The 57,671-nt window shown below is 71.6% G+C and carries 50 protein-coding genes and 1 pseudogene (1 of these 51 running past the window's edge); 19 read left to right on the top strand and 32 right to left on the bottom strand.

Annotation, left to right across the window (positions count from 1 at the left end):
- Both VE614_RS14105 and VE614_RS14100 read right to left on the bottom strand, forming a co-directional pair.
- Positions 1–1,262: the 5' portion of a glycogen debranching N-terminal domain-containing protein gene (locus VE614_RS14105; protein WP_324936391.1), read on the bottom strand. The gene continues 679 nt to the left of window position 1, outside the view; 1,262 of the gene's 1,941 nt are visible here — the first part of the coding sequence; it begins with the start codon at positions 1,260–1,262; its stop codon lies off the left edge, out of view.
- 812 nt (positions 1,263–2,074) lie between these two features.
- Complete coding sequence (locus VE614_RS14100; RefSeq protein WP_324936389.1) at positions 2,075–3,772, bottom strand: DUF4192 domain-containing protein; 1,698 nt, start codon at positions 3,770–3,772, stop codon at positions 2,075–2,077.
- A 162-nt stretch (positions 3,773–3,934) separates the two neighbouring features.
- Between VE614_RS14100 and VE614_RS14095 the strand changes: the two genes are divergently transcribed.
- Together VE614_RS14095 and VE614_RS14090 are read left to right on the top strand one after the other, a co-directional pair.
- Entirely contained in the window at positions 3,935–6,100 is a 2,166-nt protein-coding gene (locus VE614_RS14095; RefSeq protein ID WP_324936387.1) for a RecQ family ATP-dependent DNA helicase, read from the top strand.
- Positions 6,101–6,438: 338 nt separating this feature from the next.
- Positions 6,439–7,071: a hypothetical protein gene (locus VE614_RS14090; RefSeq protein ID WP_324936385.1), complete on the top strand. Its 633-nt coding sequence runs from the start codon at positions 6,439–6,441 to the stop codon at positions 7,069–7,071.
- A 306-nt stretch (positions 7,072–7,377) separates the two neighbouring features.
- Here VE614_RS14090 and VE614_RS14085 read toward each other — a convergent pair whose 3' ends face one another.
- The 6 genes and pseudogenes from VE614_RS14085 to VE614_RS14060 all read right to left on the bottom strand — a co-directional run bounded on the left by VE614_RS14085 (position 7,378) and on the right by VE614_RS14060 (position 12,078).
- The gene (locus tag VE614_RS14085; protein ID WP_324936383.1) at positions 7,378–8,010 is read right to left on the bottom strand and encodes a hypothetical protein; all 633 of its coding nucleotides are present in this window, start codon (positions 8,008–8,010) and stop codon (positions 7,378–7,380) included.
- Between the two features lie 68 nt (positions 8,011–8,078).
- Positions 8,079–8,780 (bottom strand): ribonuclease HII, encoded by a 702-nt coding sequence (locus tag VE614_RS14080; protein ID WP_324936381.1) that lies wholly within the window; start codon positions 8,778–8,780, stop codon positions 8,079–8,081.
- An 82-nt stretch (positions 8,781–8,862) separates the two neighbouring features.
- Positions 8,863–9,322, bottom strand: a pseudogene (locus VE614_RS14075) (TetR-like C-terminal domain-containing protein); the annotation flags it as partial.
- 454 nt (positions 9,323–9,776) lie between these two features.
- Entirely contained in the window at positions 9,777–10,682 is a 906-nt protein-coding gene (locus tag VE614_RS14070) for an ADP-ribosylglycohydrolase family protein (protein WP_324936379.1), read from the bottom strand.
- A 12-nt stretch (positions 10,683–10,694) separates the two neighbouring features.
- Positions 10,695–11,354: a histidine phosphatase family protein gene (locus VE614_RS14065; RefSeq protein ID WP_324936377.1), complete on the bottom strand. Its 660-nt coding sequence runs from the start codon at positions 11,352–11,354 to the stop codon at positions 10,695–10,697.
- 118 nt (positions 11,355–11,472) lie between these two features.
- Complete coding sequence (locus VE614_RS14060; RefSeq protein ID WP_324936375.1) at positions 11,473–12,078, bottom strand: YdbC family protein; 606 nt, start codon at positions 12,076–12,078, stop codon at positions 11,473–11,475.
- A 148-nt stretch (positions 12,079–12,226) separates the two neighbouring features.
- Here VE614_RS14060 and VE614_RS14055 point away from each other — a divergent pair, with 148 nt between their 5' ends.
- Positions 12,227–12,760: a TerD family protein gene (locus VE614_RS14055; RefSeq protein ID WP_324936373.1), complete on the top strand. Its 534-nt coding sequence runs from the start codon at positions 12,227–12,229 to the stop codon at positions 12,758–12,760.
- 75 nt (positions 12,761–12,835) lie between these two features.
- Here the strand turns inward: VE614_RS14055 and VE614_RS14050 are convergent, their stop codons facing one another.
- On the bottom strand, positions 12,836–15,733 hold the full coding sequence (locus tag VE614_RS14050) for a vitamin B12-dependent ribonucleotide reductase (RefSeq protein ID WP_324936371.1): 2,898 nt from the start codon (positions 15,731–15,733) through the stop codon (positions 12,836–12,838).
- 161 nt (positions 15,734–15,894) lie between these two features.
- The gene (nrdR, locus tag VE614_RS14045) at positions 15,895–16,446 is read right to left on the bottom strand and encodes a transcriptional regulator NrdR (RefSeq protein WP_324936445.1); all 552 of its coding nucleotides are present in this window, start codon (positions 16,444–16,446) and stop codon (positions 15,895–15,897) included.
- Between the two features lie 550 nt (positions 16,447–16,996).
- Between nrdR and lexA the strand changes: the two genes are divergently transcribed.
- Positions 16,997–17,776: a transcriptional repressor LexA gene (gene lexA / locus VE614_RS14040; protein WP_324936369.1), complete on the top strand. Its 780-nt coding sequence runs from the start codon at positions 16,997–16,999 to the stop codon at positions 17,774–17,776.
- Between the two features lie 182 nt (positions 17,777–17,958).
- On the opposite strand, the gene VE614_RS14035 is transcribed toward lexA, so the two are convergent.
- The 4 genes from VE614_RS14035 to VE614_RS14020 form a co-directional block, all read right to left on the bottom strand.
- Entirely contained in the window at positions 17,959–19,935 is a 1,977-nt protein-coding gene (locus VE614_RS14035) for an ATP-dependent DNA helicase (RefSeq protein WP_324936367.1), read from the bottom strand.
- Positions 19,936–20,230: 295 nt separating this feature from the next.
- Positions 20,231–21,043, bottom strand: a complete 813-nt coding sequence (locus VE614_RS14030) for a GNAT family N-acetyltransferase (RefSeq protein ID WP_414719572.1) — start codon at positions 21,041–21,043, stop codon at positions 20,231–20,233.
- Entirely contained in the window at positions 20,938–22,899 is a 1,962-nt protein-coding gene (locus VE614_RS14025) for an IucA/IucC family protein (RefSeq protein WP_324936365.1), read from the bottom strand. The genes VE614_RS14030 and VE614_RS14025 overlap by 106 nt, the downstream gene beginning before the upstream one ends.
- Positions 22,900–23,130: 231 nt before the next feature.
- Positions 23,131–24,819 carry an aminotransferase class III-fold pyridoxal phosphate-dependent enzyme gene (locus tag VE614_RS14020; RefSeq protein ID WP_324936363.1) on the bottom strand — a complete coding sequence of 563 codons (1,689 nt, stop codon included), beginning with the start codon at positions 24,817–24,819 and terminating at the stop codon, positions 23,131–23,133.
- A 433-nt stretch (positions 24,820–25,252) separates the two neighbouring features.
- Between VE614_RS14020 and VE614_RS14015 the strand changes: the two genes are divergently transcribed.
- Positions 25,253–26,473: a hypothetical protein gene (locus tag VE614_RS14015; protein ID WP_324936361.1), complete on the top strand. Its 1,221-nt coding sequence runs from the start codon at positions 25,253–25,255 to the stop codon at positions 26,471–26,473.
- A 182-nt stretch (positions 26,474–26,655) separates the two neighbouring features.
- On the top strand, positions 26,656–27,879 hold the full coding sequence (locus VE614_RS14010) for a hypothetical protein (RefSeq protein ID WP_324936359.1): 1,224 nt from the start codon (positions 26,656–26,658) through the stop codon (positions 27,877–27,879).
- Between the two features lie 96 nt (positions 27,880–27,975).
- Here VE614_RS14010 and hflX read toward each other — a convergent pair whose 3' ends face one another.
- The 6 genes from hflX to miaA form a co-directional block, all read right to left on the bottom strand.
- Positions 27,976–29,475, bottom strand: a complete 1,500-nt coding sequence (gene hflX / locus VE614_RS14005; protein ID WP_324936357.1) for a GTPase HflX — start codon at positions 29,473–29,475, stop codon at positions 27,976–27,978.
- A 150-nt stretch (positions 29,476–29,625) separates the two neighbouring features.
- Positions 29,626–31,170, bottom strand: a complete 1,545-nt coding sequence (locus tag VE614_RS14000) for a M1 family metallopeptidase (RefSeq protein WP_324936355.1) — start codon at positions 31,168–31,170, stop codon at positions 29,626–29,628.
- A 92-nt stretch (positions 31,171–31,262) separates the two neighbouring features.
- The gene (locus VE614_RS13995; protein WP_324936353.1) at positions 31,263–33,554 is read right to left on the bottom strand and encodes a RelA/SpoT family protein; all 2,292 of its coding nucleotides are present in this window, start codon (positions 33,552–33,554) and stop codon (positions 31,263–31,265) included.
- Positions 33,555–33,803: 249 nt separating this feature from the next.
- On the bottom strand, positions 33,804–34,685 hold the full coding sequence (dapF, locus tag VE614_RS13990; protein ID WP_324936350.1) for a diaminopimelate epimerase: 882 nt from the start codon (positions 34,683–34,685) through the stop codon (positions 33,804–33,806).
- Positions 34,686–34,783: 98 nt separating this feature from the next.
- Positions 34,784–35,287 (bottom strand): hypothetical protein, encoded by a 504-nt coding sequence (locus VE614_RS13985; RefSeq protein WP_324936441.1) that lies wholly within the window; start codon positions 35,285–35,287, stop codon positions 34,784–34,786.
- A gap of 108 nt (positions 35,288–35,395) precedes the next feature.
- Positions 35,396–36,334 carry a tRNA (adenosine(37)-N6)-dimethylallyltransferase MiaA gene (gene miaA, locus VE614_RS13980; RefSeq protein ID WP_324936348.1) on the bottom strand — a complete coding sequence of 313 codons (939 nt, stop codon included), beginning with the start codon at positions 36,332–36,334 and terminating at the stop codon, positions 35,396–35,398.
- 183 nt (positions 36,335–36,517) lie between these two features.
- Here miaA and VE614_RS13975 point away from each other — a divergent pair, with 183 nt between their 5' ends.
- Entirely contained in the window at positions 36,518–36,841 is a 324-nt protein-coding gene (locus tag VE614_RS13975) for a hypothetical protein (protein ID WP_324936346.1), read from the top strand.
- A gap of 25 nt (positions 36,842–36,866) precedes the next feature.
- A complete protein-coding gene (locus tag VE614_RS13970) occupies positions 36,867–37,196 on the top strand; it encodes an antitoxin (protein ID WP_324936344.1) in 330 nt (109 codons plus the stop codon).
- A gap of 107 nt (positions 37,197–37,303) precedes the next feature.
- Here the strand turns inward: VE614_RS13970 and VE614_RS13965 are convergent, their stop codons facing one another.
- From VE614_RS13965 to VE614_RS13950, 4 genes are all read right to left on the bottom strand, one after another.
- Positions 37,304–38,017, bottom strand: coding sequence for a class III extradiol dioxygenase subunit B-like domain-containing protein (locus VE614_RS13965; RefSeq protein WP_324936342.1), 714 nt, complete (start codon positions 38,015–38,017; stop codon positions 37,304–37,306).
- Positions 38,018–38,193: 176 nt separating this feature from the next.
- Positions 38,194–39,711 (bottom strand): tRNA (N6-isopentenyl adenosine(37)-C2)-methylthiotransferase MiaB, encoded by a 1,518-nt coding sequence (miaB, locus tag VE614_RS13960; protein ID WP_324936340.1) that lies wholly within the window; start codon positions 39,709–39,711, stop codon positions 38,194–38,196.
- Positions 39,712–39,793: 82 nt separating this feature from the next.
- On the bottom strand, positions 39,794–40,471 hold the full coding sequence (locus VE614_RS13955; protein ID WP_414719571.1) for a response regulator: 678 nt from the start codon (positions 40,469–40,471) through the stop codon (positions 39,794–39,796).
- A complete protein-coding gene (locus VE614_RS13950) occupies positions 40,447–41,400 on the bottom strand; it encodes a HAMP domain-containing sensor histidine kinase (protein WP_324936338.1) in 954 nt (317 codons plus the stop codon). Before VE614_RS13950 ends, VE614_RS13955 begins: the two co-directional genes overlap by 25 nt.
- A gap of 292 nt (positions 41,401–41,692) precedes the next feature.
- On the opposite strand from VE614_RS13950, the gene VE614_RS13945 reads away from it, so the two are divergent.
- Both VE614_RS13945 and VE614_RS13940 read left to right on the top strand, forming a co-directional pair.
- Positions 41,693–42,178, top strand: a complete 486-nt coding sequence (locus VE614_RS13945; RefSeq protein ID WP_324936336.1) for a cation:proton antiporter regulatory subunit — start codon at positions 41,693–41,695, stop codon at positions 42,176–42,178.
- Between the two features lie 4 nt (positions 42,179–42,182).
- Positions 42,183–43,412 (top strand): cation:proton antiporter, encoded by a 1,230-nt coding sequence (locus tag VE614_RS13940; RefSeq protein ID WP_324936334.1) that lies wholly within the window; start codon positions 42,183–42,185, stop codon positions 43,410–43,412.
- Positions 43,413–43,446: 34 nt separating this feature from the next.
- Here the strand turns inward: VE614_RS13940 and VE614_RS13935 are convergent, their stop codons facing one another.
- Complete coding sequence (locus tag VE614_RS13935) at positions 43,447–43,851, bottom strand: MazG nucleotide pyrophosphohydrolase domain-containing protein (RefSeq protein ID WP_324936332.1); 405 nt, start codon at positions 43,849–43,851, stop codon at positions 43,447–43,449.
- 87 nt (positions 43,852–43,938) lie between these two features.
- On the opposite strand from VE614_RS13935, the gene VE614_RS13930 reads away from it, so the two are divergent.
- Entirely contained in the window at positions 43,939–44,931 is a 993-nt protein-coding gene (locus tag VE614_RS13930) for a TAXI family TRAP transporter solute-binding subunit (RefSeq protein WP_324936330.1), read from the top strand.
- A gap of 24 nt (positions 44,932–44,955) precedes the next feature.
- Here VE614_RS13930 and VE614_RS13925 read toward each other — a convergent pair whose 3' ends face one another.
- Both VE614_RS13925 and VE614_RS13920 read right to left on the bottom strand, forming a co-directional pair.
- Complete coding sequence (locus VE614_RS13925) at positions 44,956–46,347, bottom strand: HAMP domain-containing sensor histidine kinase (protein WP_324936328.1); 1,392 nt, start codon at positions 46,345–46,347, stop codon at positions 44,956–44,958.
- Positions 46,348–46,356: 9 nt separating this feature from the next.
- Positions 46,357–47,043, bottom strand: coding sequence for a response regulator transcription factor (locus tag VE614_RS13920; RefSeq protein ID WP_324936326.1), 687 nt, complete (start codon positions 47,041–47,043; stop codon positions 46,357–46,359).
- Positions 47,044–47,330: 287 nt separating this feature from the next.
- On the opposite strand from VE614_RS13920, the gene VE614_RS13915 reads away from it, so the two are divergent.
- The 8 genes from VE614_RS13915 to VE614_RS13885 all read left to right on the top strand — a co-directional run bounded on the left by VE614_RS13915 (position 47,331) and on the right by VE614_RS13885 (position 53,809).
- Positions 47,331–48,107, top strand: coding sequence for an amino acid ABC transporter ATP-binding protein (locus tag VE614_RS13915; protein WP_324936324.1), 777 nt, complete (start codon positions 47,331–47,333; stop codon positions 48,105–48,107).
- Positions 48,108–48,245: 138 nt separating this feature from the next.
- Complete coding sequence (locus VE614_RS13910; protein ID WP_324936322.1) at positions 48,246–49,088, top strand: glutamate ABC transporter substrate-binding protein; 843 nt, start codon at positions 48,246–48,248, stop codon at positions 49,086–49,088.
- A 114-nt stretch (positions 49,089–49,202) separates the two neighbouring features.
- Complete coding sequence (locus VE614_RS13905) at positions 49,203–49,880, top strand: amino acid ABC transporter permease (protein WP_324936320.1); 678 nt, start codon at positions 49,203–49,205, stop codon at positions 49,878–49,880.
- Positions 49,877–50,785, top strand: a complete 909-nt coding sequence (locus tag VE614_RS13900; RefSeq protein ID WP_324936318.1) for an amino acid ABC transporter permease — start codon at positions 49,877–49,879, stop codon at positions 50,783–50,785. The genes VE614_RS13905 and VE614_RS13900 overlap by 4 nt, the downstream gene beginning before the upstream one ends.
- A 177-nt stretch (positions 50,786–50,962) precedes the next feature.
- The gene (locus tag VE614_RS13895; RefSeq protein ID WP_324936316.1) at positions 50,963–52,615 is read left to right on the top strand and encodes an FAD-dependent monooxygenase; all 1,653 of its coding nucleotides are present in this window, start codon (positions 50,963–50,965) and stop codon (positions 52,613–52,615) included.
- Positions 52,616–52,638: 23 nt separating this feature from the next.
- The gene (locus tag VE614_RS33635; RefSeq protein ID WP_349256432.1) at positions 52,639–52,785 is read left to right on the top strand and encodes a putative leader peptide; all 147 of its coding nucleotides are present in this window, start codon (positions 52,639–52,641) and stop codon (positions 52,783–52,785) included.
- A 77-nt stretch (positions 52,786–52,862) separates the two neighbouring features.
- Complete coding sequence (locus VE614_RS13890) at positions 52,863–53,411, top strand: cysteine dioxygenase (RefSeq protein ID WP_324936314.1); 549 nt, start codon at positions 52,863–52,865, stop codon at positions 53,409–53,411.
- Positions 53,408–53,809 carry a rhodanese-like domain-containing protein gene (locus tag VE614_RS13885; protein WP_324936311.1) on the top strand — a complete coding sequence of 134 codons (402 nt, stop codon included), beginning with the start codon at positions 53,408–53,410 and terminating at the stop codon, positions 53,807–53,809. The genes VE614_RS13890 and VE614_RS13885 overlap by 4 nt, the downstream gene beginning before the upstream one ends.
- 234 nt (positions 53,810–54,043) lie before the next feature.
- On the opposite strand, the gene recX is transcribed toward VE614_RS13885, so the two are convergent.
- The 5 genes from recX to VE614_RS13860 form a co-directional block, all read right to left on the bottom strand.
- Positions 54,044–54,811: a recombination regulator RecX gene (gene recX / locus VE614_RS13880; protein WP_324936309.1), complete on the bottom strand. Its 768-nt coding sequence runs from the start codon at positions 54,809–54,811 to the stop codon at positions 54,044–54,046.
- Between the two features lie 4 nt (positions 54,812–54,815).
- Positions 54,816–55,943, bottom strand: coding sequence for a recombinase RecA (gene recA / locus VE614_RS13875; protein WP_324936307.1), 1,128 nt, complete (start codon positions 55,941–55,943; stop codon positions 54,816–54,818).
- Positions 55,944–56,179: 236 nt separating this feature from the next.
- Positions 56,180–56,374, bottom strand: a complete 195-nt coding sequence (locus VE614_RS13870) for a DUF3046 domain-containing protein (RefSeq protein ID WP_324926916.1) — start codon at positions 56,372–56,374, stop codon at positions 56,180–56,182.
- A gap of 42 nt (positions 56,375–56,416) precedes the next feature.
- Entirely contained in the window at positions 56,417–56,725 is a 309-nt protein-coding gene (locus tag VE614_RS13865) for an AzlD domain-containing protein (protein WP_324926922.1), read from the bottom strand.
- Between the two features lie 5 nt (positions 56,726–56,730).
- Positions 56,731–57,492 carry an AzlC family ABC transporter permease gene (locus VE614_RS13860; protein ID WP_414719570.1) on the bottom strand — a complete coding sequence of 254 codons (762 nt, stop codon included), beginning with the start codon at positions 57,490–57,492 and terminating at the stop codon, positions 56,731–56,733.
- Positions 57,493–57,671: the final 179 nt, after the last annotated feature.

Below are 57,671 nucleotides of genomic sequence, written 5' to 3'. Positions count from 1 at the left end.
TCGATCCAGAAGTCCTCCCGGAAAGCGGCCCGGAGCGCTCCGGCCCACTGCCGTAGCCCGGCGCCGCCCGGTCTGCCGCAGGCGTCGAGCAGGTCGGCACCGAGCAGGGCGGCCCGGTGGGCGTGCGCCTGTGTCTCGCAGCGGACGAGGCCACCGGGCTGTGGGTCGGGCAGGTAGGCGCCGTCGCCCACGGCGGTCCGCAGCCAGGTCAGACAGCGTTCGGCGGTCGGCAGCAGTTCCTCCGTGTCGGGCTCCGGCAGGCCCCAGCGGCGTGCCTCCGCGAGCAGCACCGGGAAGAGCAGCGTGGCCTCCGTGCCGGTGCAGCTCGGTGGCAGATGGGCTCCGGCGTCCCGCCGCGGCCCGGGGATCAGGCCGGCTCGCGGCCCGGTGCCCCCGACCTGCGTACGGGCGAGGGCCCGCAGCGTGCCTGCGGCGAGCCGGGTGCCGAGGGGCAGGGCCATCCGGGCTGCCGAGAGCGATTCGGCGGGGGCCGGTCCGCAGCGCCAGGGCGCCCCGGCGGCGAGGTACATGTCAGCGGGGTGCCCGGGGTCGCGCAGCAGCAGGGCCTGGAGGTCGTCCACGCTGGTCCGCAGGAGCGCCGCGACCCGCGGGTCGTCGCCGGCCGCGGCGGTGGGAGCGAGAGGGCTCGTGGCCGCGCGGCCGACCGCCCGCAGGGGTGCCGCGCCGTCCAGGCGCACCCGTAATTCCACGCTGACGCTGCCGCCCGGGGGCAGTTCGAACTCCCAGCGCAGCAGCCCCGCGGAGGCCAGCGCGTCGGTGGGCGGCGGCTCGGCGGAGACCGACGACGCGCCGGTGGGGCAGGACCAGCGCAGACCGGAGTCGTGGACACTGGCGGGCAGCTCCGGACCGGCGTTGCCCGCGGCGATGGCGCCGAGTGCCGCCAGGTCCGTTCCGAGCGCCACCTCCAGGGGCAGGCGCAGGGGGCGGGCAGCCGCACTGCGCAGAGTGATCCGCTCCGTGCCATCCGCGTGGCGGACGCGCTCCACGACGATGTCCGGGTCCGGTCCGGCCTGCGGAGACACGCGCAGTGTCCCCACGAAGCGGGCCCGGCCGGCACCCGTCATCCGGGTCAGCACGGCGAGCGGCTCGCGCCCGGCGACCCAAACCTGGCAGCGGGAGAGCAGGCGCCGCCCCGCGCGATAGAAGCCCTCCAGTCCTCGTCCGGTCAGCTGGCCCTGTTCCGTGGAGACGGCGAGGCCCGGAAGGGCGACGCAGATGAGGGCGGTGTGGGTGGGAGGCAACTCCGCAGGACGGCGCGGGGGCGCCGGTGGCGGCACAGGCGCCCCCGCTCTGGGGGGCCGGCGGAGCTGCCCGACGGAGAGGACCCCTCCGTGCTGGCCACGCTGGCCGTGCTGGCCGTACTGGCCGTGCTGGCCAACGGAAGCGGCCTCTCCGTACTGGCCGATAGGTGTCGCCCCTCCGTACGTCCCGGCGGAAGTGACAGCTCCGTCCGTCCTCACCGGGTCGTGCGTGCTCGGAGCCTCCTCTGCCTCGCCCGAGTCCCGGCCTCGGGCCGGCGGCGACGCCGTCTGCTCACTGTGCCCAACGGGCTCACCACGACCAACCGGCTCACTGTGCCGAACGGGCTCGCCACGACCAACCGGCTCACTGCGACCAACGGGCTGACTGCGGCCAACGGGCTCTCTGCGATCGCTGAGCGAAGGGATCGGATGGGCGTTGCCCGTGGCCCTGCGGTCATGGGGAGCGTCGTCCCGCGCCGACGGCTCACGAGGAGCGTCGGGCCGGGGCGGAGTCGGCTGGTGCATCGCGAGCGACTTCCTCTGCGCGCTGTACGCCTCGGGTGAGGCCGGCGCCGGTCGAGGGGTTCCGGCAGGACAAGGGCGGTACGGCGGCATCACCCGTCCAGGCGTTCCGCCACTCAGGTGAACGGAGCGGGCCTCCCCGGGGTCACGGCTGGGATCGGCCGGTACCGCCGAAGAACGGTGCCGGAAGCGGGCCGCTCCAGACGCCGCCCGACGGCGGCCCGGCAACAGCCATCCGCCGACGGCGCTCACCACCCGCCGGTACCGACGCCGACGTCCTTGCCCCACGCTCATGTGTCCTCCCGCATACCGCCCCCGGTGCCGCCGCTGCCGGTGCCGGAGTGCGGGTCTTGCGAACAGCTGCCGCGCCGCCGCGCGGGCCCCTTCGAAAGGCGCGGACGGGTGCCGCCGGGCCGTCCCGCCCCCGGGTGCGTACCGGCGCCCGTCGTACGGGAGCGCGGTCCCCTGCTGGCCGTGTCCGGCGTCTTCGCCCCCGAAGGGAGTGTGCGGGCCCGGGCGCGGCGGCGAGTGGACGGAGCCGGCGGCGGCGCGAGCGTGGGCTGGGCGCCGGGGTCCGCACGGTCGGGCGCGGCACCGCCGGAGTTCCGAGCGTCGTCCGGCGCCGCAGTCGCCTCCTCCCTCTCCACCGCTGCCACCGTCTCCACGACGCTGGGACCGGCACTGTCCGCCGCCTCGTCATCGTCGGCGCGAGTCACGCGAGACGTACGTCCGTCCCGCTCTCCGCGCAGGCAGCGGCGGATCGACTCCGGATCCAGTCCCTCGTTGACCGCCTGGTGGAGGAGACGCGCGAAGAGATAGTCGGGGTCCGCGCCCAGTGCCATGGCCAGGGCCTCGCGGGCCTCCAGTTCGTCACCGGTCGACCAGGCGACCCAGCCGGCGAGGGTCAGGGGTGCGGCGGCGTGCTCGCCATAGGGTCCGACGCAGCGGCGGGCCAGCGCCCGCCAGAGCCGGAGAGCGGGCCCGGCCTCGTCTCCCTCCATCCACTCCGCAGCGCGGTCACGGGTCGCGCGGTCCTGCAGGCCGAGGATGAGCGCGGCGGCTTCGCCGTGGTTGATCAGCTCGTCGTCGCGGAGGTCCGCCAGGAGCGATCCCGACACCGGGCGGGCCGTGGCCAGCCGTCCGATGAGCCGCTCGGCCAGCGCGAGCGTCTCCTCGGCCACGCCGGCCCGGCCGGCGTCGTCCAGGATCCTGGGCACGAGCGCCATGCTCGCCGTGTCCAGGGCGACCTCCTGCTCCAGGGCGGCCGCGGTCTCCCATGGCAGCAGCCTGGCGCGCAGCTCCCGCAGGGTGCCGCGCACCTGGATCCCGGCGTAGGTCGCGGCGGCCGCCAGGACCGAGGTGCCGGGCAGTCCCATCGGCTCTCCCTCGGCCGGGCAGCACCCCTTCATCTCGCAGCAGTAGGACCAGAACCGTCCCTCGGAGATGCACAGCGCCTCGACCACGGGGGCGCCGCGACTGCTGCACTGGCGCCGCAGTTCGTCCGCCAGCGGCCGGAGCCGTTCCATGACCTGCCGGCCTGTCTCGCCGGCGCCCGGCTCCTGGCAGAGGTAGGCCACCATCCGCTCCGGGACACCGCGCCGACGGGCGCTGCCCGCCATCAGACCGCGCGTCAGCTCCGCGGCGACCGACGCCCAGTCGTCGGGGCTCGCGGGGATGCCGAGCCGGGCCCGGCCGCCGAACCTGCCCCGTCCGCCCCAGTTGTGCAGGGCGACGAGCACGACGCTGTCCTCGGGGTGGTACCCGAGCAGATACGGCAGGGCGTCCGCCAGTTCCGCCGGGGTGCGCAGGGTGACCTGGTGGGTCTCGGTCCGGTCGTCGAGGACGTCGGCGTCCGTGGCGGCCGTAGGCTTCGGGGCCGCCTCTGCGGTGCTGCGGGCGTCGGGAGCGCTCTGCCCCTCCCGCCCCTCCCGTCCCGTGATGTCGTCGTTGTCGAAGGAACCGGTGGTTTCGTCGTGATTCGTCGTCATGCGAAGACGATCTCGCGGAATCCAAGACTCCGCTTCGACCTGTGGATAACTCCGATCAGGGACACGTCACCAGCACCTCCGGAGGGGTGACGACCGCCGCCGCTGCCCCCTCTCCCCTTCTCGCCGTGCCCGCTGTCAGTGCCGTCCTGTTGTATGGAACTCATGGAGCACACGAGCAACGCGGATCTCCGGGCGGAGGCCGACGCGGTCCTCGCCCGTCTTGTCGGGGACGCGACGGGCGCGGCACGGCTGCGCGAGGACCAGTGGCGGGCCATCGAGGCGCTGGTCGCCGAGCGGCGCCGGGCGCTGGTCGTCCAGCGCACGGGATGGGGCAAGTCCGCGGTGTACTTCGTGGCGACGGCGCTGCTGCGCGCCCGGGGCAGCGGCCCCACCGTGATCGTCTCCCCGCTGCTCGCGCTCATGCGCAACCAGGTCGACTCCGCGGCGCGGGCCGGTATCCACGCCCGGACGATCAACTCCTCGAACACCGAGGAGTGGGCCGGCGTCCAGGCCGAGATCGCCGCCGGTGCGGTGGACGTCCTGCTGGTCAGCCCGGAGCGGCTGAACAACCCCGACTTCCGCGATCAGGTGCTGCCCGCGCTCGCCGCGGCGACGGGGCTCCTCGTCGTGGACGAGGCGCACTGCATCTCCGACTGGGGCCACGATTTCCGCCCCGACTACCGACGGCTGCGGACCATGCTCGCCGACCTCCCGGCGGGCGTCCCGGTGCTCGCGACCACCGCCACCGCCAACGCGCGCGTGACCGCTGACGTCGCCGACCAGCTCGGCACCGGAGGCTCCTCGGACGCCCTGGTGCTGCGCGGCCCGCTGGACCGCGAGAGCCTGAGCCTCAACGTGCTGCGGTTGCCGGACGCCGCGCACCGGATGGCGTGGCTCGCCGACCACCTCGACGAACTGCCGGGCTCGGGGATCATCTACACGCTCACCGTGGCCGCCGCCGAGGAGGTCACCGCCTTTCTGCGGCACCGCGGGCACATCGTCGCCTCGTACACGGGCAAGACGGATAACGCCGAGCGGCAGCAGGCGGAGGAGGATCTGCTCGCCAACAAGGTGAAGGCCCTGGTCGCCACGTCCGCCCTCGGTATGGGGTTCGACAAGCCCGACCTGGGGTTCGTGGTGCACCTGGGCTCGCCCTCTTCCCCCATCGCCTACTACCAGCAGGTCGGCCGCGCCGGACGTGGCGTGAAACATGCCGAGGTCCTGCTCCTGCCGGGGCGGGAGGACGAGGCGATCTGGGAGTACTTCGCCTCCCTCGCCTTCCCCCCGGAGGATCTGGTCCGCCGCACCCTCGACGTCCTCGCCCGCGCGGACCGACCCCTGTCCCTGCCCGCTCTCGAGCCCCTGGTGGAGCTGCGCCGCTCCCGCCTGGAGACGATGCTCAAGGTCCTGGACGTCGACGGGGCGGTCCGAAGGGTCAAGGGCGGCTGGATCGGGACGGGGCAGCCGTGGACGTACGACACCGAACGGTACGACTGGGTCGCCCGGCAACGGAAGGCCGAACAGCAGGCGATGCGCGAGTACGCCTCGACGAGCGGCTGCCGCATGGAGTTCCTGCAGCGGCAACTGGACGACGAAGGCGCCAAGCCCTGCGGCCGCTGCGACAACTGCGCGGGCCCCCGCTTCACGGCGGACACCTCCACGGCCGCCGTGGATGCCGCGCGCACGGATCTCGGGCGGGCGGGCGTCGAGGTGGAGCCCCGGCGGATGTGGCCGACCGGCCTGCCGGCGATCGGCGTCGACCTCAAGGGCCGTATCCCGGCCGGCGAACAGGCCAGCCCCGGGCGGGCGTTGGGCCGGCTGTCGGACATCGGCTGGGGCAACCGGCTGCGGCCGATGTTCGCGCCCCAGGCGCCGGACGGTCCCGTGCCGGACGATGTGGCGAAGGCGGTCGTGGGGGTCCTGGCCGACTGGGCCAAGGGCCCTGGCGGCTGGGCGACGGGAGCACCGGATGCCCAGCCGCGCCCCGTCGGCGTGGTCACCGTCGCCTCCCGCACCCGGCCACAGCTGATCGGCTCCCTGGGCGAGCACATCGCCCGCGTGGGGCGGCTGCCCCTGCTGGGCACGGTCGAGTACACCGCCGACAGCGGACCGGTCCCCCGAAGCAACAGCGCCCAGCGGCTCAAGGTGCTCGACGGAGCGCTGACCGTGCCGCCCGCCCTCGCCGCCACGCTGGCCGACCGCCACGGACCGGTGCTGCTCGTGGATGACTTCACGGAGACCGGCTGGACCCTCGCGGTCGTGGCCCGCATGCTCCGACGAGCCGGCGCGCAGGGGGTGTTGCCCCTGGTTCTGGCCGTTCAGGGCTGACGCCCGGCACGGTGCCCGCGAGCCCGCCGACGCACCGTCACCGATCCATTGCCGACCCCGCTGCCGACCTGCCTCCCGGCGGCCGGAGTACGGGCGTGGCCTGCACCGTCGCTCCCAGGCGTCGCCCGGCGTACCTATGGGTAGGGATATAAGCCACGCACCACCCGATAAGGGCCGGTGGCCCCAATTGCTCGTTGCCGCTTCCAGGTTCGACAGGAAGAATTGAAGTCCGCTCCCCGCACGGCTCGTCCGTGATCAGGCAGGGCTCCGCTGCGGTGTGCGCTCCCCCCGAAACCAACCCCCGCCCGCAGTGTGGGCGCGTAGCCGAAGGGAGGATCGTGACCTTCGGATTCGCTCCGTCCTCGGCATCCACGTCGACGTCCGCCGACCTGTCCGCCGCATCCGCCACCCCTGTGGCCCGGATGCTCGAACCCGCGGAGTGGGCCGCCGCCGGGATCCCCCTGCTGCGCAACCCGCGCGAGGTGGTCAGCGGGCTGCACGCACGGCATCGCCCCCAGCCGGCCACCGCGATCGTGGCCGTGCTCGACCCGGACGAACGGCTACGGGCGAGCGCGTCCTTCACCCGCCGCCCGGCCCCGGCCGACGGCTGGATGTTCCGCAACGCGCTCCTCGCCCAGCTGCGCCGGGTCATCCCGCACGATCTGCGCCGCCGTACGCCGGTGCGCACGGCCGTGCTGCTGTACTGCCGGGACGGCGAAGCGCGTTGGACGGAGGAGGACGGAGCCTGGATGTGGGGCCTGCGGGACGCCTGCACACTCCACGGCCTGCGCTGCGGGGCGTACATCACCCTGACCAGGGACGGCTGGCAGGTCCTCGGCGAGGGACGCGGCGGACGCCGCCCGAGCACGGACTCGGCACCCGAGCCGTTCGCCCTGTCCGAGGCGCCGCCACCGCCGATACGCACCGGCGGCGCGACCTCCGAGGTACTGCGCCGAGCGGCGGCACGCTGAGCCGCCCACGGCTCCGCGGCAGCACCGGCCGACGGTACGCGCTCCCCTGACCGGGCGCGTACGTTACGCCCCTGGCCCCAGCCACAGCCACAGCCACAGCCACAGCCACAGCACGAACAGCCTTGACCGATCGCGCGCTTGGTTACGGCCGAACAGCACCGGCGGCTGCCCAGGCGACCGCCTCGGCACCGCACCGAAACCCACGCCGGCAGGCGGCCACACACCCCGGCCGTCCGGGCACGGCAAAGCCGTCACGCATGCGCGCGGCCTCGCCCGCCCCGAGACCGGGGGTCTGCTCGACGCTGCTCAGACCCCGACGCCCAGCACCGCGTTGATCTGCTGCGGGTCACCGCAGACGATCAGCAGTGCACCGGCGCGCTTGAGGGCCAGAGGCAGAGCGGTGGCGGCCACGGCGTCGGAGCCGCCGTTGACGGCGACGACGACCACCGGTCGGGAGGCGGCACGCCCGGCGACGGCGGCGTCGGCGTAGAAGACGTCGTCGCGCGCGTCGTGCTGGGCCCAGTAGGCGGCCTCACCGAAGGACAGCTCATGGGCAGCCCACGGGTGCTGCTCGCCGGTGGTGATCACCAGCACGTCGCCGGGGGCCCGGCCCGACTCCAGGAGAAGATCCACGGCCTCCTCGGCGGCGTCGAGCGCTCCCTCGACCGAGGCCGGGATCAGCTGGATCTGCGGGGTCGCCGGAGCCGAAGCGGAGGCGGCGGGGGCGGCCGGGCCGGGATGGGTCGCTGCCGCGTCACGCGGCGTCCGCTGCACCGGAGGCGCGGGCCGGAGAGGGCCGGGACGACCAGGACGCGGCGGAGCCGCGGGGCGGGGGCCGGGTACGGGGCGGGGGGTCGGCGCGGTGCGGCCACTGGCCGGAGTGGCGCGGGGACCCTGGGCACTCTCGTGAATCTGAGGCTCCTCGGGGATGAGAGGCATGACTTGATGTTTATCAAACGTTGGTGCGGCACGCGCGACTGGGTGGCACATACGTGCGATCGGAAGTGTCAGAAATCGAAGCCGAGCTGGCCCTCGATTTCCGGAACGCGTCCATCCGCCCAGCTGCAGGCCTTCTTGAGGTGCCGCCACTGGGGCAGCGCATCAAGATACGCCCACGACAACCGGTGGTACGGAGTGGGACCCCGCACCTCCAGTGCGGCCTTGTGCACGGGCGACGGATACCCGGCATTGTCCGCGAAACCGAAGTCTGCATGGTCGACACCCAGTTCGGCCATCATTTTGTCCCGCTGAACCTTGGCGATCACCGATGCCGCCGCCACCGCCACACACGACCGGTCACCCTTGATCACGGTACGGACCTTCCAGGGCCCGCCGAGATAGTCGTGCTTGCCGTCGAGGATCACCGCGTCGGGGCGGACCGGCAGGCCGTCCAGAGCGCGCACCGCGGCGAGCCGCAGCGCCGCCGTCATCCCCAGCTCGTCGATCTCTTCCGGGGAAGCGTGCCCCAGGGCGTACGACGTGACCCACTTCCGCAGCGTCTCGGCAAGCGCGGTGCGCCGCTTGACGGTGAGCAGCTTGGAGTCGGTGAGACCTTCGGGGGGCCGGCGCAGTCCGGTGATCGCCGCGCAGACGGTGACGGGCCCGGCCCACGCGCCGCGCCCCACCTCGTCGACACCGGCAATGATCTTCGCTCCGGTCGTGGCGCGGAGTGAGCGCTCGACGGTGTGAGTAGGTGGTTCGTACGGCATGGCGCCCTTAGCGTACGCCCGTCCGAAGCCGCGGCGACACCCCGGTTTGCCCTTGCCGCATCCCGACGCTCTCCGCCCGTGCTCAGCCCCCGGCGACGCGGAGCAGCGGCATCATCAGCTGGTCGGCCATCTCCTCAAGGACTTCGATCATCCCATTCGCAGCCGCACATTCTTGATCGGTACATCATCATCGCCGGGACAGCGTCGAGAACGCATCCGTTGACGGCGTCCGCCCACACGTCGCCTCGCGTGATTCCACGTTCGGTCACCTCGCGCAGCAGCTTGACCGTCGGCTCCACCCGCGACGCCGGGGTTTCCGCCGGCACCGCCGGTCTGCTCCACCCCTCGACGATCACCGCATGGAAGCGCTACGCCTGCATGGTGTCGCATGCGTGAATGACGGAACGCAAGGCGATACCCGGGCGCGAGAACATCGCGTTACGCGCCTGGAGGCACAGCGCGAGCAGATCCTCCCGCACGCTCCGGAGATCGGGCGCCGCGTCCAGCCGCGGTAGCCCGGCCTGCAGCGCGTCCGCGGCGATGGCCGTGCTGCCCTGGTCACCGCGTGGTGGGTGATCCGCGTTCGCAAGAGCGATCTGGAAACTCAGTCCGGCACGGCGGGCCCGATGGTCGGCTGGGCGAAGGACTTCGCGGGCCACCCAGGCCGCCGGGGCGAGGGGCATGACGGGGGTATGCCCGCGGCTCACCGGCCGGCCCGCGTATGACCGCGGATGGCGGGACAGCGTCCATCGGTCCGACGGCGAGGACGCCGGTCCGGCCTCCCGCGCGCTCCACACCGGCGCCGCCGTCAGCACCGCCGCCGCCACCGGTACCGTCACGGTGAGCAGGGCCGACAACACCCCCTGCGCTGGCCGACAGATCCCGCGGCGCAGCGGAGCGCACCGCGGATACCGTGACAACGCAGCCCGATCACGGAGAGTTCCCGCCCTGCACGGAGAGTTTTCAGCGTATCCCGGAGGGTCCAGGCCGCCCTGGTCAGCCGGTCGTGGGAACCCAGTCCGGCAGCGACTCCGTCCGCTCCGCCCACGCGGCGGGCGGCGCCCCCGCCTTGCAGGCGGCGATCACCCCGCCCACGATGGCGCAGGTGGTGTCGACGTCGCCGCCGGCCTGCGCGGTCGTCCAGAATGCACCCTCGTAGTCCCCGAGCGAGCGCGCGGCCGACCAGAGGGCGAAGGGCACGGTGTCATGAGCCGTCGTACGCCGTCCGCAGCCCAGCACGGCCGCGACCGTGGCCGCGTCGCCATAGTCGAGCATGTCGCGGGCGCGGCGCAGGCCCGCTCCGACGGCGCTCTTCGGGACGAGCGCGATGACCCCGTCGAGCAGCGCCTCGGCGCTCGGCGGCCCGGCGGGATCGGCGGCCAGCGCGGCGGCCGCGGCGACGGCCATGGCGCCGACCACGGCCTCGCGGTGCTGGTGCGTGGGGTAGGCGGAGATCTCCGCCTGGTGGGTCGCCTGCTCGGGGTCGTCCGCGTACCAGGCGCCCAAGGGAGCGATCCGCATGGCGGCGCCGTTGCCCCAGGACCCCTGGCCGTTGAAGAGCGCGGCGGCCAGCTCACGCCAGTCGCCGCCCTCCCGGACCAGCCGAAGCAGCCGGTTGACGGCGGGACCGTAGCCGCGGTCGAAGTCGTGGTGGTGGGCGAAGGAGTGGGCCAGGGCGTCCTGGTCGATCCGTCGGTGGGCGGCGAGGACGGCGACGACGGAGCAGGCCATTTCCGTGTCGTCGGTCCACTGCCAGGGGCCGGGCGGCAGCTCCCGTCGCTTCAGCAGCGGATAGTTCACCGGCACGAAGAACTGGGAGCCCAGCGCGTCCCCCACGGCCAGTCCGCGCAGGCTGGCCAGGGCGCGGTCCAGGCGCCCGTCGGAAGAGGAGTCAGCGGTCATCGCCCTGCCACTCTATCCGGTGATCCCATAGGGCTCCGGATCTCGCCAGCGTTCGAACGGCCGGTCCAGTGTGTACCTGCCGTCCTCGCCCAGAACGAGCATCCGCATGTCGCCGTTCCCGGGGTTCAGCAGCGACTCGAACTCGGCGACCGTCCAGTGGAACCAGCGCATGCAGAACAGCCGCATGGCCAGGCCATGGGTCACCAGCAGCACGTTCGGCGGATGGTCGGGGGCCTCGAAGCTGCGGAACAGGCTTTCGAGGAAGCCCCCGACCCGGTCGTAGACGTCGGCCCCGCTCTCGCCTTGGGCGAAGCGGTAGAAGAAGTGCCCGTAGGCGTCCCGGTAGGCCTTTTGCAGGCGTACATCGTCGCGGTCCTGCCAGTTCCCCCAGTCCTGCTCGCGCAGCCGGGGCTCCTCGCGCACGCGTATCAGCTCGGGGTCGAGGTGGAAGGCCTGCAGGGTCTCGTGCGTACGCCGGTACGGGGAGACGTACACGCTGACCCGTTCCCGGCCGAACAGCTCCCGCAGTCTCTTGCCGGTCTCCTCGGCCTGCTGCCGGCCCCGCTCGGTCAGGGCCAGGGCGTGGTCGGGTTCGCGTTCGTACACGGAGTCATCAACATTGCCCGTTGACTCGCCGTGCCGGACAAGGACGATGCGCCGTGGTCGTGCCATGCCAAAACCCTAGATCGCGCCGCGGGCGGCGGAGCACTCGTACGGGCTCCATACGGCGTAGGTCACACATTTCCCTCACCGGGCGCCACACAGGAGGCGCGGTTCGACCGCCCGGCCGTCAAACCGTCCAGGTCGGCTCCAGGTCGACGACGTCGCCGGTGAGCGCGGCGACGTCCGCTTCGGTCTGGGCCCGCAGGGCGAGCCGCTCCACCCGCTCGGTGCGGTACTTGCCGTGCTCGGCCGCCGACCGCCACATGGACAGGACCATGAACTCGTTGCCGGGCGCCTCGGCGAACAAGCCGCGGATCATGCCCGGCGAACCGGCCATCGCGGGGTTCCAGACCTTCTCCTGCATCAGGGTGAAGTTCTCGACGCGTCCCTCGTGGACCCGGCAGAGGGCGACGCGGAGAAGATCGGCGTCCGTGAAACGGGGTTCGAACCCGGTCTTCACGTCGAAACGGTGGTCGAACAGTCTGGCCTGGGCGTCCTTGAAGGTGCCCGACTGCGCCGCCGCCAGCCGGTCGTGGGAGCGGGCCATGAAGGAGTCGTAGAAGGCCCGGCTCTCCCAGAAGGCGAAGACATGGGCCACCGAGGGCCGGCTACGGCTCCAGCCCCCGCCCTGCCCCCGAAAACCCGGCTCACCCAGCAGCCCCGCCCACTTTCGCTGTCCCCGCTCGAACCCCCGACGGTCCACCACGGTGCAGCGAATCCACTTGACCAGCACCGCGCCATGGTAAGGCCACGGAACGTGGCGGGGGTCACGCTCCGGCGGACCGGACACGCGCGAGCGCCCCGGCGCGCGTGGCAGGATGGGCAACCGTCTTGGACCGCCCGGCAGTTCGGCCTGCGGGCACTCGGGAAGGGGGACGTTCGTGAACGGCATCAGCAAGGGGATCGGCAAGGTCGAGATCGCGCTCAAGTGGGACCCGAGTCCGGCGGGGCAGCCGCCCACCGATCTCGACATAGTGGCCGCCACCTACCTGGCGAGCGATCCGTACGGCGATCCCGCGTATGTGGTGCACTTCGACAGCCGCTCCCCCGACGGCACCATCTATCTCAACCGGGACAGCAAGGACGGCAAGGGCTTCGGCTGGGACGAGGTGCTGACCGTGGAGCTGCACCGGCTCGATCCGCGCTACGCGCGCGTGGTGGCCGGTGTCGCGATCCAGCAGCGGCCCGCGCGGCGCACCTTCGTCAGCGTGGTCAACCCGGCTCTGCGCATCCGCGAGGGGTACGCCGATCTCGCCCAGGACGACTTCGACGGGATCCTCGGGGCGACCGCGGCGACGGTCGCGGAGTTCCGGCGCGACGAGGCGGGAGTGTGGGAGTTCCACCCCGGGCTGATCGGCTTCGAGGACGACCCCACGCACTTCGCACGCACCATGGGAACCCTGAGCAGGCCCTGATTCCGCGCGGAAGCCCCGCAGACGCCAGGAGGGGCGCCGGCTCGAAGCCGGCGCCCCTCACTCACAGCTCAGCGGTCAGCTGCAACCGCTGGTCGAGCCGCAGCCCTCGCAGATGTAGCAGGAACCGGCCCGCTGCATCTTCGTGCCGCAGGAGAAGCACAGCGGGGCGTCGGCCTGGATGCCCAGCTGCATCTCCACCAGCTCGGCGCTGGTGTGGGCCTGCTTCGGAGCGGACTTGGCCACCTCGGCCTCGGCCTTCGGGGTGGCGACGGCCTTGAGCTCCTGGGCGCGCGGCGCCGACTGGGCCAGGCCCTCGACGTCGACGTCCTCGTCGTCCAGCGGCTCGTAGGAGCCGGTCTCCAGGTGACGCTGACGCTCCTCGGCGGAGTGGATGCCGAGCGCGGAGCGGGTCTCGAAGGGCAGGAAGTCGAGCGCCAGGCGGCGGAAGATGTAGTCGACGATCGACTGCGCCATCCGCACGTCCGGGTCGTCCGTCATACCGGCCGGCTCGAAGCGCATGTTGGTGAACTTCGAGACGTACGTCTCCAGCGGCACGCCGTACTGGAGACCGACCGACACCGCGATGGAGAAGGCGTCCATCATGCCCGCGAGGGTCGAGCCCTGCTTGGACATCTTCAGGAAGACCTCGCCGAGACCGTCGTCCGGGTAGGAGTTGGCGGTCATGTAGCCCTCGGCGCCGCCGACGGTGAAGGACGTGGTGATGCCGGGACGTCCCTTCGGGAGGCGCTTGCGGACCGGACGGTACTCGACGACCTTCTCGACCTTGGCGGCGGGGGCCTCCTCGGCCTTGACCTCGGTCTTCTTGTCGTCGTCCTTCTTCTTGGCCGACAGCGGCTGGCCGACCTTGCAGTTGTCGCGGTAGATGGCGAGGGCCTTGATGCCCATCTTCCAGGCCTCGAAGTAGATCTCCTCGACCTCCTCGACGGTCGCCGTCTCCGGCATGTTGACCGTCTTGGACAGGGCGCCGGAGATCCACGGCTGGATCGCGGCCATCATGCGGACGTGGCCCATCGGGGAGATGGCGCGCTCGCCCATGGCGCAGTCGAACACCTCGTAGTGCTCCTGCTTGAGGCCGGGGGCGTCGATCACATTGCCGTGCTCGGCGATGTGGGCGACGATCGCCTCGATCTGCTCCTCCTGGTAACCCAGGCGGCGCAGGGCCTGCGGGACGGTGCCGTTGACGATCTGCATCGAGCCGCCGCCGACCAGCTTCTTGAACTTGACCAGGGCGAGGTCGGGCTCGAGGCCGGTGGTGTCGCAGGACATCGCCAGGCCGATGGTGCCGGTCGGGGCGATGACGGACGCCTGGGAGTTACGGAAACCGTTCTTCTCGCCGAGGCGGAGCACGTCGTTCCAGGCCTCCGTGGCGGCGGCCCAGATCGGCGTGTCCAGGTCGTCCATGCGGACGGCCTTGTCGTTGGCGTCGGCGTGCTGCTTCATGACGCGGTTGTGCGCGTCGGCGTTGCGGGCGTACCCGTCGTACGCGCCGACGACCGCGGCCAGCTCCGCGGAGCGGCGGTAGGCCGTACCGGTCATCAGGGAGGTGACGGCACCGGCGAGGGCGCGGCCGCCGTCGGAGTCGTACGCGTGACCGGTGGCCATCAGCAGGGCACCCAGGTTGGCGTAGCCGATGCCGAGCTGGCGGAACGCGCGGGTGTTCTCGCCGATCTTCTCGGTCGGGAAGTCGGCGAAGCAGATGGAGATGTCCATCGCGGTGATGACCAGCTCGACGACCTTCGCGAAGCGGTCGGCGTCGAAGGACTGGTTGCCCTTGCTGTCGTCCTTCAGGAACTTCATCAGGTTCAGCGAGGCCAGGTTGCAGGACGTGTTGTCCAGGTGCATGTACTCGCTGCAGGGGTTCGAGCCGTTGATCCGGCCGGACTCCGGGCAGGTGTGCCAGTGGTTGATCGTGTCGTCGTACTGGATGCCCGGGTCGGCGCAGGCCCAGGCGGCCTCGGCCATCTTGCGGAAGAGAGCCTTGGCGTCGACCTCCTCGATGACCTCGCCGGTCATACGGGCACGCAGGCCGAACTTGCCGCCCGCCTCGACCGCCTTCATGAACTCGTCGTTCACGCGGACCGAGTTGTTGGCGTTCTGGTACTGGACGGACGTGATGTCGTCGCCGCCCAGGTCCATGTCGAAGCCCGCGTCGCGCAGCGCGCGGATCTTCTCCTCTTCCTTGACCTTGGTCTCGATGAAATCCTCGATGTCGGGGTGGTCGACGTCGAGGATGACCATCTTGGCCGCGCGGCGGGTGGCACCGCCGGACTTGATCGTTCCTGCGGAGGCGTCGGCGCCGCGCATGAAGGAGACGGGGCCGGAGGCGTTGCCGCCGGAGGACAGCAGCTCCTTGGAGGAGCGGATGCGGGAGAGGTTCAGGCCGGCGCCGGAGCCGCCCTTGAAGATCATGCCCTCTTCCTTGTACCAGTCGAGGATCGACTCCATGGAGTCGTCGACGGACAGGATGAAGCAGGCGGAGACCTGCTGGGGCTGCGGGGTGCCGACGTTGAACCAGACCGGGCTGTTGAAGCTGAAGATCTGGTGCAGGAGGGCGTACGCCAGCTCGTGCTCGAAGATCTCGGCGTCGGCGGGCGAGGAGAAGTACTTGTAGTCCTCACCGGCCTTCCGGTACGTCTTCACGATGCGGTCGATCAGCTGCTTGAGGCTGGTCTCGCGCTGCGGCGTGCCGACAGCACCGCGGAAGTACTTGCTGGTGACGATGTTGACCGCGTTCACCGACCAGAAGTCGGGGAACTCGACGCCACGCTGCTCGAAGTTGACCGAGCCGTCGCGCCAGTTGGTCATGACGACGTCACGGCGCTCCCAGGTGACCTCGTCGTACGGGTGCACGCCGGGGGTGGTGTGGATGCGCTCGATACGCAGCCCCTTGGTGGCCTTGGCGCCCTTCGTTGCTCGGGACCCTCGTGCCGGACCGCTCGCCGTCTCTGTCATGCCGCCTCCCTGTACGGGCGAAAACGCCCTGAAGTGCCCCTATGTTCCCGGAGCACGGTGTTCTGTCTGATGTTGCGGGCACCCTCTCGCTGCCGCCCGCAACAGGTCTTCGATCGCCGCCGACCGGCCGGTCCGGACGCGGTGTCCGGCCGGCCCCTCGGTCAGTCGGCGGCACTCGCGGGCTCGGGGACCGGTACGGCCTCTCCCGACCCGCGGTCGTCTTCCTGGCTCCCCACGCCCGCGTCTCCGTCGCCCGCGGCGCGGCGGCCCGTCTGTTCCCTGAGCTCAGCGATCGCCGTCTCGAAGTCCTCCAGCGAGTCGAACGCCCGGTAGACGGACGCGAAGCGCAGATAGGCGACGAGGTCCAGCTCCTGCAACGGGCCGAGTATGGCCAGCCCCACATCGTGGGTGGTCAGCTCGGCGCTCCCGGTGGCCCGCACCGCCTCCTCGACCCGCTGGCCGAGCTGGGCGAGCGCGTCCTCGGTGACAGGCCGCCCCTGGCATGCCTTGCGCACACCGTTGATGACCTTGGTACGGCTGAACGGCTCGGTGACTCCGGACCGCTTGACCACCATGAGTGAGCAGGTCTCCACGGTCGTGAAACGACGGGAGCAGTCAGGACACTGGCGGCGCCTGCGGATCGACGTGCCGTCGTCGGTCGTACGACTGTCGACGACGCGGCTGTCGGGGTGCCTGCAGAAGGGGCAGTGCATGAACTCCAACCCTCCTCACAGCAGACTCAATAGCCTCGGAGGCCTCACGGGCCCCTCGAAGCAGCCCCAAGCATAGGCGATCGCTGCGGGGTCGATGACCCGGGGGACCACAACTTCTGGGCTGCTGTCGCCATCCAACCACTAGATGTGGGGATTGGCTCGCACATCCAGCCCAGGCCGCGTGTCGATCGCGCCCGCGTCCGCGCACGGCCGCTCACGGTGGCGCACGGACGGCGGCGCCGGGAGGACACATGGGGAGATAGCGTGGTCGCCGCACGGAGAAGACGTAGGACTCCTGCGCGAACGGGGGCCGGTGCCCGGCTGACGGGGTCCCGGATGGCAGACTGGGGGCCCGCCCCACAAGGGCGCTGCCCCGGCGGTGAAGAGTACAACAATGGGCGCATTTGCCCGCGCGGCACCGCGTCAGCCATACACCCAGACACATGATCGCGTCAGACAAAGCGCGAATTTTCACTCGAACGTGTGTTTGGCGCAACCTTTCGAAAGCAACTACCGTTGTGCAGCAGGGAGACCATCGAGAGGGGCCGACGTGACCACCACCGCAGACAGTGCCACCATCACTGCCCAGGACCGCTCCCAGGGCCGACTCGAGCCGGTGCATGCGATGAACGAAGCCACGAATCCCGAGGGGCACAAGCGCTCCCTGCCGGGCCGACCTCCAGGCATCCGAGCGGACAGCTCGGGGCTCACCGATCGCCAGCGCCGTGTGATCGAGGTCATCAGGGACTCCGTCCAGCGGCGCGGCTACCCGCCGTCGATGCGGGAGATCGGCCAGGCGGTCGGCCTGTCCAGCACCTCCTCGGTGGCGCACCAGCTGATGGCACTGGAGCGCAAGGGCTTCCTGCGCCGTGACCCGCACCGCCCGCGCGCCTACGAGGTCCGTGGCTCCGACCAGGCCGCCTCGGTGGCCCCCACCGACACCGCCGGCAAGCCCGCCGCGTCGTATGTGCCACTGGTCGGCCGGATCGCCGCCGGTGGCCCCATCCTCGCCGAGGAGTCGGTCGAGGACGTCTTCCCACTGCCCCGGCAGCTGGTCGGTGACGGTGAGCTGTTCGTCCTGAAGGTCGTCGGCGACTCCATGATCGAGGCCGCGATCTGCGACGGCGACTGGGTCACCGTCCGCCGCCAGCCGGTCGCCGAGAACGGCGACATCGTGGCCGCGATGCTCGACGGCGAGGCCACCGTGAAGCGCTTCAAGCGCGAGGACGGCCACGTCTGGCTCCTCCCGCACAACGCCGCGTACGAGCCCATCCCGGGTGACGACGCGACCATCCTGGGCAAGGTGGTGGCCGTCCTGCGGCGCGTATGACGGCCGCGACGGGCGGGCTGCTCGCAGCCGCCGCCCCTCCGACCGGGCCCCGGAACCCCTGCGCCGGTTCCGGGGCCCTGTGCTGTCCCGTGGGGCGGCCGGCCCCCTCAGGGGGGCGGCCGACCGCGTCCCTGGTGGCTGTGCCGTGGGGGCCCGTCCGAAGACTCGAACGGGCCCCACAGTCATTTCCCTTCCGTCTGCTTCGCCGCCGCGTCGATCGCCGCAAGGGACTTCCGGACCTGGTTGCGGTCCGTGGTGTACCAGAAATCGGGCAGTGACGCCTTCAGATAGCTGCCGTAGCGTGCCGTCGCCAGCCGCTGATCCAGTACGGCGACCACGCCCCGGTCCCCTGTCGCGCGGACGAGGCGCCCTGCGCCCTGGGCCATGAGCAGCGCCGCGTGGGTGGCGGCGACGGCCATGAAGCCATTGCCGCCGGCCTCCTCGACCGCCTTCTGCCGGGCGCTCATCAGCGGGTCGTCAGGGCGCGGGAACGGAATCTTGTCCATGACGACCAGCTGACAGCTGGGACCGGGCACGTCGACGCCCTGCCAGAGGGAGAGCGTGCCGAACAGGCAGGTCTTGGGATCAGCGGCGAAGTTCTTGATCAACTCGCCCAGGGTCTCCTCGCCCTGGAGCAGGATCGGGAACTCCGGGATACGCGAGCGCAGCTCCTCGGCGGCGAGCTGGGCGGCCCGCATGGAGGAGAACAGGCCCAGAGTGCGGCCGCCGGCCGCCTGGATCAGCTCCGTCAGCTCGTCCAGCATGTCCGCGCGGTCACCGTCCCGCGCGGGGCGCGACAGGTGCTTGGCGACATAGAGGATGCCCTGCTTGGGGTAGTCGAACGGCGAACCGACGTCGACGCCCTTCCACTGCGGAAGATCGTCCCCCTCCATGCCCTCCGGGCCGAGCCCCAGAGACGCCCCGACGCCATTGAAGTCGCCGCCCAGCTTCAAGGTCGCCGACGTGAGGATCACGGACCGGTCCGTGAACAACTTCTCGCGCAGCAGTCCCGAGACGGACATCGGAGCGACGCGCAGGGAGGCGCCGAAGCGGTCGTGGCGTTCGTACCAGACGACGTCCCACTCGGAGCCGTTGGTGATCCGCTCCGCCACATCGTGCACCGTCTCCACGGAGGCCAGCGCCTGCTTGCGGACCGCGTCCTCGTCCTGCACGGACTTGTCGCGGGTCGCGCCGATCGCGGAGATCACGGTACGGCAGGCGTCACGCAGCGCCATCAGGGCATAGCCGAGGTCTTCCGGGATCTCCTCCAGGCGTCCGGGCAGGGCCAGCTCCATCAGGCGCTCGAAGCCCTCCGCAGCGGTCTGGAGCTGGTCGGCGGCCTTCTCGTTGACGAGCTTCGCGGCACGCCGCACCGCGCGGTTGACCTGGCCGGGGGTCAGCTCGCCGGTGGCGACACCGGTGACCCGCGAGACCAGCTCATGCGCCTCGTCGACGATCAGTACCTCGTGCTGCGGCAGGACCGGGGCGCCTTCGATCGCGTCGATCGCGAGCAGAGCGTGGTTGGTCACGATCACTTCGGCGAGCTTGGCCCGCTCACGGGCCATCTCGGCGAAGCACTCGGCGCCGTACGCGCACTTCGTCGCGCCCAGGCACTCCCGGGACGACACCGACACCTGGGCCCAGGCACGGTCGGAGATTCCGGGCGTGAGGTCGTCGCGGTCGCCGGTCTCGGTCTCGTCGGCCCAGTCGCGCACGCGCAGCAGGTCCTGGCCGAGCTTGCTGGTGGGTGCGGCCGCCTCGAACTGGTCGAACAGGCCCTCCTCCTCGTCCTGCGGGACGCCCTCGTGGAGGCGGTGCAGGCAGAGATAGTTCGACCGGCCCTTCAGCATCGCGAACTCAGGACGGCGACGCAGCAGCGGGTGCAGCGCGTCGACCGTGCGCGGCAGGTCCCGCTCCACCAGCTGGCGCTGCAGGGCCAGCGTCGCGGTGGCCACGACCACTCGCTCCCCGTGGGCGAGCGCCGGCACGAGATAGCCGAGCGACTTTCCGGTGCCGGTGCCGGCCTGGACGAGCAGATGGGAGCCGTCGTCGATGGCGTCCGCGACGGCTTCGGCCATGGCCACCTGGCCGGGGCGCTCCATGCCGCCGACAGCGGTGACGGCAGCATGCAGGAGTTCGGGGAGTGAGGGCTTCGTCATAGCGCGACCACCCTACGACCCGGGGCTGACAAACGGGGGGTCGCGCCGGGGGCGAAGGGTTGGATCAAGCCCGTGAGGTCGGTGGGGTGGGGACCGGTAGGCATCGCTTCGGACCGGCTCGTATTGCTTGGGATCGATCGGCGTGCACTTCCGCGCACTTCCGATCAGGGCGGTGGGGGTTTTGATCGGACGGGGTGCGCACCCGCTGCGCCCGCAAAAGGTGGGAACCAAGTCGCCGCGAGCGGTGTACCAAAAGTGACGATGAAGACGCACGGTGCGACGACGCCCGGGGACGCTACGGCGCATCGCGCAGGCCCCGTTCCCGGACCATGAGGGCGGCCCGCTTGCCGGGCAGCTCCACCTCACTGGAGAGACGGAAGCCCGCGCGCAGGAATGCGGACAAGGAGGGTGTGTTGTGCACGTCGGGTTCCGCGATGACGCGGGTGCAGGCGGAGCGCTTGTCCAGGATGAGTTCGGCGACGGCTTCGAGGAGAGAGCTGCCGAGCCCTCGCCCCCGGTCCGCGGCATCGCCGATGAGGAGGTGGATTCCGGTGTCATGAGGTCGGGCGGGATAGTGCCGGGCCAGCGGGTCGAGGTCGGCCCGGTAGATCTCCCAGTAGCCGATCGGTGTGCCGTCCAGTACGCCGAGGCACGGGACGCTGTGCCCGTCGCCGACGAGCTGGGCGCGCAGATGCAGCGCGGTCACCACCGGTGGACCTGCCAGATGCCAGTACGCGGCCACGGCGGGGTCGTTCATCCAGCGGCTGATGAGCGCGAGGTCCCGCTTGATCTGCACGGGGACGAGACGAAAGGCGCCGAGGGGCGTGACAGTGGGGCCCCACTCGTCCACGCGGTCGAGCAGATCGTCCTCGGCGAACCGCACGGCAGCAGGCTCGGACGGCAGGTGTCGATTCAGCTTGTCCTCGGCGTCGGCACTCGCGTCGGTGGCAGACAGGACGAGGCTCCTCTCAGGGTGCGGGCGGGGGCGATGGTGGGCGGAAGTCAGGAGTGCAGGGGGTTGGCGATGGTGACGTAGACGGACTGCGTGTCCACTGGCCCGACGAGTTCGTCCAGGCCGTGCAGCCGGGTGAGGAGATTGGCCTTGCAGCGCAGGAAGGGTGAGTCGAGCAGCCGGGCAGGCAGGGAACTGCGCAGCCTGCCGGGACCGGAGGCGGCACCCGCGAGAAAGCGGCGGAATGCGGCGAGCAACAGGGCTTCCTCGGCGAGGCTCTGGGACCCGAAGGCACCGATGAGGCCGAACACGTTGTTGATCGCCAGGTAGTAGGCGAAGCGTTCGTCCGTGACGTCGTCGGACACGAACGTGTCGCTGCGCTCACCGATCCCGGGCAGTCGGGCATCGAGTTCCGCCCGGCGGGACTCACGGAAGTAGTAGCCCTGATTGTCGCGGTACCGGCCGCCCGCGGGCCAGCCCAGGGCGTCCAGCAGGAGCAGGGTGTTCTGCTGGTGGGCCTCCAGGGCGATCCCCGCCTCGCCGTCCAGCCACAGCACGGGACGGACGACCTGCTCCAGGTAGCGCAGGAACCACTCGACGGCGACGGCCGCGCCCGGCCGACCGGTTTGTGCGGCGAGACGCTTGATGAGTCGGGCCAGTCGGGACCGGGCCGGTCGGAGTGCCGGTGCCCGTACCGGCGCTTGGGGCGTCACGAGCCCGGCGACGCAGGACACGTCGTCCGCGGGGGCGAACGGGTTGTGCCGGATCATCACGTCCAGTCCGGTCACGGGGTTGCCTTCGGGTCCGTCGACGGCGAGCCAGGCCGGATCGCGGACGATGTCGAAGCACGGGTGCGCGGCACGCCACTGCTGGGTCAGCCCGGTGCGGAGCAGCCGGTGCACCTCCACGCCCCGATGGAGCTCCTTGCGGAGGTTCTCCCGACGGGAGTTGGTGATACGCAGGCCCAGGGAGAGCTTCAGCATGGCCGCGGCTTCGGACCGGTAGACGGTGCGGACGGAGGAGGTGGGGTGCCAGGGAGACCCATGTGTCCCGAGGTTCCGGAGCAGCCCGGCGTCGAGCAGGGAAGCGACCTCGGGACTGTGCCGGATCTCGCGGAACTGCCAGGGGTGCAGAGGCAGAGCGGCGTATCCCTCGGGCAGGGCCAGGTCCGGCCCGGCCAGGCGAGCGGTGAGACGGGGCGCGGGCACCGGCCTGCCGCGCTCGGTCCAGGCGGAGTCGGTGGAGAGCAGGGAGGGAGCGACAGCGAGCCAGTGCAGCGGGAAGGAGCCACGCAGTTCAGGTGAGTACGGCCGTGCTTCGGCGTCGGTGATGCCCTCGCGGCTCTTCGGGGTCGGGTGCAGAGGGTGCCCGAGCAGGAGTGCCTGCTCGGCGGCGAGGAAGAGGTCGGACGCGTCCGCGGAGGCGCTTCGACGGTCACGGAGGAAGGTGGTGACCCTGCGGACCGAGTCGGCGACGCGGCCCACGAGTTCGGGGACGTGACCGAAAGTGAAGGCGGCCGGGGGCAGGCCGCTCGGCTCGGGAGCCCTGGCCGGGGCTACGGCAGGCGCTTGGCACTCCCGCGACGCCTCTCGGGCGAGCAGAGCCGCGACGGTGACCGCGTCGACCGGCGGGGACGGATGAGGGGCGCCGGCCAGATACGGCAGCCCGAAGCGGTGCCAGCCGGTGGCGGACGAGTAGTGCACCGGGGCGAGCAGAACCGTGCCGCTGGCGGGGAGGGGGATGCGGAGGGTGCCGTGGGTGGGGACGGGGATGTTCGCCTCACGGACCCAGCAGCGCAGCAGGTTCTCCACGGCCGCGGACTCGGCCGCGATATGCGGGTCCGAGTGCTGGAGGAAATCGTGGGCGGCGTCCGGCCGCTGCCGCTCGGGATGCCCCGAGCCAGCCTGCCGACCGAGGGCCGCTTCCGTCGCCGGCTCGGGCGGGGGCTGCGTCCCGGGCAGGCCCGGCTCTGATGGGCGGATGCGGCTGTCGGCGGTGGGGTTGGTGTGCAAGGCGGTTCCTCGGGGGGTGTTCCGGCGCTTGGGGAGCGTGCCGAGCGGTAGGGCGAAGAGACCGGACACGGAGAGTCCGTGTCTGGGCAGTGAGCGGATCGACGGGAGGTAATCGGCGTGGTGTCACGGACATGGGTGGGCTCCAGCGAGGTGAAGAGGGCGGACGGCATGTCGGACCGCGTAGCGAGGCGTCCGCCGGGCGGGAAGTGCGCGCACGCAACGGTTGCCTCGCTATCGCGCCGGCTCTGCGGGGTCGCCGGTCTCGTGCTGCCGCTCGCCCCGAGGGCGCGGCTGTCGGGAGTGATGTCGGCCCTGTGGGATGCGATGACGGGAGTGGTCTCGGGCCACGGCTGCCAGCGCGTCGGCCAGTCGGTCGAGCACCGCGGCGGCCTGATCGTCGCTGATCGTCAGGGGTGGCAGCAGCCGTACGACACTCGATTCGCCAGCACCGAGGCCACCCGCGTCGCCGCCGAGTCCGACGATCAGGCCCCGTCGCAGGCACTCGCGCTGAACCGCCGTGGCGAGGTGGGGCGCGGGCGGGCGGGGAGGCGGGGCGGGGTACGGACCGGGTGCCGACCGCGTGACGCCCCCGCCCTGGCTGTACGGCAGTGGAACACCGGTCGTCGCGCCACTCCCCTCGCTCGACGAGCACGGGGCTTCGCCTGTCACCGGACCGGCATCCGCCTCGGGATCCACAAGCTCGACGCCGAGCATCAGCCCCCGACCGCGCACCTCTCCGACACAGCTGAAGTTCCGAGCGAATTCCCGCAGTCGGCCGAGCAGCCGGGAGCCCAGAGCGGCGGCACGTTCGGCGAGACGCTGATGTCTGACGTGGGCGAGTGTGGCGGCACCGGCGGCCATGGCCAGCTGGTTGCCGCGAAAAGGGCCGGGAGGGGGAGCCGGTTCCCCCGCGTCCAGGAGGTCGTCTCGGTGGACGACGGCGGCCAGCGGAAGGCTGCCGCCGATGGCCTTGGACAGAATCATCACGTCGGGCGTCACCCCACTGTGTTCGACGGCCCAGAAGGCGCCGGTTCGGCCCACACCGGTCTGCGACTCGTCGACGATCAGCGGCACGGACCGAGTCGCCGTGAGCTGCCGCATCCGTCGCAGCCACGCGTCGGGCGCGGGGATCACCCCCTCGCTCTGAACGGGTTCGAGGATCATCCCGGCGGGCGCGGTGTCAGCCCCGGTGCCAGGCAGGCCAGGGGTATCAGAAAGGCCAGGGAGGGCAGGCATGGTGGAGCCGGGATGCCACGGAGTGGTCCTGGGCGCGGCATCGCCCTCGCAAGCTCCCGGAGTGCCGTGAGCATCCGCTGGCCAAGAAGACGGCACCGGCGTATCCGCGCCGTCCAGTACCGCCTCCGTCCAGCGAGCGGCGAGTTCGGCGCCGTGGGGGCCGCCGACGCCGAAGAGGCAGCGATAGTCCTGCGGGTAGGGCAGTGGACGGCCGGTGAGGCCGAGTGTGCCCAGGGGCTGCCCTCCGGCCCCCGCACCGTGCTCGCTGCCGGCGAAGCCGAGGATCGCGGTACGGCCGGTGGCGGCTCGCACCAGCGCGCAGGCGGTGGACACCGCGTCGATGCCGGCCGGCCCGCAGAACCGTACGCGGGCGCGGTCGGCGAGCCCGGGCGGCAGGGTGTGCCGCAGTTCGGTGACGAAGGCCTCTTCGACGGGGGTGGTGAGACCGGGCACGTTCAGTGGTGCGCCCGAGTCGAGGACCTTGCGGATCGCCTCCAGGACGACCGGGTGGTTGTGGCCGAGGGCCAGGGTGCCCGCTCCGGAGAGGCAGTCCAGATAGCGGCGGCCGTCGGCATCTTCGATGGTCAGGCCGCGGGCCCGCACCGGCACGACGGGGAGGGCGTGGGGATAGGTGCGGGCCGCCGGCTCCCTCGCCGGTGGGCGTCGCGGGGTCTCCTCAGTCACGGCCGTGGCTCCTCGTTCTTCCGCTCTCCAGCGAGGAGTCGACCGCTCGCTCCGGCCCGTCCGTCCCTCGCTCGCTCGCCATGCCGCTTGCCCAACACCGACCACATCCGCCCCGGCCCAAGTCCCAACACCCCGGCGCGCGAGCCCTACCGCCCCCGGCCACCGGCTCCCCCCGTCGCCCGGTCCGCCCGCCCCCCGTCCGGCCAGGCAGACCCCACCGCTACCAACCCCGCTTCAGGCGCCGGGTTACGGGTTGCTTCAAGATCCTTGCCGTGACGGAACCGTTGCCGTTCCGTCGGAAGTCCCCCACAGCGACCGCATAGTGTGGGGTGCCATTCCCGGAAGGCCGTGCGAGCAGCCTGAGTTCCGTATGGGCTCGGGTCGGAGTCGCGGCCACCGCGCCACGTCAGTCCACCTCAGGGGGAGTAACACCATGCGATCCACACGGCCGTCGTTCACCGCTCGCCGGGAGAGGAGCGGGCGCCGCAGAACCTCCCCCGTGCTGACCGCGGTGGCCCTGGCCTCGGTGCTCACGCTCACCGTCACCGCCTGCGAGTCCGGCGACGCCGAGGCGGGCGGCGAGGCGACGGCCTCCGCGGCGGCGGGGGACGACAAGATCCGGATTCCGGACGACCTCAAGGACCGTCTGAAGGAACACGGGATCGACATCGACAAGTGGCGGGACGGCGCCTGGAAGAACTGGAACAGGGACGACTGGCTGCGCGAGGCCGAGGACTTCGTCAACCCGATCATCGAGGACCTGTGGGACCCGGACCGGATGCGGGAGGCCGAGGAGCCGGACCAGCAGGTCGATGAGAGCGACATCTCCGGTGACCAGGGCGTGACCGACCCGGAGCCGGCTCCGGTGGAGGCGGAAGCCGTTCCGGCCTCGTATCACGCCAACGCTCCCGAGGCGGGCAAGGTGTTCTTCGACTCCCCCGAGGGCACGATGGTCTGCTCGGCGACGGTCGTGAAGGACCCCTCGAACCCGGGCAAGTCGAACCTGGTGTGGACGGCGGGGCACTGTGTGCACGCGGGCAAGAGCGGCGGCTGGTACCGCAACATCGCGTTCGTGCCGTCGTACAACGACGCCGGCAAGTCGGCCGCGGAGTTGCAGGACGCCACCAAGGAAGAGGTCGCCCCGTACGGCGTCTGGTGGGGCGACTGGGCGCAGACTTCCGACCAGTGGATCGAGCAGGGCGGTGCGACGGGCGGTGACGGCGCCCCGTACGACTTCGCCGTCATCCATGTGACGCCTGAGGAGGGCAGCGGCGGCAAGTCGCTGGAGGAGATGGTCGGTTCGGCGCTTCCGGTGGACTTCAACGCCCCGGCCGTGCCGAAGACCGAGAGCATGACGGCGATCGGGTATCCGGCGGCGCCGCCGTACGACGGCCAGAAGCTGTACCGGTGCGAGGACAAGCCGGGCCGGCTGTCGATCCAGGCCGCGGACCCGACGATGTACCGCATCGGCTGCACCATGACCGGCGGTTCGTCCGGTGGCGGCTGGGTCGCGACGGGTTCGGACGGCAAGCCGGCGCTGGTGTCCAACACCTCCATCGGCCCGATCACCGCGGGCTGGCTGGCGGGCCCGCGGCTGGGCGAGGAGGCCGAGGCCGTGTTCGACGAGGTGAGCAAGAAGTTCGCCGGCCAGTGACGGCCGGGTAGGGAGAGGCGGCGGTGGGTGCCGTGCGGAAAGCTTCACGGTCCCGCCGCCGTTCGCCCTCGGCCCCACGGGCATAGTGGGGTGTCGCATGCGGGGTCGAGTTCTGCGCGAACTCCCGCACCGCACATGACAAGCACATGACATTGACGCGTTCCTACGGGGGTCATCGCACCATGCGTTCCATACGCACGCCCGAAACACCGCGGCGGCGTCGGCGTACCGTTCTCGCCGCCACCGGCCTCGTCGCCGCCCTGGCACTCACCGCGACCGCCTGCAACGGCTCCGACGAGGAGAAGGCGGCCGACCAGCCGGGCGCCACCGCCTCGCAGGGCGCCGACGGCGCCGGTGACGGGACCGGTGACGGCAAGGTCAGCATCCCGTCCGACATCGCCGGCCGGCTCGAGGAGCACGGCATCGACGTCGACGACTGGAAGAACGGCGGCTGGAAGAACTGGGACAAGGACAAGTGGCTCAGTGAGGCCAAGGACTTCGTCAACCCCGTGATCGAGGGGCTGTGGAAGCCGGAGCGGATGCAGTCCGCGAAGGAGGCCGACAAGACGGTCACGACCAAGGACACGTCCGCCGGCCAGGGCGTGAGCGACCCGGAGCCCGCACCGGTCCAGGCCACGGCCGAGAAGACGCCGTACCACGACAACGCCGCCCCGGTCGGCAAGATCTTCTTCGACTCCCCCGAGGGCTCGATGGTCTGCTCGGGCACGGTCATCAAGGACGTGAACCACCCGGGCAGGTCCAACCTGGTCTGGACGGCCGGTCACTGCGTGCACGCGGGTCGGAACGGCGGCTGGTACCGCAACATCGTGTTCGTCCCGGCCTTCAACGACCTCGGCAAGTCCGAGGACCGGCTGAACAACGCCGACCCCGTCGAGATCGCCCCCTACGGCAACTGGTGGGCGGACTGGGCCTCGACCTCGAACGGCTGGATCGAGGGCGGCTCCGAGACCGGCGGCGCGGGTGCGCCGTACGACTACGCCGTGCTGCATGTGCAGCCGGAGCAGGGCGCGAAGTCGCTGGAGGAGACCGTCGGCGCCGCGCTGGACGTGGACTTCTCCGCGCCGGCCGCGGCCGAGGCCGGGAGCATGGGCGCCTGGGGCTACCCGGCGGCGCCGCCGTACAACGGTCTCCGGATGTTCAAGTGCATCGACCAGCCGGGCCGGCTCGCGCTGAGCCCGGCGATGCCGACGATGTACCGCATCGGCTGCACCATGACCGGTGGCTCGTCCGGCGGCGGCTGGTTCCGGGTGGTGGACGGCAAGACCAAGCTGGTCTCCAACACCTCGATCGGCCCGGCCGACAACACCTGGCTGGCCGGCCCGCAGCTCGGCCGGGACGCCCAGGCGCTGTACCGGAACATGAGCGAGGCCTACGGCGGTCGGTGACGCCGACCGGTACCGGACAGGCCGAAGGCCCGCTCCCCGCGTGCGGCGGGGAGCGGGCCTTCGGGCTGTTCTCGGTCGTCCGCCGGGTACGGCCGGTCAGACCGCCGAAGCCGGAGCGTACGGCGTCAGCTCGGCCGCCAGCTCCTCGTGCACCCGGACCTTGAGCAGGGTGCCCTCCGCGGTGTGCTCCTCGGAGATCACCTCGCCCTCGTCGTGGGCGCGGGCGACCAGCTTGCCGTGCGTGTACGGCACCAGGGCCTCGATCTCGACCGCCGGGCGCGGCAGCTCGCTGTCGATCAGCGCCAGCAGCTCCGTGATGCCCCGGCCGGTGCGGGCCGAGACCGCGATGGAGCGCTTCTCGATCCGCAGCAGCCGCTGGAGCACCAGCGGATCCGCGGCGTCGGCCTTGTTGATGACCACGATCTCGGGCACGTCGGTGGCGCCGACGTCCCTGATCACCTCGCGTACGGCGGCCAGCTGCTCCTCCGGGGTCGGGTGCGAACCGTCCACCACGTGCAGGATCAGGTCGGAGTCGCCGACCTCCTCCATCGTGGAGCGGAACGCCTCGACCAGGTGGTGCGGCAGGTGCCGGACGAATCCGACGGTGTCGGCCAGCGTGTACAGCCGGCCGCTCGGGGTCTCGGCCCGGCGCACGGTCGGGTCCAGGGTCGCGAACAGCGCGTTCTCGACCAGGACGCCCGCGCCGGTGAGGCGGTTGAGCAACGAGGACTTGCCCGCGTTGGTGTAGCCCGCGATCGCGACGGAGGGCACCTTGTGGCGACGGCGCTCCTGGCGCTTGATGTCGCGCCCGGTCTTCATCTCCGCGATCTCCCGGCGCATCTTCGCCATCTTCTCGCGGATCCGGCGCCGGTCCGTCTCGATCTTGGTCTCACCGGGACCGCGCGTGGCGAGGCCGCCGCCCTTGCCGCCGCCCATCTGCCGGGAGAGAGACTGGCCCCAGCCGCGGAGCCTCGGCAGCATGTACTGCATCTGCGCGAGCGCGACCTGCGCCTTGCCCTCTCGGGACTTGGCGTGCTGGGCGAAGATGTCCAGGATCAGGGCCGTACGGTCGATGACCTTGACCTTGACGACGTCTTCGAGGTGGATCAGCTGGCCCGGGCTCAGCTCGCCGTCGCAGATCACGGTGTCCGCGCCGGTCTCGAGCACGACGTCGCGCAGCTCCTCGGCCTTGCCGGAGCCGATGTAGGTGGCGGCGTCGGGCTTGTCACGGCGCTGGATCACGCCGTCGAGCACGAGCGCGCCCGCGGTCTCCGCGAGAGCCGCCAGCTCCGCGAGGGAGTTCTCCGCGTCCTGCACGGTCCCCGAGGTCCAGACGCCGACGAGCACGACCCGCTCCAGGCGGAGCTGGCGGTACTCGACCTCGGTGACGTCCTCGAGTTCGGTGGAGAGGCCCGCGACGCGGCGCAGAGCCGCGCGCTCGGAGCGGTCGAACTGGTCGCCGTCCCGTTCTCCGTCGATCTCGTGGCTCCAGGCGACGTCCTCTTCCATCAGGGCATCGGCCCGAAGACCCTCGGGGTAGTCGTGCGCAAGGCGCTTGCGCTGGGTGTCCTGGGAAGGGGAAGAAGAGGAGGTCATTGGGTCCTTACGTCGTTGGGGTTTCCGTTTTGCGGGCGGAGCCGGTCCGTCATTGCTCACAACGCACGAGTACCCCGGGAGATTCCCGCGCCCCGTCGCGTGCCTGCAAAACGATGGTCGCACGGAACGCCCCGTCTCGTCACCGTGTTATTACCCGGCCGCCTCCGCCCCAATCGCCCGGCCGCCACCCTCTCGTTCACCTTGCTGTTTCCCGGTCTGTTCCCGGGCCGCCCCGGCGGGAGCGTCCGACTTCCAGTCCGGGTGCCCGGGCATCGGCGGGGTCTTCTCGCCGTACAGCCAGCCCTGGAAGAAACCGGTGAGATCGCGTCCGGAGATCTCACCGGCGAGCCGCACGAAGTCGGCCGTGCCGGCCGTGGCGTCCTGGTGGCGGCTCACCCACACCCGCTCCAGCCGCTCGAAGGCCGGGCGTCCGATCTCCTGGCGCAGCGCGTAGAGGATCAGGGCGGCGCCGTCGTAGACATTGGGGCGGAAGATCCCGAGCCGGTTGCCGGCCTCGGGGGCCTTGGGCGCGGCGGGCGGTCCGCCGGCCGCGCGCCAGCGGTCGGAGGCGCTGTACGCGGCCTTCATCCGGTCCTCCATGGGCCGGTCGGCCGTCTCGTCCGCGTACAGCGCCTCGTACCAGGTGGCGTGCCCCTCGTTGAGCCACAGGTCGGACCAGCTGCGCGGGGTGACGCTGTCGCCGAACCACTGGTGGGCCAGTTCGTGCACCATGATCGCGTCGACGTACCACACGGGGAAGGCGGGATCGGTGAACAGCTCTCTCTCGAAGAGAGAGAGCGTCTGTGTCTCCAGTTCGAAGCCGGTGGAGGCGTCCGCCATGAGCACGCCGTACGTCTCGAAGGGGTACGGCCCGACCTTGCGCTCCATCCACGCGATCTGGTCGGGTGTCTTCGCCAGCCATGGTTCGAGCCGCTCGCGGTGGGCGGTGGGGACGACGTCCCGGATCGGCAGTCCGCGCGGTCCGGTGCGGTGCAGCACCGTGGAGCGGCCGATGGAGATCTGGGCCAGCTCGGTGGCCATGGGGTGGTGGGTGCGGTACGTCCAGGTGGTCGCGGCGGCCGATCGCTCGATGTCGGAGGGAAGGCCGTTGGCGACGGCGGTGTAGCCCTCGGGTGCGGTCACCCGGAAGGTGAACATGGCCTTGTCCGAGGGGTGGTCGTTGCACGGGAACACCAGGTGCGCGGCGTCCGCCTGGTTCGCCATGGCGAGGCCGTCCGCGGTCCGCACCCAGCCGCCCTGCCTGCCCTTCCCGGCCACCGGGTCGCTGGTGTGCCGGACGACGATCCGCGTCCACTGACCCGCGGACAGCGGCTCCTCGGGGGTGATCACCAGGTCCTCGCCGGCCGCGGCGTACGCGGCGGGCTCGCCGTCGATGTCCACCGACTCGACCTTCCCGCGCGCGAAGTCGAGGTTGACGCGGTCGAGGTCCTCGGTCGTCCAGGCGTCGATCGTCGTGACGGCCGTCAGCGGCTTGTCGTTCGCGCCGGAGTAGGCGAGGGCGAGGTCGTACGACGCCACGTCGTAGCCGGGGTTTCCCAGGTGCGGGAAGAGGCGGTCGCCGACGCCCAGCGGGGCCGGCGGGGTGCCCGCGGCGACGAGGCAGACGGTGACGGCCGAGGCGAGCAGCGCCGCCCTCAGCCGCCGAGGGGCGTGGGTGCGGGGGGTGAAGGGCATGCCCCACGGCTACCAGCGCACGCCCGGCGCACGGCGCAGACGCGCGCCGGGCCCACTCGAACGGGCTCCCCCGCCAGGCCTCGTGGCCGCCCTCAGTGCGCCGAAGCCGGGTGCTGCGCCCGGCTCACGTCGTACACGCCGGGGACGTTGCGCATGGCGCGCATCAGCGCCGGCAGACGGGCCGCCGCGGGGAGTTGGAGGGTGTAGGTATGGCGCACCCGCTGCTGGCTGGGGGGCTCCACGGTGGCCGAGACGATCTCGGCGTCCTCCAGGGCGATGGCCTCCGTCAGGTCCGCGAGGAGATGCGGGCGGCCGAACGATTCAGCGACCAGCGTGACGCGGCACCCCGAGGTCTCGCTCCCGGCGGCCTCACCCCAGCGCACTCCCACCTCGTCCCGGCCCGCGCCCTTCATGCGCGCCACGACCGCGCATTCGACCCGGTGCACGGTCACCGCTCCCCCGCGCACCGCGAATCCGGTGACCGCGTCAGGCGGTACGGGCGTACAGCATCCGGCCAGGCGTACGGGGGCACCGGGGCGGTCGGCGAGGGCGGTGACGGTGACGGATGTCGCGGGGACCGTAGGGGCCACAGCGGCTTCAGGCTCGGTCTGCCCGGTCTGCCCGGTCTGCCTTGCCACCCCGGTCTGCCTTGCGCCTCTGATCTCCCTCGTCTCGGTGGCCTCCATAGCCTTCCTGCTCACGGCAACCTCGGCAGTCTCGAGCAACTCGACCACCTCCCCGGTTCCTCCCGACCCCTCAGGCTCCGGGTGCGCCGCCAGCCACCGCTGGATGGCGATCCGCGCGCCCGGGGTGTGAGCGTGCTCCAGCCACTCCCGCGAGGGTTCCGACGCCGGGTCCTGCCCCATGAGCAGCTGGACGGTGTCCCCGTCCCGCAGCACCGTGCTCAGTGTCGCGAGCCGGCCGTTGACGCGCGCGCCGATGCACGCGTGCGCGTCCTCCCCGTACTGCGCGTACGCGGCGTCCACACAGGTCGCGCCCTCGGGCAGGCCGAGGGCGCCTCCGTCGGGCCGGAGCACGGTGATCTCACGGTCCTGTGCCAGGTCCTCGCGCAGGGTCGACCAGAAGGTGTCCGGGTCGGGTGCGGCGCGCTGCCATTCGAGAAGACGCGAGAGCCAGCCGGGGCGGGTGGGGTCGACGCGCTCGCCGTCCGCCGCCGACTGCACCTCCGGGGGAGCCGCGTAGGGGTTGCCGAGCGCGATGACGCCCGCCTCCGCGACCTTGTGCATCCGGTGGGTGCGGATGAGGACTTCGACGACCTGACCGTCGGGGCGGGCGACGGCGGTGTGCAGCGACTGGTACAGGTTGAACTTCGGTACGGCGATGAAGTCCTTGAACTCCGACACCACGGGCGTCATACAGGTGTGCAGCTCGCCCAGGACGCCGTAGCAGTCCGCGTCCTCGTTCACCAGCACCAGGATCCGCCCGAAGTCGGCGCCGCGCAGCCGGCCGCGTTTGCGGGAGACGCGGTGCACGGAGACGAAGTGCCGGGGCCGGATGAGGACTTCGGCCGGGATGCCGGCCTCGCGCAGCACGGACCGCATCTCGTCGGCGATCTCGGCGAGCGGGTCGTCGGCCCGGGTCGCGTTCTCGACGATCAACTCCCGGGTGCGCTCGTACTCCTCGGGGCGCAGGATCGCGAAGACCAGGTCCTCCAGCTCGGTCTTGAGCGCCTGGACGCCGAGCCGTTCGGCGAGCGGGATGAGGACGTCCCGGGTGACCTTGGCGATCCGGGCCTGTTTCTCGGGGCGCATCACGCCGAGGGTGCGCATGTTGTGCAGCCGGTCGGCGAGTTTGATCGACATCACCCGGACGTCGTTGCCCGTGGCGACGAGCATCTTGCGGAACGTCTCGGGTTCGGCGGCGGCGCCGTAGTCGACCTTCTCCAGCTTGGTGACGCCGTCGACGAGATAGCGCACCTCCTCGCCGAACTGCTCACCCACCTGGTCGAGCGTCACGTCGGTGTCCTCGACGGTGTCGTGGAGCAGGGACGCGGTCAAGGTCGTGGTCTCGGCACCGAGTTCGGCGAGGATCAGGGTCACCGCGAGGGGGTGGGTGATGTACGGCTCCCCGCTCTTGCGCATCTGGCCGCGGTGCGAGGACTCGGCCAGGACGTAGGCGCGGCGCAGGGGTTCGAGATCGGCGTCGGGGTGGTGGGCGCGGTGGGCGTCGACGACATGGCTGATGGCGTCGGGCAGCCGGTCCCTGGCGGCGGGGCCGAGCAGCGCGGCGCGGCCCAGGCGGCGCAGATCGATTCTGGGCCGGCCTCTCCTGCGTGGAGCGGCGGCCGCCGTGGGCGCGACGGCGCTGGTCACAGCGTCTGTCACAGCGCCTGGACTCGCAGGGTTCGTGGCCTCCGCACTCATGGGCACCTCCGGCTGCGTGGACCGGCGGACGGGGTGCCCCAGGGCGGACACGGCTCAGGGGGCGGCGACATCTCCCCCGTCCGGGCCGGTGCTTGATGCTACCGAGCCCATCACGTGCGACTGACCGCCTCTCGCCGAGCGTGAAACGGATCACCCATTCGAGCGAAGGTGAGGACGTTTACGGCTGGGCGCGTCCGGCCGTGGGTGAGAGCGCTCCACGCACCCGCGCACGGGTGCCGCGCCCATGCCTCAGTCCCTCGGCCGCGCCGCCGCCCCGGCCAGCCACTCCCCGTCGATCTCGCCCTCGGCGACGATCACCGCCGGGCCGGTCATCTCGATCTCTCCGTCGGGCCGCTCGGTGATCACCAGGCGACCGCCGGGGACGTCCACGGTGTAGGTGACGGGGGTGCCGGTGGTCGTCGGGTCCGCGCCGTCCCGGCGGGCGGTGGCCACGGCGACGGCGCACGCGCCGGTGCCGCACGAGCGGGTCTCGCCGGAGCCGCGCTCGTGCACGCGCATCGCGACGTGCCGGGGGCCTCGGTCGACGACGAACTCCACGTTCACCCCGTCCGGGTAGGCGGCGGCCGGGCTGAACGGGGGCGGGGTGAGCAGATCCCCGGCCTCCGCGAGGTCGTCGACGAAGGCGACCGCGTGGGGGTTGCCCATGTTCACGTTCCGCGCGGGCCAGCTGCGCTCGCCGACGCTCACGGTGACGTCGCCTTCGGGCAGCAGCGCCTTGCCCATGCCGACGGTGACGTCCCCCTCCTTGGCGACGTGCACGGTCTTCACGCCGCCGCGCGTGGCGACAGCGAGGTCGCCCTCGGTGGCATGCCCGGCGTGCTGGAGGTAGCGCGCGAACACGCGTACGCCGTTGCCGCACATCTCGGCGATGGAGCCGTCGCCGTTGCGGTAGTCCATGAACCACTCCGCCTCGGCCGCCATCTCCTTGGCCTCGGGGTGCGCGGCGGACCGCACCACGTGCAGCAGTCCGTCACCGCCGATGCCCGCGCGGCGGTCGCACAGCGCGGCGACGGCGGCCGGGGACAGGTCGAGGGCGTTCTCGGGGTCCGGGACGATCACGAAGTCGTTCTCGGTGCCGTGCCCCTTGAGGAAGGCGATCCGCGTGCTCATTCCTCGATCGTACGGGGTGGGTACGACAACGGATCGACGACCGGGTGGCAGCGCCCCCGCGCGGGACGCCGACACGGTTCACGCGGGACGGCGGCGGCTCAGCGCAGCCGCGCCACACGCCACACGGCCAGCACCACGACCGCGGCGACCACGACCACGTACGCGATCACGACCCGCCAGTCCGGGCGCCGTCCGGAGCCGCGCTGCGGCAGCCCGGGCCACGTGTAGCCGACCCTGCGCGCGGCCATCATGCCCCAGCCGGCCGCGCAGGAGCAGATGAGCAGCCCCAGCATGGCGATCATGGCCCCGCTGTCGCCGAAGTCGAAGGCCAGCGGAAAGGCGAACATCAGCGAGCCGATCGCGCCCAGGCCCACGATCGGCGCCAACTGCCACAGGCGCAGGCGCCGCTGGGGACGCAGCTCGACCTCGACCTCGGGCCCGCCCACGAACATCTCGTCGGGCTCGGGACCGTCGGCGGTCACTTCGCCCTGGGTCTCGTCCGGCCCGTCGGGGCTCAGGCGGTCGTCGTTCCGCTCGGCAGCGTCACCTTCTGTGGTGGCGTGCTCGGCGCCTTGTGCGGTGTCGCGAGGGCCGGCCTCCATCGCCACGCGCCCTCCCAACTAGGACTTCACTCGGTCGATCGAAGCTCGATGATGGCACGGCGCCGGAGGCCCCGATGACGGCCGGAGCGTCCCGATGCCATGACGTGATCAGGCTGTAACCGGTCGTTCGACCAACGCCAGGGCCAGCTGCGGAAGTTCCCCGATGTCCGCCGCGGCCCCACTGAGCCAATGCACCCGGGGGTCGCGCCTGAACCACGAATCCTGACGGCGCGCGAAGCGCTTGGTGGCGCGGATGGTTTCGGCCCGCGCCTCGTCGAGCGTGCACTCGCCGGCCAGCGCGGCGAGCACCTGCTGGTAGCCGAGCGCGCGCGACGCCGTACGCCCCTCGCGCAACCCCTGCGTCTCCAGTGCGCGCACTTCCTCGACCAGCCCGGCCTCCCACATCCGGTCGACCCGGCGCGCGATGCGCTCGTCCAGCTCCGGCCGGGCCACATCGATGCCGATCTGCACGGTGTCGTAGACCGAGTCATGGCCGGGGAGGTTGGCGGTGAACGGCCGACCGGTGATCTCGATCACTTCCAGGGCCCGGACGATACGGCGGCCGTTGCTCGGCAGGATCGCCCGCGCGGCCTCGGGGTCGGCGGCGGCGAGACGGGCGTGCAGGGCACCGGAGCCGCGCAGCACCAGCTCGCCCTCCAGGCGGGCCCGGACCTCGGGATCGGTGCCGGGGAACTCCAGGTTGTCGACGGCCCCACGGACGTACAGACCGGAGCCGCCGACCAGGATCGGCCAGCGCCCTTCGGCGAGCAGGGCGTCGATCCGCTCCCGGGCGAGGCGCTGGTACTCGGCGACGGAGGCCGTGACGGTCACGTCCCAGACGTCCAGGAGGTGATGCGGGACGCCACCGCGCTCCTCGGGCGTCAGCTTGGCGGTGCCGATGTCCATCCCCCGGTAGAGCTGCATGGAGTCCGCGTTGACGACCTCCCCGCCGAGTCGCCGGGCGAGAAATACGCCCAAATCAGACTTTCCGGCCGCGGTGGGACCGACGACGGCGATGACACGGGGGGCGGGGGCTGCGCTGCTCACCGCACCAGTCTCGCAAACCTCGCACCCTGGCCTCGAACGAGTTACGTGACGCCCCGCAACCGGGGGTCGTTGCCCGTTGCGAGGTTCTTGCCGCCGATCGGCAGGGGCGGTGACCCGGGCGACGCAAACGGACGCACCGGGTGACGCGGGATTTCGCCCGCACGAGTAACGTATGGAGTGGATATGGGCGTTTTTGCGCGACTTCTTCGGAGGTCGAAGGCTACCGAGGAGGCCTCGACCGCCGAGGCACGGGCCGACACGTCGTCGGCCGGCTCCGAGGCGAACGAGGCTGCGGAAGCCAAGGGATCGGCCGACGCCGGAACCGACTCCTCCACGGAGACGACGACGGAGACCACGGCGGGCACCGATTCGGGCACGGATTCGGGCACGGGTACGCCCACGGCGGAGACCGGGGAGGCCGGTTCGTCCGACGCCGTCGGGATCCCCAAGCAGCAGTCCGCCGTGGAAGCGGCCGACAGCGAGGCCGACAAGGGCGCCCGCACATAGACTGCCCGCGAGGGAAGGTGAACCCATGGGTCTCTTCGACAATGTGAAGGCCAAGCTCGCCCCGGCCAAGGACAAGGTCTCCGGCCTCGCACAGCAGCACGGGGACAAGATCCAGCACGGGATCGACCGTGCCGCCAAGGTCGTCGACGAGCGCACCAAGGGCAAGTACAGCGACAAGATCCAGTCGGGCTCCGGAAAGGCCAAGGGCGCGATGGACCGGCTCGCCCACAAGGACGGCACCGGCCCGGGAGGCACCATCGGCACCCCGCCGACCACGCCGCCGAGCACCCCGCCGACCACGCCGCCGGGCACCCCGCCGAGCACCCCGCCAGGCACGCCCCCACCGGCTTCCTGAGCGGCAGTCGACACCGCAGGACAACGCGGGACAACGCGTACGGCGGACGGCCGTGGAGCAGCGGGCTCCCGGCCGTCCGCCGTTGCGCATCTGGGGCTCAGGCGGCGTTACGACCAGGCCGCCACCACATACCCCACCCCGTACGGCGCGTCCTCGTACAGCAGCGTGCCGCTGAGCCCCGCGTCCTGCGCGGCGCCCGCGAGCACCTGCCACGGCGCGCGCCCCGACACCTTCAGTTCCCGGGCCAGCCCGCTGTCGAGCGCCCGGAGCGCCGCGACGTCGGCCGCCCCCAGCGCACGCGCGACCTCCGCGTCGAAGGGCTCCGCCCGCTCGTCCAGATAGCCCGGGGCCTTCACCGTCCGGCACGCGCTGGCGTCGCCCATCACCAGCATCGCGACCCGCCCGGCCCGTCCGGCGATGTCCCGTCCGACTTCGGTACACCGCTCGACGCCGAGTGGTTCCGCCACACCCATTCCCTCGATCGGGGCATCCGACCATCCGGTGCGTTCCAGCAGCCACGCGGCGACCGCCAGCGACGGCGGCAGTGCGCGCGCTTCCTCGGTGGCCTGCTCGCAGCCCAGGCGGACGCCGAGATCGACCCCGAAGCCGCGGAAGGAGCCCGGCGTGCCCTCCGGGTACGGCCCGGATCCGCCGTCGTCGGCGGGCCCGACGACCACCAGCCGGTCCGGCCGGGCGGCGGCGAGCACCCCGAGGGCGTCCGTGCAGGCGGCACGCGCGGCGTCCAGTTCGGGCGCGGCACCCGCGGCGACCACGGGCACCAGGAGGGGCGGACACGGGCAGACAGCGGCGGCGACAAGCATGATCGGCAGGGTAACCCCCGTCGGGTCGCACAGCGCGCCGCGCCCCGGCGAGAGCCCGGCGCTGCCCTGCGCCCCCGCGAGAGCCCGGCGCTGCCTGCGTTCCGGCGAGAGCCCATCGCTGCCGCCGGCTCCGTGAGTTCTCGGGCTCCCGCCCCGTCGAGTCCCCCCGCGCTTCCTCAGTCGCAGCCGCAGCCGCTTCCCGTGGCGACCGGCAGAGGCTGCGGCACGCCGATCTTCGGCAGGCCCAGCATCACGCCGGCCGGCTTGGCTGCCTCGGCGGCGTTGCGCTTCTCCCAGGCGTCGCCCGCGCGCGTGCGGCGCACAGCGAGGACGGCGCCCTCGGCGAGGAGGTGGTGCGGGGCGGCGTAGGTGACCTCGACGGTGACCACGTCGCCGGGGCGCACCTCCTGCTCCGGCTTGGTGAAGTGGACGAGGCGGTTGTCGGGGGCACGGCCGGACAGGCGGTGGGTCGCGCCGTCCTTGCGGCCCTCGCCCTCGGCGACCATCAGCTCCAGGGTGCGGCCGACCTGCTTCTTGTTCTCCTCCCAGGAGATCTCCTCCTGGAGAGCGACCAGCCGCTCGTAGCGCGCCTGGACGACCTCCTTGGGGATCTGGTTCTCCATCTCGGCGGCCGGGGTGCCCGGGCGCTTGGAGTACTGGAAGGTGAACGCCTGGGCGAAGCGGGCCTCGCGCACCACGTGCAGGGTCTGCTCGAAGTCCTCCTCGGTCTCCCCGGGGAAGCCCACGATGATGTCGGTGGTGATGGCCGCGTGCGGGATGGCCGCGCGGACCTTCTCGATGATGCCGAGGTAGCGCTCCTGGCGGTAGGAGCGGCGCATCGCCTTCAGGACGGTGTCCGAGCCGGACTGGAGCGGCATGTGGAGCTGGGGCATGACGTTCGGCGTCTCGGCCATGGCGGCGATGACGTCGTCGGTGAAGTCGCGCGGGTGCGGGGAGGTGAAGCGCACCCGCTCCAGGCCCTCGATCGTGCCGCAGGCCCGCAGCAGCTTGCTGAACGCCTCGCGGTCGCCGATGTCGGAGCCGTAGGCGTTGACGTTCTGGCCGAGCAGCGTGATCTCGGAGACGCCCTCGGCGACCAGGGCCTCGACCTCGGCGAGGATGTCGCCGGGGCGGCGGTCCTTCTCCTTGCCGCGCAGCGCCGGGACGATGCAGAAGGTGCAGGTGTTGTTGCAGCCGACGGAGATCGACACCCAGGCGGCGTACGCGCTCTCCCGCCGGGTCGGCAGCGTGGAGGGGAACGCCTCCAGCGACTCGGCGATCTCGACCTGTGCCTCCTCCTGCACGCGCGCGCGTTCCAGCAGGACCGGCAGCTTGCCGATGTTGTGCGTGCCGAAGACGACGTCCACCCAGGGCGCCTTCTTCACGATGGTGTCGCGGTCCTTCTGGGCGAGACAGCCGCCGACCGCGATCTGCATCCCGGGCCGCTTGGCCTTCTTCGGGGCGAGGTGGCCGAGGTTGCCGTACAGCCGGTTGTCGGCGTTCTCCCGGACGGCGCAGGTGTTGAAGACGACGACATCCGCGTCGCCGTCGGAGCCCTCGGGCGCGCGCACATAGCCCGCGTCCTCCAGCAGACCGGCCAGCCGCTCGGAATCATGGACGTTCATCTGGCACCCGTAGGTGCGTACCTCGTATGTGCGGACGCCCATGGTCCGGCTCTGGTCGATGCTGCTCATGGGACAAGGGTAGGCGGTCTGCGGAAGTGGCTCGGGCCGCCTGTGGACAACCGGACGGCGCGATCTCGGTCACCCGATCGGCTCACGGTTCGATCAGGCCGGCGCGTATCGCGTACCGGGTCAGTTCCAGGCGGTCACGCAGACCGAGCTTGTGCAGCAGGTTGGCGCGGTGCCGTTCGACCGTCTTGGCGCTGATGAACAGCAGCTCGGCGATCTCCTTCGACGTGTGGCCCTCGGCGACCAGCTTCAGGATCTCCTCCTCGCGCTCGGTGACGGCCCGTTCCGGCAGGCGGCCGTCGCCGCGGTGGAGCCGGTCCAGGTAGGCCCGGACCAGGGCCCGCTCGGCGCCCGGGTAGACGAACGGCTCGTCGCGCATGGCCGCGCGGCACGCCTCGACCAGGTCGCGGTCGGCCACGGACTTGAGAACGTAGCCGCAGGCACCGGCCTTCAGCGCCTCGAAGAAGTACTGCTCGTTGTCGTACATCGTGAGGATGAGGATGCGCAGCCCGGGCAGCCGCCGGGACAGCTCACGGGCCGCCTGCAGACCCGTCATGCGCGGCATGGCGACGTCCAGGACCGCCAGGTCGACATCGCCCGCACGCGCGCGTGCGACCGCCTCGGCGCCGTCGCCGGCCTCGGCGACGACGGTCAGGTCCGGCTCGCCGTCCAGGATCAGGCGCACCCCTCGGCGGACGAGCGTGTGATCGTCGGCGAGCAGGACGCGGACGGGGGCCGTCACCGGGACCCCCGCCGTGCGCACGGGATCCGCATCCGTATGTCCGTGCCTCCGCCGGGGCCCGGCCCGAGGCCCAGCTCCGCCCCGATGAGCAGCGCCCGCTCCCGGATGCCGGCGATGCCCGCGCCCTCCCGCGCCCGCGCGCCCAGGCCCTTGCCGTTGTCGCGGACGAGCAGTTCGACACCGCCGGGGACGGGGCCGAGGCGGAGTTCCGCGCGACCGGCGCCGGAGTGTCGCGCGGTGTTGGTGAGCCCTTCCTGCGCCACCCGGTAGATCACGAGTTCGGTCTCCGCGGTGAGCGGGGGCAGTTCGCCGCGCACCTCGTGCCGCACGGTCAGCCCGTGGGCGGTGAACTCGCCGGCGAGCGAGCGCAGGGCACTGGCGAGGCCCAGCTCCTCCAGCACGCCCGGGCGCAGCCGACGCGCTATCCGGCGGATCTCGTCCAGCCCCGCGCGGGTGGCCTCCTGGGTCTGGCCAAGCTCCTGGCGCAGTCCCTCGGGTGCCTGGTCGGCGACCTGCTTGAGCTGGAGCAGCACGGCGGTGAGGGTCTGGCCGACCTCGTCGTGCAGTTCCCGCGCGACGCGATGCCGTTCGCGCTCCTGCGCGAGGAGTGCCCGGCCCGCGCTGGCCGCGCGTTCGGTCTCCAGGCGGTCGAGCATGGTGTTGTACGTCGTGATCAGCTCGGCGGTCTCCGGGGGACCGGCGACGACCGCGCGGGTCCCCGGCCGCAGCAGGTCCACGGCCGCCATGGCCCGCCCCAGCCGCTGCAAGGGAGCGAGCCCGATGCGCAGCACGGCCGCGTTGGCGGTGAGCAGCGCCGCGAGTCCGGCCAGCACGACCAGCGCCTCGCCGGGCAGCACGGGGGTCGACACGGTGACCGGGCCCAGCAGCAGCGCGGCTGCCGCGACCAGGCCCACGGAGTTGAGCGAGAAGATCCGCCAGAACAGCGACACGCTTCCGACTCCGCTCCCTCCGGCGTCTCCGGCCCCTACGGCTGCTCCGGCCTCTCCGGCTCCCACGGCTGCTCCGGCCTGTCGCACCTCTCCGGCTGCTCCGGCCTCCCCGGTCCGCAGGCACGACCGCGCCCCCTCCCGCTTCGCCGCCGCCCGCCGCCCGCGTATATCCGTGACAACACCCATGCCGTCACCGTACGGGCGGCTGACAACATGGCGACGGCCGGAGTCTCCCGCACCGATCGGGGGTCCCGGCCCATGGGGAAGAGCAAGGCGAACAAAGGGAAGAAACGTGTCCGCACCACGCCTGAAGGCGACGCCGCTGCCGGGTATCGGGGTCCAGTACGACCTCGTCACGCGCGAACAGCGCCACCTGTCCGTCGTGGCCCACCGCGACGGCACCCGCACGGTCGGGGTGTACCGCGCGGACGACCCCGACTCGTGCGCCCAGTCCCTGCGGCTGACCGGCGCCGAGGCGGGCGCGCTGATCGACGCCCTGATGCCGTCGCACCACAGCACGAGCCTGCTGTACACCACCGACCTGGGTCTGGTGGCCGAGCGGATCGAGGTGGGCGCGACCTCGCACTGGAACGGGCGGCTGCTCGGCGACACCCGGATGCGGACCGAGACCGGCGCCTCCGTCGTGGCGGTGCTGCGGCGGGCCGAGGCGATCCCGTCCCCCGCGCCCGACTTCCGGCTCGCGGGCGGGGACATCCTGATCGTCATCGGCACCCGGGAGGGCGTCGACGCCGCTGCCGCGACACTCGGGCGGGAGTGAACGGGTGCACTCCGCGGTCCTCCTGATCGAGTTCGGTTCCATCATCCTCGGCCTGGGCCTGCTGGGCCGGATCGCCGGGCGGTTCGGCATCTCCGCCATCCCGCTGTATCTGCTGGCCGGTCTGGCCTTCGGCACGGGCGGTCTGCTGCCGCTCGGCGCGAGCGAGGAGTTCATCGCCACGGGCGCCGAGATCGGTGTCATCCTGCTGCTGCTGATGCTCGGCCTGGAGTACACGGCGAGCGATCTCGTCTCCAATCTCAAGGCGCACTACCCGGCCGGGCTGGTCGACTGCGCGCTCAACGCCCTGCCGGGCGCGGCCGCCGCGCTGCTGCTCGGCTGGGGTCCCGTCGCCGCCGTCGTCCTGGCCGGCGTCACCTGGATCTCCTCCTCCGGGGTCATCGCCAAGGTGCTCGGCGAACTGGGCCGGATCGGCAACCGGGAGACCCCGGTGATCCTGAGCGTGCTGGTCCTGGAGGACCTGGCGATGGCCGTGTACCTGCCGATCGTCACCGCGCTGGTCGCCGGGGTGAGTCTGGCGGCGGGGAGCGTCACGCTGGCGATCGCGCTGGGCGTCGCGGGACTGGTGCTCTTCGCGGCCGTGCGCTACGGCCGGGTCATCTCCCGGTTCGTCTCCAGCGACGACCCGGAGAAGCTGCTGCTCGTCGTGCTCGGCCTGACGATCCTGGTCGCCGGTGTCGCGCAGCAGCTCCAGGTGTCCGCGGCGGTGGGCGCCTTCCTGGTGGGCATCGCACTGTCCGGGGAGGTCGCGGAGGGTGCGCACACCCTGCTCAGCCCGCTCAGGGACCTGTTCGCCGCGGTGTTCTTCGTCTTCTTCGGCCTGCACACGGACCCGGCGAGCATCCCTCCGGTGCTGCTGCCCGCCCTCGTCCTCGCCGTCGTCACCGCCGTGACGAAGATCGCCACCGGCTACTGGGCGGCACGCCGGGCCGGAATCTCCGTCAAGGGCCGCTGGCGGACGGGCGGGGCGCTGGTGGCCCGCGGCGAGTTCTCCATCGTCATCGCCGGCCTGGCGGTCACCGCGGGCATCGAACCGGCCCTGGGCCCGCTGGCCACCGCCTACGTCCTGCTCCTGGTCGTCCTCGGCCCGCTCACCGCGCGGTACACCGAGCCGCTGGCGATGTGGTGGACCCGCCGGTCCGCCGCCCGCGCGCAGGCCGCGCATCCCGTACGCCCCGGGGAGGAGCAGCGGGCGCAGACGCCGGTGGGCGACTGAGGAGAAGCCGCTCGAGTCCTCCTGGGCGGAAACCTCAGGAGGACTCCGCCCGCCACCCCTGGCGCCGGAGCACCGCCGACACGTCCGGCGCCTCGTAGTGCTCGCCCTTGAGGACCTTGCCGTCGGCTCTGCGGGAGACCGTGCCGTCGGGGCCCAGCTTGGTCATGTTGGAGCGGTGGATCTCGGCGATCACCTGGTCCAGGTCGATGCCGTGGACGAGGGCGGTGCCGTACGCCACGTAGACCACATCGGCCAGCTCGTGCGCGAGCCGGTCCAGCGGGCCGTCGACCGAGACCTCGGCGACCTCCGCGGCCTCCTCCGCCAGCAGCTCGCCTCTGTGCGCGGCCAGCTCCGTCGGGACCTCGGTCGGCGCGCTGCGGGCGTCGAGACCGAAGGCGAGGTGGAATTCGCGGACCAGGTCGGCGGGCGATGAACTCATACGCCGACTGTATCGGCCGCCTCTGACAGTCCCCGCTGTGATTCCGGCCCTGGTCAGGTGGGCCCACGGGCTGGCAGGATCTCGCGCATGTCCAAGCTGCTCCCCCGCATCGGCCGACGCCGGGCCCTGCAGAGCGCGGCCGCCGGTGTCGTGGCTCTCGGGCTGCTGCTGTGGTGGCTGCTGCCCTTGGAGGAGGAGCCTCCGGGCGGGACGATCACGTTCAGCACCGGCACGCGCGCGGGGGTCTACTACGAGTACGGGGACCGGCTGCGCAAGGAGCTGGCCAAGGACATGCCGGACCTCGAGGTGGAACTGCTCACCAGCGCGGGCTCACAGGAGAACGTCGCGCGCGTGGCCACCGGGAAGGCGGACTTCACCATCGCCGCCGCCGACGCGGTCGAGACGTACAAGCTCGGCGGTGAGGGCGCCGACCGGCTGCGCGGGGTCGCTCGTCTGTACGACGACTATGTGCAGCTCGTGGTCCCGCCGAACTCGGAGATCCGGTCCGTCGCCGACCTGCGGGGCAAGCGGGTGGCCATAGGACTGCCCGATTCCGGGGTGCGGCTGATCGCCACCCGGGTGCTCAGGGCGGCCGGCCTCGACCCGGAGCACGACATCACGCCGTACTCGGACGGCATCGACACCGGGCCGAAGCAGCTGGGGAAGAAGCTGGACGCCTTCTTCTGGTCGGGTGGGCTGCCGACGGACGGTCTACGAAAGCTCACCGAGACCGATTCGTTCCGGTTCATCCCGATCAGTACCGGTCTGGTCGCCACACTGCACAAGGAGCGCGCCGCCACGCGCTACTACCGCGCCACCAGCATGCCCGAGTCGGCCTACCCGACGATCCAGAAGGGCGAGCCCGTCCCGACGATCGCGGTCTCCAACCTGCTGATCACCCGCAAGGACATGGATCCCGAGCTGACCGAGTGGCTGACCCGGACCGTCATCAGGAGCCGCGACCGCATCGGCGCCCACGTCCACTCCGCCCAGCTGGTCGACCTTCGCACCGCGATCTACACCGACCCGCTGACCCTGCACGAGGGCGCCCGGCGCTACTACCGCTCGGTGAAGCCGTGACGCCGCCACGGCCTTTGGGGCTGCTCACGCCGCAGGCCCGCTCCGCGGCACCCTGAGCGTCACCTTCAGGCCGTGCGGCTCGTGATGGTCGTACGTGATGGAGCCGCCCGCCGAGGCGAGCAGCGCCCGGGTGATGGACAGGCCGAGGCCGGAGCCCTTGACGTTCTGGTGACGGCCGCTGCGCCAGAAACGGTCACCCACACGGGTCAGTTCCTCATCGGTGAGACCCGGCCCGTGGTCCGCGACCACGACGGTCGAGGTGTCGCCGTTGGACGCCACGCTCACCTCCACGCGCTCGCCGGCAGGGGTGAACTTCAGCGCGTTGTCGATCACCGCGTCCAGCGCGCTGGACAGGGTGACCGCGTCCGCCCAGGCCGTGGTGGGCGGGCAGTCGGCCTCCAGCCGTACGCCGTTGGCCTCGGCGGTGGCCGCCCAGGCCGCGACCCTCTCGGCGGTGAGCGCGCCGATGTCGGTGAGTTCCAGGTCGGCCTCGGCGTGCTCGGCGAGCGCCAGGCCGAGCAGATCGTCGAGCACCTGGGCGAGGCGTCTGCCCTCGGCCTGCACGGAGGCGATCTCCGCGTTGCCCTCGGGCAGCTCCAGGGCCAGCAGCTCGATCCGCAGCAGCAGCGCGGCGAGCGGGTTGCGCAGCTGGTGGGAGGCGTCGGCGACGAAGGCGCGCTGCTGTTCCAGGACGTCCTCGACGTTGTCCGCCATCTCGTTGAAGGACCGGGCCAGCCGGCGCAGCTCCGGCGGCCCGCTCGCCACCGCCACCCGGGACTTCAGCCGTCCGGTGGCGATGTCGTGCGTGGTGGCGTCCAGCACGCGTACGGGCTTGAGCACCCAGCCGGTCAGCCGCAGCGCGGCGCCCACGGCCAGCAGCATCGCGGCGGTCTCCCCCGCGGCGATGACCAGCCAGCCGCGCAGGATCCGGGAGCGCATCTGGCCGGTGGGCGAGTCGGTGACGACCACCGCCACGACATCGCCGTCCCGGATCACCGGCGAGGCGACGACCAGGCGGTGCCGCTCCCAGGGCCACACCTGCTTCGGGTCGTGGCTGCGGCGGCTGAGGAACGCCTCGTCGAACGCCGCCCGCACCTCACCCGATCGGGGGAGCAGCCAGTCGTCCGGCGCATGAGCCATCGGGGTGCTGTTGCGGTAGAAGACGCCGGCACGAATGCCGTAGACCTTGTAGTAACTGATCAGCTCGCGCTTCAGCGTGTCGCGACGCTCGTCCTTGACCGTGGGCGTGGCGGTGACGAACTGCGCGAGGGCCGCGAACCGCGCGGTGTCGTCGATCCGGTCGACGACCACCTTCTGCTGCTGGGCCGCGGCGAGGCTGACGGCGAGCGGGAGGCCCAGCGCCAGCAGCACGGCCGCCATCAGGACGATGAGCAGGGGCAGAAGACGTGTGCGCACCCTGCCCCGCTACGTGCCCGGGGCGACGAGCCGGTAACCGACGCCGCGCACGGTCTCGATGAGCGCCGGCATGCGCAGCTTGGCCCGCAGGGACGCGACATGCACCTCCAGGGTGCGCCCGGTCCCTTCCCAGCTGGTGCGCCAGACCTCGCTGATGATCTGCTCCCGCCGGAAGACCACGCCCGGGCGTTGCGCCAGGAGGGCGAGGAGATCGAACTCCTTGCGGGTCAGCTGGACGACCGAACCGTCGACGCTGACCTGGCGCGTGGGCAGGTCGATCCGGACGGGCCCCAGGTGGAGGGCGGTCTCGACGGGGCCGGTGGCGTCCTCGTGGACCGAGCGCCGGCTGACCGCGTGGATCCGGGCGAGCAGTTCCCCGGTGTCGTACGGCTTGACCACGTAGTCGTCGGCCCCGAGGTTGAGGCCGTGGATGCGGGAGCGCACGTCGGACCGCGCGGTGACCATGATCACCGGGGTGCCGGTGCGCTTGCGGATCTTGCTGCACACCTCGTACCCGTCCTGGTCGGGCAGCCCGAGGTCGAGCAGGACGACACCGAAGCCGGCGCCCTCGGGCACGAGGGCCTGCAGGGCCTCCTCGCCGCTGCGCGCGTGGGTGACGTCGAAGCCGTGCCGCGCCAGGACCGCGGACAGAGCGGTGGCGACATGGTTGTCGTCCTCGACGAGGAGCAGTCTCATCCCGGCCCCCTTCGGTTCATCGGCTGGTTGGATGCGCTGGCTGTAATCGCGTGCACGCGCGCGTGCACCATGGCAGTCACGCTGATGGATGACGACGGCGTCAAGAGGGTTCCGGTTGCCGGGCTCCCGAAGTTATCCGGCCGAGACGCTCCCAGGTCACAAGTGCTACGACAGGTGTCCGATTGCTATCGGATCGTGATGCTCAGATTCCCCTCAGATGTAATGACGCAGGTCGCGTAGGGTTATTAGTGTCCTCCGAAACCCGAGGAGGACGGAGCCAGCAAGCGATGACCGAAGTATCGGTGGCCAAGGAAGACGTGGCCGCGCCCGGCGAACTGGTCGTCCTGAAGAGCGTCAACAAGCACTTCGGCGCGTTGCACGTACTCCAGGACATCGATCTGACGATCGCCCGCGGCGAAGTCGTCGTGGTCATCGGGCCCTCCGGGTCCGGGAAGTCCACCCTGTGCCGCACCATCAACCGGCTGGAGACGATCGATTCCGGCACGATCACGATCGACGGAAAGCCGCTGCCCCAGGAGGGCAAGGAGCTGGCCCGGCTGCGGGCCGACGTCGGGATGGTGTTCCAGTCCTTCAATCTCTTCGCGCACAAGACCGTGCTCGAGAACGTGATGCTCGGCCAGATGAAGGTCCGCAAGGCGGACAGGAAGAAGGCCGAGGAGAAGGCGCGCGCCCTGCTGGACCGGGTCGGCGTGGCATCCCAGGCGGACAAGTACCCCGCGCAGCTCTCCGGCGGCCAGCAGCAGCGTGTCGCCATCGCGCGGGCCCTCGCCATGGACCCCAAGGTCATGCTCTTCGACGAGCCGACGTCGGCGCTCGACCCGGAGATGATCAACGAGGTCCTCGAGGTCATGCAGCAGCTCGCCCGTGAGGGCATGACCATGATCGTGGTGACCCACGAGATGGGCTTCGCACGATCGGCCGCAAACCGCGTGGTCTTCATGGCGGACGGCCGCATCGTCGAGGAGGCTGCGCCCGACCAGTTCTTCAGCAACCCGCGCAGCGACCGTGCCAAGGACTTCCTGTCGAAGATCCTGCACCACTGACCCGGCCTCGCCGCCCGCGCGGCGAGCAGCGTCACCCCCGCACCGGACGGCCCGCACCACCGGTACCACCGCACCGGACGGCCGCGTCACCCCGCACCGGACGGCCCGCGTCCCCTTCACCACGCAAAGGATGTCACCATGAAGCTCCGCAAGGTCACCGCAGCGGCCGCGGCCGCGCTCGTCCTGTCGATCACCGCGACCGCCTGCGGCGGCGACGGGGACAAGGACAGCGGCTCGGGTTCCGGTGGCGGCGACAAGATCAAGATCGGCATCAAGTACGACCAGCCCGGTCTCGGTCTGAAGGAGCCCGGCGGTTCCTTCTCCGGCTTCGACGTCGACGTGGCGACGTACGTGGCCAAGGAGCTCGGCTACGAGCCCGACCAGATCGAGTGGGTCGAGACCAAGAGCGCCGACCGTGAGAACGCGCTGGCCCGCGGTGACGTGAAGTTCATCGCCGCGACCTACTCCATCACCGACGAGCGCAAGGAGAAGGTCGACTTCGCGGGTCCGTACCTGCTGGCCCACCAGGACCTGCTGGTGAAGAAGGGCTCGGACATCACCGAGGCCACCGACCTCAACGACAAGAAGCTCTGCTCGGTCGCCGGCTCGACGTCGGCGCAGAACGTCAAGGACGACTTCGCCCCGGACGCTCAGCTCAAGGAGGTCGGCACCTACTCGGAGTGCCTCGCCGCCGTGCAGAGCGGCGCCATGGACGCGCTGACGACGGACGACTCGATCCTCGCCGGCTTCGCCGCGCAGAAGCAGTACCAGGGCCAGTTCAAGCTCGTCGGCCTGAAGCTCAGCAACGAGAACTACGGCATCGGCGTCAAGAAGGGCGACACCGAGACCGTGAACAAGATCAACGACGCGCTGGAGAAGATGGTCGCCGACAAGTCCTGGGACAAGGCGGTCAAGGAGAACTTCGGCCCGGCCAACTACAAGCACGAGTCGGCCCCCAAGATCGGCAACATCGTCAAGTAAGCCAGGCCAGTCCAGTAACGCGGGGTTTCTGAGGCGTGCCGCCGTCCGCTGCGATCAGGGCGGCGGCACGCCGCGTCCGCCACGTACGCCACACACCCGGAAGCGCGGGAGATCGTGTTCGACTTCATTTCTGACTATGACGATCCAACCTTGTTGGGTGCCTTCTGGGTGACGGTGCAGCTCACCGTGTTCTCGGCCGTCGGCTCCCTGGTCTGGGGCACCCTGCTGGCGGCGATGCGGGTCAGCCCGGTGCCGCTGATGCGGGGGTTCGGAACCGCCTATGTGAACATCGTCCGGAACATCCCGCTCACCGTCATCATCGTCTTCACCTCGCTCGGTCTCGCCGACATCTTCGGCATGACCATGGGCGCGCCCGACGACCTGAAGGTCCAGGGCTTCCGCCTCGCGGTGCTCGGCCTCGTCGCGTACACCGCGGCGTTCGTCTGCGAGGCGCTGCGCTCCGGCATCAACACGGTGCCGGTCGGGCAGGCGGAGGCGGCCCGTGCCCTCGGTCTGAGCTTCAGTCAGGTGCTGCGGCTGATCGTGCTGCCGCAGGCGTTCCGTTCGGTCATCGGCCCGCTCGCCAACGTGCTGATCGCGCTGACGAAGAACACGACGGTGGCGGCGACCATCGGTGTGGCGGAGGCCGCGCTGCTGATGAAGGAAATGATCGAGAACGAGGCTCAGACGGTGCTCATCGGCGCGGTCTTCGCCTTCGGTTTCGTGGTACTGACCCTGCCCACCGGCCTGTTCCTCGGCTGGCTGAGCAAGCGACTGGCGGTGAAGCGGTGACCTCGGTTCTCTACGACGCTCCCGGCCCCCGGGCCAAGCGGCGCAACATCATCTTCTCGGTCGTCTTCCTCGTCCTGCTGGCCTTCCTGCTGTGGTGGATCTACACGGTGATGGACGACAAGGGCCAGCTGGCGTGGGCCCTGTGGAAGCCGTTCACCCAGTCCGAGGCCTGGACGACGTATCTGCTGCCCGGTCTGGGCGACACCCTCAAGGCCGCGGCACTGGCCATGATCATCGCCCTCCCGCTGGGCGCCGTGCTCGGTATCTGCCGGATGTCCGACCACCGCTGGGTACGGATTCCGGCGGGCGCGGTGGTGGAGTTCTTCCGGGCCATCCCGGTCCTGCTGCTGATGCTGTTCGCCAACGAGTTCTACGCCCGCTCCACGGACGTCACCAGTGACGACCGGCCCCTGTACGCGGTCGTCACCGGTCTGGTGCTCTACAACGCCTCGGTCCTCGCCGAGATCGTCCGCGCGGGCATCCTCTCGCTGCCCAAGGGGCAGACCGAGGCGGCCCAGGCGATCGGTCTGCGCAAGACCCAGACGATGACCAGCATCCTGCTGCCGCAGGCGGTCACGGCGATGCTCCCGGCGATCGTCACCCAGCTGGTCGTCATCGTGAAGGACACCGCGCTGGGCGGCGTGATGATCGGCTTCACCGAGCTGCTGAACGCGCGCGGCACGCTCGCGGCCAACTACGCGAACGTCGTCCCGAGCTTCATCGTCGTGGCGATCATCTACATCGTCCTCAACTTCATCCTCACCAGCTTCGCGAGCTGGCTGGAGCAGAGGCTGCGGCGGAGCAAGCGGTCGACGGGTGCGGTGCTGGGCGCCGAGGACGTCGATGACCTCAATGCCGCCGAGGTCGGTGGCCCGCCCGGGAAGGGCATCGGCAAGACGGTCTGATGGTCGGTCAATAACCGCGCGTGACACGAGGGGCAGTGGCATGATCGCCACTGCCCCTCGTCACTTGACGCAAGCACCCGCAATAGGTTGCATACGTTCTGTGATCGTGCACCCTGCTCCACCTTCCTGTTCACATACGTCCCTCAGGACACCGCCACGGGCAGGGGGCGCCGCGCCGTGGACCCGGTGATCATCGTCGGAGCGGGGCCCGTCGGGCTCACGCTCGCCCTGGCGCTGGCGCGTCAGGAGGTGCCGTCCGTCGTCCTCGACGAGGGGCCGGGCAAGGACGAGCCACGGCTCGCGCGCACCGTCGTGCTGCGCGAGGACACCGCCGCGCTGATCGAGCGGCTGACCGGTGTGCCGCTCGCCGAGGCCGGCGCCCGCTGGGCCGGATGGCGGTCGATGCGGCGCAAGCAGGTGATGCGGGAGATCACTTTCGGCGAGGACCCGGAGGACGCGGAGGGCCCGGGGGACCCGCAGGCGCCCGCGCCCCTCACGCCCCCGCTGCACGTCGCCCAGCATGTGCTCACCGGCGCGCTGCGCGCCGCGCTCGCCCGGGAACGGCTGGTCAAGATCGCCGTGGACAGCCGGCTGGACACCGTCGAGCAGGAGACCTCGGGCGTCACCGCGCACACCCGCGGCCCCGAGGGCACCTGGTGGCGCGGCAGTCACCTGGTCGGTTGCGACGGCCCGCGCTCCACGGTGCGCAAACTCCTGGACATCCGCTTCCCGGGCCGTACGGCGGTGGAACGTCACGCCGTCGCCGCGCTGCGGACGGAACTCCCGTGGCCGGATCAGGCGTTGCTCCACCGGATGCCGCCGTGGCGGTCGTCGGGCCCCTCGGCCGGGGAGGTGACCGGGCGCCCGCTCCCGGACGACGTCTGGCGGCTGGACTGGCTGCTGCCGCCCGGCAAGGACCTGGTCACGCCCGAGCTGCTGCTGGCCCGCGTCCGGGAGACCCTGACCGGCTGGACGGGAGAAACGTCACCTTCGTACGAACTGCTGGACACCGGAGTCCATATCGTCCACCACCGTCTGGCCCGCCGCTGGCGGGTGGGCCGGGTCTTCCTCGCGGGGGACGCGGCGCACCTGCTCGGTGCGCTCGGCACCCAGGGGCTGGACGAGGGGCTGCGGGACGCCGACAACCTCGCCTGGAAGCTGGCGCTGGCCTGGCACCACGGGCCGCACGAGGCGCTGCTGGACAGCTATCAGGCGGAGCGGCGCGCGGTCGTCGCCGCCCGGTTGCGCGCCGCCGACCAGGCGCTGCCGCTGCTGCGCGGCGGCAAGGGCCTGCGCTCGTACGTCCCCGGTGCCGCCCGCGGCCATGACGCGCTGCTCACCGACGGGCACCTGGGCAGCGGGCCGCTCGGTGCTCCGGCCGGTTACGCCGACTCCCCGCTCGCGCCCCGGCACATCGAGGCCGAGGTCCCCGTCGGCACTCCACCGGGTGCGCCGGTCACCGATGTCGTGGTCACCGCGGAGGACGGCTCGTTCGTCCGGCTGCGGGACCGGCTGGGCCGAGGCGCGCTGCTCGTCGTGCTGATCGCGCCGGGCACGGGCGTGTGGGAGCGCAAGCACTGGGTGACGGCCGGGATCATGCCCCGGCTCGTGGCGGCGGTGACCGCCCTGCCGCACCCGGCCGAGCTGCTCGTCGCGGAGAGCTACCCGGGTGCCGCCGCGCACACCGTGCTGCTCGTGCGGCCCGACGGTCATCTGGTCACGGCGCTGAACGGAGTGCGCCCCGCCGACCTCTACGCGGCGGCCGAGGCCACGCTCGGCGGTCCGGCGCAGGCGAAGGAGGAAGCGGAGGCCGGGGTGGGCTCACGCTGAGTGCGCCCGGTCCGGCTGCCGCCGTGTGTCCGCATGGTGACAGCGAGTTGACCTGCTCAGACCGGCATGGTGTACTCCCGATCGTGACCGACACCTGCGTGCGCCTGTGGCGGAGGGTCCATGTGGACCTCGTCCGTTATGCGGGCTGCGTGTGTCGACCGTCCTGCTGAACTCGCCTTCCTTTCCCCGCCGCGCGCCGCCGAGGCGTTGCCGCGCGCGCTCACGCGAACTCACCAGGACGGTCCACGTGTCTGCCCTTTTCTCCTCCCGTTCCTTCTCCGCCCCCGTCCGGGGGCGCGTTCCCGCTCCGAGCCAGGCCGATCTGCTGGACTTCGCCCGGCGTACGGCCGCCGACACGGCACTGATCGACTCGCTGCCGCTCGACCCGGAGGGCCGTACCTGGGTACGGCTCCAGGGTCCCGGCGGGAGTGAGGCATGGCTGATCGGCTGGCCGCCCGGCACGGGCACCGGCTGGCACGACCACGCCGACTCCGTGGGCGCCTTCCTCACCGCGCGCGGTGAGCTGAAGGAGAACGCGCTCGCGGCGCGGCTGCCCACCGACGGCTGGAAGACCCTCGAACTCTCCGAGGGTGTGGACCAGGAGCGCCGGCTGCCGGCCGGTCAGGGTCGCGCCTTCGGCCGCCACCACGTCCACGAGGTGCTGAACGAGTCCACCGAGGAGCATGCGATCTCCGTGCACGCCTACTATCCGCCGCTGCCGCGGATCCGCCGCTACAGCCGCGCCGGCCAGGTGCTGCGCCTGGAGCACGTCGAGCGCCCGGAGGACTGGCAGTGAGCGGCACGCGGGAGGAGCCGGTCGGCATCGACGCGCTGCTGGAGCGCGTACGGGCGCGCTACCGGCGGATCGAGCCGAGGGAGGCGTACGACGCCCAGCAGTCCGGTGAGGCGCTGCTGGTCGACATCCGGTACGCCGCCCTGCGGGAGCGGGACGGTCTGATCCCCGGTGCCCTCGTCGTGGAACGCAACGAGCTGGAGTGGCGCCTGGACCCCTGGGGCAGTCACCGGCTGCCCGAGGCCACCGGCCATGACCTGCGGGTCGTGGTGCTGTGCAACGAGGGATACGCGTCGAGCCTCGCCGCCGAGTCGCTGCACCGGCTGGGGCTGCACCGGGCCACGGACCTGGTGGGCGGGTTCCAGGCGTGGCGGGCGGCGGGACTGCCGGTCGTCGTCTAGGGCGGACTGCCGGGGGCCCAGGGGGTGTCAGGGACGGACGGACTCGGGAACGCCGACGGGACGGCGGGTCCCGTCGGCCCTGAACGCGATGGGCGCCCCCGCGCGTCCACCGTGTCCAGGTCCACCGTGTCCAGGTCCATCGTGTCCAGGTCCGTCGTGTCCGTGGGCCCCGTCCCGTCCGAACGCCGTGCCCAAGCCCCTGCCCGCGCCCGGGTCCGCGCCAGCACCGACGCGTCAGAACCCCTCGCCCTCCAGGAACTCCGTGTCCTCCCCCTCCTCCTCCAGCGCCTGCCGGACGATCCGCAGGGCCAGGCCCTCGGAGTAGCCCTTGCGGGCGAGCATCCCCGCGAGGCGGCGGAGGCGCTTGTCGCGGTCCAGGCCGCGGGTGGCGCGCAGCTTGCGGGCGACCAGCTCACGCGCGGTCGCCTCCTCCTGCTCCGCGTCGAGCTGGGCGACCGCCTCGTCGATCAGCGTGGAGTCGACGCCCTTGGTCCGCAACTCCCGCGCGAGCGCCCGTCTGGCCAGGCCGCGGCCGTGGTGCCGGGACTCCACCCAGGCGTCCGCGAAGGCGCTGTCGTCGATCAGGCCGACCTCCTCGAACCGTGACAGCACCTCCTCGGCGACGTCGTCCGGGATCTCCCGCTTGCGCAGCGCGTCCGCGAGTTGCTTGCGGGTGCGCGGGGTCCCGGTGAGCAGGCGCAGGCAGATCGCCCGTGCCCGCTCAGCCGGGTCCCCTGAGGACTCCTCCTTCTCGGCCCTCGACGAGGAAGAGGAGCCCTCGTCCTCGGCGGACGGATCTCGGAAGCCGCGCCGCCGGCGCCCTCCTCGTGAGCCGCCCGCGCCGCGCCGGACGCCCGCGTTCGCCCCCGCACCGGGGTACGGGCCGCCGTCCGGCCGGCCGTCGCTGTGTCCGGCAGCGTGCCCTTCTCCGTCGCTCCCCGGCTCCGGTTCCCGCGGGATGCCGGGGTACGCGTACTCGGCCCAGTCGGTTCGCCGTGTCACGGGCTCAGCTCTTGGCGGCCGCGGCCTTGGTCTTGGCCGTCTTGGCCGCCGCCGGGGCGGGCACCGACTTCGCGGCGTCGTCCGTGGCGGTGGCGACCGCGGCGTCCGCACCCGGCTCGGCCGCCGGCTCCTCGGGACGCACGCCGACGCCCAGCTTCTCCTTGATCTTCTTCTCGATCTCGTTGGCCAGGTCGGGGTTGTCCCTGAGGAAGTTGCGCGCGTTCTCCTTGCCCTGGCCGAGCTGGTCGCCCTCGTACGTGTACCAGGCGCCGGCCTTGCGGACGAAGCCGTGCTCCACGCCCATGTCGATCAGACCGCCCTCGCGGCTGATGCCCTGGCCGTAGAGGATGTCGAACTCGGCCTGCTTGAAGGGCGGCGCGACCTTGTTCTTGACGACCTTGCAGCGGGTGCGGTTGCCGACCGCCTCCGTGCCGTCCTTCAGGGTCTCGATGCGGCGGATGTCGATACGCACCGAGGCGTAGAACTTCAGCGCCCGGCCACCGGTCGTGGTCTCCGGGGAGCCGAACATCACGCCGATCTTCTCGCGGAGCTGGTTGATGAAGATCGCGGTGGTCTTGGACTGGCTGAGCGCACCGGTGATCTTCCGCAGCGCCTGACTCATCAGCCGGGCCTGCAGGCCCACGTGGGAGTCGCCCATCTCGCCCTCGATCTCCGCGCGCGGCACCAGCGCCGCCACCGAGTCGATCACGATCAGGTCCAGCGCGCCGGAGCGGATCAGCATGTCGGTGATCTCCAGCGCCTGCTCGCCGTTGTCCGGCTGGGACAGGATCAGGGAGTCCACGTCCACGCCCAGCTTCCGGGCGTACTCCGGGTCCAGCGCGTGCTCGGCGTCCACGAAGGCCACCGTGCCGCCCATCTTCTGGGCGTTGGCCACCGCGTGCAGGGTCAAGGTGGTCTTGCCCGAAGACTCCGGGCCGTAGACCTCCACCACCCGGCCGCGCGGGAAACCGCCCACGCCCAGGGCGACGTCCAGAGCGGTCGACCCGGTGGGGATGACCTCCACGGGCTCCGTCGGCCGCTCGCCCAGCCGCATCACGGCGCCCTTGCCGAACTGCCGTTCAATCTGTGCGAGCGCGGCGTCCAGCGCCTTCTCGCGGTCGGTTCCTGCCATGGGTGCCACCCGATTTGCTTGAGTCGATCGCTTCACGTCAAGAGACGCTAGCGCCTGCCACTGACAATCGGCCCGGACGCCGTTCCCGGACCGTCCGGCTCCTCTGTGAGGCCTCTATGAGAATGGCTGTTCGATTTCTGTGTCAAGTCGCCCCGGTTTCCTGTGGAAAACCACAAAACCGCAGGTCAGTACGGATGTGGGCACGGCACGGACGGCCGGTCCCCCGCCGCCCGGGATCACCTCAGGTCGGCGGGGACGTCCACGGCGGAGCAGACCGCACGCCAGACGTCCTTCGCGTTCCACCCCGCTTCCAGGGCCTCGTACACCGTCCGCCCGCCGAGTTCGGACATCACATGATCACGCGCGAAGGAGTCGGCGTACGCCTCACCGAAGTGGGCCGCCATCCGCTCCCAGAAGACCGTCAGCCGCATGCCCCCAGTATCGGCCGACCGCCCGGCGCGGCGGCGACGCGCCTACCCCAGGGCCCGTACCCCCGCGGTGACCAGGACGGCGGCGGCCACCACCACCAGGAAGGGCGCGCGCAGCAGCAGGGCGACCGCCGCCGCGGCGACGCCCGCCGCGCGGGCGTCGACCACCAGCGCGCCGCCGTCGCCGCCGAAGGTCTGCTGGGCGGTGAGGGCGGCCAGCAGCGCGACGGGCAGCAGGGCCGCCAGCCGCCGCACCAGCGGCCGCTCCAGCACCCCGGTCGGCACCGACAGCCCCAGCAGCTTGGCGAGGTAGCAGCCGGCGGCCGTCACCCCGACGGCGATCCACACGTCCACCGGGTTCACCCTGTCCCCTCCTTCCGTGCCTCCCCTTTCCGGCGCCGCCCGCGCACCAGCAGCACCACGGGGGCGGCGAGCGCCGCCACCAGCACCGGGACCCCGGCCGGGAGCACCGGCAGGAGCCCCAGCCCCAGCAGCACCGCGAGCCCGGCCGTGGCGCGCTCCGCCGTCGTCCGCAGCATGGGGGCGAGCAGCGCCAGGAAGACGGCCGGGCCGGCCGCGTCCAGTCCCCAGGCGTCGGTGTCGCCGAGCGCGGCGGCGCCCAGCGCGCCGAGCAGCGTGGTGAGGTTCCACAGCAGGTAGAGGGAGACACCGGTGACGGCGAAGCCGATCCGGGCCGCGCGCCTGTCGTGCTGGGCGAGGGCGACGACGGAGGTCTCGTCGATGACCCACTGGGCGGCCAGCGGCCGCACCGCCCGCGGCAGTCGCAGCAGCGTGGACAGCCGCAGCCCGTAGAAGGCGTTGCGGACGCCGAGGAAGAGGGCCCCGGCCGCGGCGGTGAACGGGCCGCCGCCCGCGGCGAGCGCGCTGACGAGCGCGAACTGCGAGGCCCCGGTGAACACCAGCAGGCTCAGCGCGCAGGTCTGCGCGAGGCTGAGCCCGGCCCCGGCGGAGGTCACCCCGAAGGCGAAGCCGGAGAGGCCGACGGCGACGCCGACCCCCAGCGCGTCCCGGACGACGGCACGGTCGGGCGTGCTGCCGTCCGTGTCGCCGTCCGGGCCGTCGGCGGTGTCCGTCGTGGTGGGCGCCGGTCCGCTCGCCACGGCCCGGGCGTTCCGAGTGGTTTGGCTCCGTTCTGACACGAGTGCGATGTTAGGCGCAGACCTTCCGACCGGTCTTGTGCGTTCTTGCACGTTCGCGGCGGCAGGCGCCGACGGCGCGCCGGCGATCCGGTCGAAGTCCCGTACCGGGTGCGACCGGTCGGTGACGCCGACGGCCACGG

The sequence above is a fragment of the Streptomyces sp. genome, assembly GCF_035645055.1.
GTDB lineage: Bacteria > Actinomycetota > Actinomycetes > Streptomycetales > Streptomycetaceae > Streptomyces.
This window is presented reverse-complemented; position numbering and strand designations above follow the sequence as displayed.

Coding starts and splice junctions, on each gene's coding strand:
- VE614_RS13975 (WP_324936346.1), top strand. CDS start 36,518: ATGGGCGTTTTTGCGCGACTTCTTCGGAGGTCGAAGGCTACCGAGGAG.
- VE614_RS14095 (WP_324936387.1), top strand. CDS start 3,935: ATGGAGCACACGAGCAACGCGGATCTCCGGGCGGAGGCCGACGCGGTC.
- VE614_RS14085 (WP_324936383.1), bottom strand. CDS start 8,010: ATGCCTCTCATCCCCGAGGAGCCTCAGATTCACGAGAGTGCCCAGGGT.
- dapF (WP_324936350.1), bottom strand. CDS start 34,685: ATGAGCACGCGGATCGCCTTCCTCAAGGGGCACGGCACCGAGAACGAC.
- VE614_RS13870 (WP_324926916.1), bottom strand. CDS start 56,374: ATGCGGCTGACGGTCTTCTGGGAGCGGATGGCGGCCCACTTCGGTGAG.
- VE614_RS13965 (WP_324936342.1), bottom strand. CDS start 38,017: ATGCTTGTCGCCGCCGCTGTCTGCCCGTGTCCGCCCCTCCTGGTGCCC.
- VE614_RS14015 (WP_324936361.1), top strand. CDS start 25,253: ATGCGATCCACACGGCCGTCGTTCACCGCTCGCCGGGAGAGGAGCGGG.
- nrdR (WP_324936445.1), bottom strand. CDS start 16,446: ATGCACTGCCCCTTCTGCAGGCACCCCGACAGCCGCGTCGTCGACAGT.
- VE614_RS13910 (WP_324936322.1), top strand. CDS start 48,246: ATGAAGCTCCGCAAGGTCACCGCAGCGGCCGCGGCCGCGCTCGTCCTG.
- VE614_RS13920 (WP_324936326.1), bottom strand. CDS start 47,043: ATGAGACTGCTCCTCGTCGAGGACGACAACCATGTCGCCACCGCTCTG.
- VE614_RS14000 (WP_324936355.1), bottom strand. CDS start 31,170: ATGCCCTTCACCCCCCGCACCCACGCCCCTCGGCGGCTGAGGGCGGCG.
- VE614_RS14070 (WP_324936379.1), bottom strand. CDS start 10,682: ATGACCGCTGACTCCTCTTCCGACGGGCGCCTGGACCGCGCCCTGGCC.
- hflX (WP_324936357.1), bottom strand. CDS start 29,475: ATGACCTCCTCTTCTTCCCCTTCCCAGGACACCCAGCGCAAGCGCCTT.
- VE614_RS14035 (WP_324936367.1), bottom strand. CDS start 19,935: ATGACGAAGCCCTCACTCCCCGAACTCCTGCATGCTGCCGTCACCGCT.
- miaB (WP_324936340.1), bottom strand. CDS start 39,711: ATGAGCAGCATCGACCAGAGCCGGACCATGGGCGTCCGCACATACGAG.
- VE614_RS13935 (WP_324936332.1), bottom strand. CDS start 43,851: ATGAGTTCATCGCCCGCCGACCTGGTCCGCGAATTCCACCTCGCCTTC.
- VE614_RS13985 (WP_324936441.1), bottom strand. CDS start 35,287: ATGGAGGCCGGCCCTCGCGACACCGCACAAGGCGCCGAGCACGCCACC.
- VE614_RS14010 (WP_324936359.1), top strand. CDS start 26,656: ATGCGTTCCATACGCACGCCCGAAACACCGCGGCGGCGTCGGCGTACC.
- VE614_RS13930 (WP_324936330.1), top strand. CDS start 43,939: ATGTCCAAGCTGCTCCCCCGCATCGGCCGACGCCGGGCCCTGCAGAGC.
- VE614_RS14080 (WP_324936381.1), bottom strand. CDS start 8,780: ATGCCGTACGAACCACCTACTCACACCGTCGAGCGCTCACTCCGCGCC.
- VE614_RS14050 (WP_324936371.1), bottom strand. CDS start 15,733: ATGACAGAGACGGCGAGCGGTCCGGCACGAGGGTCCCGAGCAACGAAG.
- VE614_RS13915 (WP_324936324.1), top strand. CDS start 47,331: ATGACCGAAGTATCGGTGGCCAAGGAAGACGTGGCCGCGCCCGGCGAA.
- VE614_RS13995 (WP_324936353.1), bottom strand. CDS start 33,554: ATGAGTGCGGAGGCCACGAACCCTGCGAGTCCAGGCGCTGTGACAGAC.
- VE614_RS14065 (WP_324936377.1), bottom strand. CDS start 11,354: ATGGCACGACCACGGCGCATCGTCCTTGTCCGGCACGGCGAGTCAACG.
- recA (WP_324936307.1), bottom strand. CDS start 55,943: ATGGCAGGAACCGACCGCGAGAAGGCGCTGGACGCCGCGCTCGCACAG.
- VE614_RS13970 (WP_324936344.1), top strand. CDS start 36,867: ATGGGTCTCTTCGACAATGTGAAGGCCAAGCTCGCCCCGGCCAAGGAC.
- VE614_RS14100 (WP_324936389.1), bottom strand. CDS start 3,772: ATGACGACGAATCACGACGAAACCACCGGTTCCTTCGACAACGACGAC.